Consider the following 57,671-nt stretch of genomic DNA (forward strand, 5'->3'; position numbering starts at 1 on the left):
CCTCGGAATCGCCAAGAGCCCACAACGCTTCCTCATCCCAGATTGTTAAAGAGCCAAAGGACCAGCTTGCGGCATGCCCTTTCTAAGGTTTGCCGCCACCCTGGCCGTCAATGTGAGGATTCATTTTACGCGCCAGACCGGCCGGGTCAAGGCCCGATTGCAGGATTATTTCACCTGCCGGCACCGCGCTTCGGTTGCGCCCTCGTCGGCGCCGCCGTTACCGAGATGCGAGATCCTACCTCTAGGACCGGCCCCTTGTCCAGGGATCTGTGCCAATCGGTCTAGGGAGCCTCCACGTGCACCCGGGCGAACCGACGCTTGCCTACTTGCAGCAGATAGGCTCCCCCGACTTCCAGCACACGCTCCCTGTCAGCCTCTTTTTGCCCGTCTACGCGCACAGCGCTTTGCTTGATCATGCGGTTGGCCTCGGAAGAGGAGGCCACCACCTCAGCGGCCTTGAGAGCGGCGGGCAGGCGGACCCCTTCCGGCCCCTCGGCATGTACAGTAACCTCGGGCACGTCCTCGGGGACCTGGTGCTTTTGGAACTGGCTCTCGAAGGCCTCCTGCCCCGACGCCACCTGATCGGGCCCGGCCAGCCGGGCAACCAGCTCCCGTGCCAGCTCCACTTTCACGTCACGGGGATTGCGTCCCTCGGCTACCTGGCGCTTGAGATTCTCGACCTCACTGATGGGCCGGTCCGAAAGCAGCTCGTAGTAACGCCACATGAGCTCATCGGAGATGGACATGGTCTTGCCAAAGATCTCTTTGGCCGGCTCCATGACCCCGATGTAGTTGTCCAGGGACTTGGACATCTTCTGCACGCCATCCGTCCCCTCCAGGATGGGCATAGTCAGGATGGCCTGGGCCGGCTGGCCGTAATGGCGCTGAAGCTCCCGACCTACCAAAAGGTTGAACTTCTGGTCGGTACCCCCGAGTTCCACGTCCGCCTCCAGCACCACCGAGTCGTAGCCTTGAACCAGGGGATAGAGGAACTCGTGAATGGCGATTGCCTGCCCGCCAGTGTAGCGGTTGTGGAAATCGTCCCGCTCGAGCATGCGTGCCACGGTGTAGTGTGAGGCCAGCCGGATCAGGTCGGCCGCCTTCATGTCGTTCATCCACTCGGAATTAAACACCAGATCGGTTCGCTCCCGATCGAGCACACGGAAGATCTGCTCGGCGTAGGTCTCGGCGTTGGCTGCCACCTCCTTGGGGGTTAGCGCCGGCCGGGTGGTGCTCTTGCCACTGGGATCGCCGATCATGCCCGTGAAGTCCCCGATCAGGAAAAAGACTCGGTGGCCGAAGTCCTGGAAGGTTTTGAGCTTCTGGAGAAGGACCGTATGCCCCAGATGCAGATCGGGGGCGGTGGGGTCGAAGCCGGCCTTTACCCGCAGGGGCCGACCCTCGGCCCGGGACCGTTCCAGCTTGTCCCGAAGCTCGGACTCCACCAGGATCTCATCCGCCCCCCGGCGGATCTCCGCCATCTGCTCGTCGATGCTCGCCTGTATGGCCACTAACTTGTCCCCGACTGGTTCGTTCGCTACCTGGAAAGCCCGACAGGATAGCGGACCCCTGCCGCCCGGTTCCATGGGCAGGCGGTTTATGGTGTGCTAAGGCGGTCTTTAACCCCACCACGGGATTGCCCGGAGCCATGAGCCAGAACGCCCCCGCTCCCTCCACCTGGAGTAGCTCCGATCCCGCGGAACGCATTCGGGAGGCCCTGGGGCAGGACGACCTCACCGCGGTTGCGGCCGTCCTCCGGGACCTCCACCCGGCGGATCAGGTCAAGGTGCTCAACCAGCTCCCCGAAAGCGAGCGCGACCACTGCCTGGAGCTCTTCGACCCGGAGGAGATCGGTCGGCTATTCAGTGAAAGCCATGGCCGCCTGCGTGAGTACCTTCTGGATTACTACACCGCGGACACCCTTTCCGAGGTGGTCCAGGCCCTGGATTCGGACGAAGCGGCCGACCTGCTGCAGGAGCTGGAAGGCCACCGTACCGACCGCATCCTGGCCCGGCTTCCCTCGGCGGAGAGGGCCGACGTCGAACCCCTGCTGTCCTATCCCGAGGACACCGCCGGCGGCCGCATGCAGCGGGAGGTGTTCACCGTCCCCGCCAAGACCCGCACGCGCAAGGTCCTGGCCGAGCTTCGGCGGGCCGGGCAGGACTTGGAAGAGATCCAGGATATTTACTTGGTGGACAACCGCGGTGTGTTAACCGGGGTTATCTCCATCTTCCAGCTGCTGCGGCTGGAACTCCCCACCCCAGTGGTGGAAGGGGCCAATATGGACCCCCTGTATGTCACCCCGGAAATGGACCAGGAAGCGGTGGCCCGCCTGTTCCGCAAGCACCGGCTGCACAGTCTGCCGGTGGTGGACGACACCGGCCGTATCCTGGGCCAGATCACCAGCGATGACATCCTCGGGGTCATGGAGGAGGAGGCCACCGAAGACCTCTACCGGCTCGCCAATGTCGATGAAGCCAGCGATCTGACCGAGCCCGTGTTGCATTCGGTCCGACGCCGGGCGACCTGGCTGTCCGCCAACGCCGCGGCCGGCATCCTCTCGGCCTCGGTGGTTTCCCTGTTCGAGGGCAGCATCGCGCAGATAACGGCTTTGGCGGTGCTCATGCCCATCGTTGCCAACATTGGCGGTATGGGCGGCGTCCAGACAGCCACCATCATGGTGAGGGCCATTTCCCTGGGGCACACCGAGCTGGAATCCACCGGCCGGATCATTCTGCGGCAAGCGATTATCGGCCTCTTGGTGGGCGTTGTGTTCTGCCTATTGGGTGGCCTTATCGCCACCCTGATTCTGGGCCGGCCGGATCTGGGGCTCGTGTTCGGGGCTTCCTTGGCAGCGGTCCTCTTCTTTAGCGGGGCCCTGGGCTCCCTGATCCCCATCGGCCTGAAACGGATGGGCATCGATCCAGCCCTGGTGTCCGGCAGCCTGCTCACCACCATCACCGACTCGCTGGCCTTTTTGGTATTCCTGGGCCTGGCCACCATGGCTCTGCTGTGACCCCCGCTCGTCGGGGGACCCTTGGCAATCGACCGATCCTTTTCCCGTTGGGGCTGAGTGGTTACGAGAGGCAACTCCTGTCACCAGCCTTTCCTTTCCAAACCGGCCTAATCCGACCCTCGAAGAGCCTTTCTCCAAATGAAGGGCAAGGCATAAAACCATTGCCGGCTTTCCGGGAAGTTTCAATCTGGTCGCCGCCAAGCCGCCGAGGCGAGACTTTTCGCGGGTTTCCCTAGTTGGAGGAATCAGGTATACAGGGGACCATCGGCCTTAAGGTTCCACAATTCCAAGGGGATTGCCGGCAATGCCGTCCATGCTCAACAAGGATTTTGCCCAGCCTCTCAACGGGCCTGCCGGTACCCGCCCTCGCCCCCTGCCTCAGGGGCGTGCCAGGGGTCGCGGCTCGCGCAAGGGACGCTCCCCTTCCCTGCGGCTCGGGATCCCACGCCCTCTTCGCGCCATGCTTTTGGGGGTCCTTACCGCCGCGGCCTCGGCGGTATTCGCTACCATTGGCGGTACAGACCATTTCGTACCCCAGACCCGGAACCTTTCCCTTTCCATGCAGCCCGGACTTAGCAACCCGTCGGGAGGGACCGCTCTTCAAAATCCGCTGGCTTTCGAACCGAGCGATCAAGATGAAGAGAAGGCGGCGGAAGAGTGGACCCGTTATACCTTGAACAAGGGCGAGACGCTGTCCCAATTAGGCCAGCGCACCGACCTGGGCAGGGAAACCGCCATGGCCCTGGCCCGCGCCAGCGCCGGCATCTTCCCGGCGCGCAAGATGCGGGCCGGGCACACCCTGCGCGTGCAGTTCGGAAACGAGGGTAACTCCGAAGCAGTCCACTACCAGATCGACCAGCAGCGCTACCTGGCTTGGCACCGCGATGGGAAAGGCGGCTTCGGTGCCGAAGTGATGGACTACCCGCGCACCGTCCATGTACGGGAAGCATTCGGCCGCATCCGGACGAGCCTTTTCGAGGCCGGTCGCCGGGCTGGCCTTTCCGACAAGATCATTATGGAACTGGCCCGGATCTATGGGTGGGACATCGATCTGGCCCACGACATCCGGCGCGGCGACTGGTTTCGGGTGCTCTACCGGGAAAACTATCGCGGCGGTGAGAGGGTCGGGGACGGCCCCATCCTCGCCGCCGAGTTCTTTACCCGGGGGGAATCCCATCGGGTCATCCGTTTTACGGATGCCCAAGGACAGAGCGACTATTTCCACCCCGATGGCCGCTCTGTCCGCAAGGCTTTCCTGCGCACCCCGGTCCGATTTGACCGGATCACCAGCGGCTTCTCCCGCGGGCGCGAACACCCCCTGTTAGGCCGGCGCCGGGCCCACGAAGGCGTTGATTACGGTGCCAACCCAGGGACACCGGTGCGGGCCACCGGCGACGGGCGGGTGGTCTTTCGCGATCGCAAGGGCGGTTACGGTCGGGTGGTAAAGATTCGCCATGCCGGACGCTTCACCACGGTTTACGCCCATCTTTCGCGTTTTGGAAACATTAAACAGGGCCAACCGGTTAGCCAGGGCCAGACTGTTGGGTATGTGGGGCAGTCCGGTCTTGCCACCGGACCGCACCTCCACTACGAATTCCAAGTGGGGGGACATCCCCGCAACCCGCTCAAGGTGGACCTACCAGATGCGGACCCTCTGGCTGACGAGTACCGGCCCGCTTTCCAGGAGCGTAGCCACCACTACACCGCGTGGCTGGATTCAATCGGGCCAGCCAATGTCCGCTTTGCCGCCAAGGAAGACGGCGATTCCCCCTCATCTTAGGGTCCGGTCGCAGAGGTTCGTGGCATATCTGCGACAGGACAGTAGGCGGCGCCCTAAAAGGCTGACATACAAACCGCCCGTCCGGGTTGGACGGGCGGTTTGTATGGGTACGGCGAGCAAAAAGGTCTAGGAAATCAGACCCCGAAGGAGGAGCCACACCCACAAGTGGTGCTGGCCTGCGGATTGTTGATCATGAACTGGGCACCCTCGAGATCTTCCTTATAGTCGATACTGGCCCCCATCAGATACTGGATGCTCATCATATCCACCAGCATGGTGACGCCACCTTTTTCGATGACCGTATCGGCCTCCTGGCGATTCTCATCGAAGGTAAAGCCGTACTGGAAGCCGGAGCAACCGCCCCCGGTTACAAACACTCGGAGCATCAGGTTGGGGTTGCCTTCCTGATCGATGAGCTCCTTGAGCTTGGTTACTGCGCTATCGGTTAGCTCGATGGGCTCGGGCATCTGTTCGGTATGGGCCTCTTGGCCGACCGTGGCTTCCGCCATGGTTTCCTCCCTGCGGGACAAGATTTAGAGGCAAGTTTGGCCGTTTCCCGGCCAGCCGGGAAACGGCGGAGTCAAGCTAGGCCATCCGGCCGGGCATGTCAAAAGCGGCCCCGGTTCGGGTCAGCCCACCTCCCTCTCCGTTTTGGACCGGGAGCCGGAACCCGTCTCGGATTCCCCGCTCGCCGGATATTCCCCAGACTCCTGGAAATCGGGCTTTTCCGCCTTGGGGATCTGACCGGGGGCCGTCGTATGGTTAGTGGTCGAAATGTGGCAACAAGTTCCCGTTAGCCCGGCCCCCTCCTCCATTTGGATGACCTCATAGTAAAGGTCGCCTTCCACATTGCACTGGCCATGGAGCTCAAGCCGTTCGCTGGCCCGGACATCGCCGATGATCCGGCCGTTAATGATGACGTTGGGGACCTGGACCTCGCCCCGGATCTCGGCTTGATCGGAAACCACGAGCCGGCTGCCGCTGCCGTCGGGAGCCGAGAGGGTTCCCTCCACGGTACCGTCTACTCGGAGTCCTCCTTCGAAGGCAATGTCCCCTTGGATCGAGGTCCCGGATCCGATCATGGTCTCCAGGTTACCTCCGGTGCTCGCCTTACGTTTCTTGTGAAGCATCGGTGGCTTCCTTCCCTTGAGCCTGGAGCAGCGCCCCCCAAGCGTGTTCCTTACTTAACAGCTCCGCCAAACTGCTCCGTGCGTAGAGCTGAACGGCTACCCGGATGGGCTCGGCCTCCGGGGTTAGCTCGAAGCGGCCGTCGAAATTTTGAAAGTAACGAAAATCGGCCTCCATGCCGCGTTTCCGGTGCCGGGCGCCTTCCGGGAAGTAGAGCGTCTTTTCCTCCCCTTTTTCGTTCAGGAAGGTGACGGCAACACGGGCATATCCCCGAACCGGATCCTGTTTGGCCACCCCCTGAGCCAGCTTGAAACTGTAGGCGTAATCCTGGCCCGCCCCTTCCAGGGGCTGAACTTGGAGATCTTCGACGCTGGCGTCCCGATTGGCTGTGTCCGGATCCAGGATGTTGCGGTAAAAGCCCACCTCGTCTTGTAGCTTGTTAGCTCGCCCCTGAAGGTCAGCCAGGAGCTGGCGAAGCTTGCGCACCTCGCCGCCGCGTATGGACTTGCTCGACTTTAGTTCACTGACCCGCTGGCGTAGCTTGTCCGCGCGCGCTTCGAGCTGAACCTTTTCGGCTGCTAGCTGCTCCCGCTCGCGCTCCAGCTTGGCGAGGCTCTTCTTCTGCCACCCATGGCCAATCTCGAAGACCCCCCAGAAGGCCGCAGGGACACCGATCACAATCCCTACTACCACTGTATAAAGCGCGCCCCGCCGGATATAGATGGTGCGGGGGCGGCCACGGTTCGGGTGCAGCAGGAAGACGAGGAAGGCATGGCGGCGGTCCAAGGCGCCCTCTACGGCTGCACGGGAGGAACGCCCAAGCCGGCGCCTTCGGCCAGCCCGAACATCAAGTTCATATTCTGGATCGCTTGCCCCGCTGCCCCTTTAACGAGGTTGTCGATCACCGAAAGAACCACCACCTGCCGGCCCTCGCCCGGTCGATGGATAGCCAGCCGGCAGAAATTGGAGCCCCGTACCGACCGGGTAGCCGGATGGCTGCCGACAGGCATGACGTCCACAAAGGCCGATTCGGCGTAGCGGCGTTCGAAAAGGGCCTGCCCATCTATCTCCGGATCGATCAACCGGGCGTAACAAGTAGCATGGAGGCCACGGACCATGGGGGCCAAGTGGGGGACGAAGGTGAGGTCGACGGAACCGCCGGCAGCCCGTTCCAGCCCTTGGACCATCTCCGGCAGGTGGCGGTGGCCCCCGGCCCCGTAAGCACTCATGCTATCGCTAGCCTCGGCCAGCAGCAGGTGGGTTTTGGGCTCCCGCCCCGCGCCGCTCGCCCCCGATTTGGCATCGGCTATCAAGCCGTCGGTATCCACCAGACCGGCTTCAACCAGGGGCAGCAAGGCAAGCTGGACGGCAGTGGGGTAGCAACCGGGGTTGGCTACCAGCCGGGCCTCTCTGATCGCCCCGGCATTCACCTCCGGCAGGCCGTAGACGGCGTGCTCGAGCCAATCGGGAACCTCGTGGGGCTCATCGTACCATTGCTCGAAGACCGCCCTGTCCCTAATACGGAAATCGGCAGAAAGGTCGATCACCCGCACCCCCGCCTCTAGCAGACGGGGTACCTGGTGCATGGCCACGCCATGGGGTGCGCCGCAAAATACCACGTCGCAGCGCTCGGCCAGCGCGTGAGGATCCGGGTCCTCGAAGGGGAGCTCGCACCAGCCGCGCAAGGAGGGGAACATGGCGGCCACCCGCTGCCCGGCAGCCTGGCGCGACGTGACCGCAACCACCTCGACGCTCGCATGGGTTACGAGCAGCCTTAGCAGTTCGACCCCGGCGTAACCGGAACCACCGAGAATTCCCACACGCAGGCGGGAGCTCATGTTGGGGGTTGCCTCTCTTGCCATCGGGTTAACGGACCAGCAGCGGACCGAACCCTTGGTTGGCCGCCGTTCATCCATGAAAGCACAAGCCCCGGCACAACAAAAGGCCACCGCGCGGGTGGCCTTTTGCCTGACAGCACCGGGCCGGAGGCCTTAGCGCTTGGAGAACTGCGGGCTGCGACGGGCCTTGCGCTTACCGATCTTCTTGCGCTCCACCTTCCGAGCATCGCGGGTAAGAAGACCCGCGCGTTTGAGGGTGGGACGGAGCTGGGGATTGTAAGCCACCAGGGCGCGCGCCAGGCCATGCCGGATGGCCCCGGCCTGGCCGCTAAGCCCGCCGCCGTCGACGTTCACCTTGAGGTCGAACTGATCGGTGTTGTCGGTCAGCTCCAGGGGCTGACGCACGATCATCTGAGCGGTCTCGCGCGGCAGGAAGTCCTCCAGGGACTTGCCATTGACCTGGATTTGGCCGCTGCCGGGCCGCATGAAGACGCGCGCGGTGGACCGCTTGCGTCGCCCGGTTCCGTAATACTGTTCCTGTGCCATGGTTGCTTCCTCAGAGCTCCAGCTGCACCGGCTGCTGGGCCTGGTGCGGATGTTCGCTGCCGGCGTAGACCTTGAGCTTCTTGAACATCTGCCGCCCCAGCCGGTTCTTGGGCAGCATGCCGCTCACCGCGTCCTCGATGATGCGCTCGGGATGTTCCGCGTTCTGCTTCCAGAACGGAATCTCCTTAACCCCGCCAGGATAGCCGGTGTGGTGGCGGTAGATCTTATCGGTCGCCTTCTTGCCGGTGACCTGGATCTTCTCCGCGTTAATGATCACCACGTAATCGCCGGTATCCACGTGGGGGGTATACTCCGGCTTGTGCTTGCCCCGCAACCGCCGGGCCACCTCGGTAGCAAGCCGCCCCAGCCGGTACTGGCTGGCGTCCACGACGTACCAGCTGCGCTGCACTTCATCCGGTTTCGCCGAATAGGTCTTCATCGAGCCCGCTCCGAAAAACTTCGGTTTCTGGGGGAGCCTCCCCCGGAGAAAGCGCGAAAGTATAGCCCCCGCCAGACCGGGATTGCAAGCCTAGCGACCCGCCTAGGCGGTGGATGGCCGCCACACAAGCGGCATGAGGCGGGCCACCGCCGCTACCATGCCCAGCCACATAAGGGCCGCCCCCACCCCGGCCAAGGAGGTCCAGGCCAGAACCCGGCCGATTACGAACAGCCACAGCCCCCCCTGGAGCAGGCCCAGCTGGGCGCCCTGGAGCCAGCCGGTGCGGATGGGGTGACCGGTGAACCGCGGCAACATGTGCTCGGCCACACCGAAGATCATGAAGGCGATGAACCCGTAAGTGAAGATGTGGAACAGGCCAATGGCCGCCTCCGGCGACAGCCACGTCACCGGCCGGCCCCAAAGGTCGCCGCTCACCACCAGCATGGCTCCGGCCAGCGCCAGATAGACCGCAGCGGCACGCACAAGGTGGCGAGGACCGCGGCGCATGGTCATGGTGGCGGCCGCCTGCCCTTCGCTGGCGCTTCCTTCCCGGTCGGGGGCCTCGGCCACCAGCTCGCGGGCCTCCTCGCCCGAAGGCACCCCCACTTTCTTGAGCTCGCCGTCCACCAGGCTGGCCGGTACCGTCTTGATCAGCTTCTCGGCGATGACCTTGCGTCCCTCGGGTTGGCCGACGTCCAGCACCTCCAGGTCGAACGCCTTCTCCTCGTGCACCTGGCGCCACATGCGCTCCGCGGCGGGGCACACCGAGCACCATTCGGACACCAGCAGGGTCACCTTCACGGCCCGCCCTCCTGCTCTTCACCGGTGGCGCAGCGCATGCAGTAGACCTCGTAGCGGTCGATCCACGCCTTCAGGCCCTCCATCGCCTTTTCGCCACCATACAGATGGGCCAGGGCGGCCTCGGGATCGTCAGGGCGCACCCGCACCAGCCAGGCATCGCCGTAAGGGTCGATGTTGATGTAGCCCGGATCGCTTTCCATGAGGGGGTTGATCTCGACGATCTCACCGTCGAAGGGCGACGGCACACCACCCGCCCACTTGCTGGACTCCAGGCGGCCCACGGGCTTGCCGGCCTTGATGTGCTTGCCGGGTTTCTTGAAGCGAGCGTACTGCACCCGGCCGCTCATGGTCTGGGCGGGATCGGTGATACCCAAGGTGTAGGTGCCGTCCTCTTCAGGCCGGACCCAGACGTAATCCAGGTCGTAGTAGCGGTCCTCGGGGAGGTCGCAGCCGTGGTACTGGGTCATTGAGCGTCCCCCGTCTGGGGCTTAGCCGTCACCGAGCGCAGGATGTTGTAAGCGAAGGCCAGCATGGCCACCCAGGCCACGGCGCCGCCGCTAATCAAAACCGGCTTCCAATAGCCGAGCCAGCCGATCACGATCAGGATCAGACCGGTATTGGCCGTCCAGAACTGGAAGTTGGCCAGCCGCTCCGAATGCAGCGGCCGATTGGCGAACCGGGGCAAAGTATGGAGGGCGACGCCATAGATCATCATAGCCACAAAACCGAGCAGCATAATGTGCCCATGGGCCCGCGCGGGCAGCCCTGGAACCAGGCTGGGAGCGACCGCCTGCAGGATGCCGAAGGCGCCGCCCAGAACCGCGTAAACCAGCGAGCAGGCAATGAACCAGCGGTTGCGCGGATGCATAATCAATCTCTCAGTAAATTACTCGAGTAGTACACCAGCTCGGCGGCCGCCACCGCCTTGACCCGAATCAAAAATGCAACTTTTAGCTCGCGCAGCCATCCTGGGTGGGACGGTCTACCCCGGGTTATGGTAGAGCTTGTCCGGCTCCAAGATGCGTATGGTGTCTCCCGCTACTTCAATGGCGCCGGTTTCCCGCAACCGGCTCAGGATTCGCGAGAAGGTTTCCGGCTGGATCCCCAATCGGCTGGCGATGGCCGCTTTCTTGGCGGGCAGATGGATCTCGGCATCGGCTTCCTCGCCCTCGGGGATCTGGCCCAAAAGGTAGCCCACCACCCGACCGCTGGCGTCCTCCAGGGTGAGGGCGGCCACATCCTGGACCAGCCGATGGAGCCGTTTGCTCAGGGCTCCCAGAAGATTACGGGCCAGGCCCCGACGGGCGTCCAACAGGCGGTTGAAGCAATCGGCATCGATCGCCAGCAGCTGGGCGGCTTCCAGGGCCCGGGCGTCCACCGGATACCGGCGACCCTCCATGAACAAAACGGCCTCGGCGAAGGTCTCTTCGGGCCCAATGATCTCCACCACCTTTTCGTGGCCGCTGGGCGCCAGCCGCGACAACTGGATGTGGCCATCGACCACCAGAAAAAAGCTCTGGAAGGCGTCACCGGCCTGGAACAGCAGCTTGTCCCGCTCCACCTGCCGGTATTGGGCGCATTCGGCGATCGCCGCCAGGGTTTCGGTGTCCAGATTTTGGAACAGGGCCGCGGCCCGAAGCTGTTCAGCGATGTCGGTCAAGCCGGCTTGCCTCCGCCTTTGATCGTGGTGCCTGACCCGGCACCTAGAGCTAGAGGGACCGAGTTATATCGCAATTAACGGGGCCCTGGTAATCACCCTTGGTGTCCAGGGCACTGGCGAACAGGCGCTCGGCCACGCGAGTCGTCACCTCGCGCACTTGGCCGGTAAAGAAGTGGTCGGCGCCTTCCACCCAGACCCATGCGGGGGTGCATGCCATGCGGCCCCGAAGGCCGCGGACGGCCTCAGGGTCAACGATCGGGTCGGCGCCACCCTGGACCACCATCACCGGCCTTCGCTCGGGCTCCAGGAAGCCGAAGTCGTAGCCGCCTTGCCCCGGGCCGGCCTCAAGGAAGGCGACCGGAGGCGCCACGGCAACCAGCCGCCGCACGCGCGAATCGCTGGCTGCCGCCCGGAGCCCGGCATAGGCCCCGAAGGATACCCCCGCCACCCACAGGGGGAGGTCCGGAAAGCGCCCGGCTAATTGGTCAATGGCGGCGCCGGCGTCGGCCACCTCGCCGGGGCCGTCCGAGAAGCGTCCCGCGCTAGTACCCACGCCACGGAAATTGAACCGCAGGGTGGCGGCGCCAAAGGCGCGAAGGGCGCGCGCCAGATACACCACCACCTTGTTGTTCATGCTGCCGCCGCCAAGTGGATGGGGATGGCACAGTACCACGGCGACCGTCGGCTCCCGGTCGGGGGGGAGGGTCAGGCAGGCCTCCAGAGGACCCGCCGGGCCGGACAAGTCCAAGAACTCTCCCTTGCCGCCGCTGCAGTGAGAGCCGGCCCTAGTCGTCATCCAGCCGCAACCTGGCCACCGGGTTACCGTTCATGATGTGCTCGAACAGGATCTCGTCGATATCCTCTTCATTCTCGTAGCGGTACCACACCCCCTCGGGATAGACGACCATGCACGGGCCCTCGGCGCAACGACCGAGACAGCCGGCCTGATTGACCCGAACCCCGCCGGGGCCCTTGAGGTCCCACTCCTTGGTTCGGTCTTTGGCATACTCACGCAGCCGGGTCGCCCGACCATCGGCATTGCAGCAGGCCCGGCCGTCGGTGCGCACGTTCTGACACATGAAGATATGATAACTGTAATACAATTGTCGCATTCGGGCTCTATCCTCCTGCGGGCAAGTGGGCCGCGGCTAGCGTAGCGCTTTTTTAAGGAAGGCGGCCATTGTGGCCCAAGCGGCTCGGGCCGGCTTCCTACCCTGAGGCCAATACCACGTGGAGAGGTTCCCCATGCCGCCGAGCTTCCTGGAAATGGCCGTCCAGCATTTCGACCGCGCCCTACGCACGGTGGCCGGTGTGGCCCAGGAGGGCCCCGCCAACCGTGCCGCGCCTGACGCGGACGCCCCGCAGGGCCCGGGCCCGAGTAGCGGCGAGACGCAGCATATCGGCCGCCTGATGCGGGTCAACTACGCCGGCGAGGTGGCCGCCCAGGGACTTTATTGGGGCCAGGGCCTGACCGCCCGCACTCCGGAGGTGGCCGAGAAGATGGATACCGCGGCAAGCGAGGAGCAGGACCACCTGAACTGGTGCATCCGCCGCATGGATGCCACCGGCGTCGGCCCCAGCGTCCTAAATCCGCTTTGGCTGGCCGGGTCGGTAACCCTCGGCGCCGCAGCCGGGCTCGCCGGCGACCGCTGGAGCCTGGGCTTTGTGGCCGAGACCGAGCGCCAAGTCATGAACCACCTTCAGGGCCACCTGGGCCGGCTCCCGGACACTGATCCAGCCACTCGGGCAGTGGTGGAGCAGATGTACCTGGACGAGCGCAGCCACGCCGAATGGGCCGAGGGAGCCGGCGGCGAGCGCCTGCCCTTCCCGATCCGGGCCGCCATGACCGTCAGCTCTAAATTCTTAACCAACGGCTCCTACTGGACCTGAACGCGACGCAGAGGAACCGCCGGATCCGGCCATGAGCAACGAGCTGCCCGACAGCATGGGGCCCATTAAGATCCTTTTCGTAGAAGACGAGGCTCCCATCCAAACCCTAGTCCAGCACAACCTGGAAGCGGCCGGCTTCCGCGTCGAGGTCACCGACGATGCCGAGACCGCCATGGAACGCGTGGCGGACAATCGGCCCCATCTGGTGATCCTGGACTGGATGCTGCCCGGTATGAGCGGTCTCGACCTGTGCCAATGGCTGCGCGATGACCCGGCCTACAGTTACATCCCGGTGATCATGCTCACCGCCAAGGGCGAGGAGGACCACCGGGTACGGGGCCTGGAGACCGGGGCCGACGACTACCTGGCCAAGCCCTTCTCGCCCCGCGAGCTTATCGCCCGCATTACCAATCTGCTACGCCGTAGCTATCCGGAGCTCCAGGAAGAGGTCCTCAGGGCCGGCGACCTGCACCTGTATCCCGGCCGCCATCAGGTATTCTGCGGCGACGACGAGATCCGAATGGGGCCCAGCGAATTCCGGTTACTGCAGTTCCTCATGAGCCACCCGGACCAGGTCTTTGAGCGGGCCCAGCTACTCGACCGGCTGTGGGGGCCTCACGCCGAAGTGGAAGAGCGCACGGTGGACGTCCACATCCGGCGCCTGCGTCAGGCTCTGGAACCTTTTGTTTCTGGGGACTTGGTTCAGACCGTGCGCGGTGCCGGGTATCGCTTCGCGCCACCGGCCTCGGCCTGATCGCATGCGTATCCTGCCTGCAAGCGCCATCGCGCTGCTTTTGGCCACTGCCCTGATCGCTGCTTTCGGCATCCTCTTAGACCACCGTATCGCCGCCGGCGCGGGCTTCACTGTGTTCGTCGCCGGCTCGGTGTGGTCGGCCGTCTGGATCCAAGGGCGGCTGGCGAACCTGCGTCGCTGGCTGCAATCGCGCGAGGGCCTGGTTGCCCTTCCGGGCGAGCACGCCTGGGAAACTCTGGAAAGCGAGCTTCGCTATTATCTCAAGCACCGCGACCGCCGCTGGCACGACACCCGCCGCCGGCTAGAGCAGCTAGAGGCCTTGGCCCAGGAGCTTCCGGTGGGGGTGGCCCTGCTCGACTGCGGCGGCCGGCTGCTGGAGGCCAACCGCAAGGCCTACGAGCTGCTCGCCCTCGACCCCGAACGGGGCCGGGGCCAGCGGCTCCAGGGATGGCTGCGCGAGCCGGAGCTGGCCGACCTGTTCGCCGCCGAAGGGCCGAGCCTGCGCCAGGGCACCGCCCCCTACCACCCCGATCCGTCCCGGACCCTGGCCTTCACCTGCACGCGCAAGGACGACGGCACCTTCCTGCTGGTGGTGGAGGAGATAACCGAACAGCTGCGGCTGCAGAAGATGCGGGAGGACTTCGTGGCCAATGTCTCCCACGAGCTGCGCAGCCCCCTGACCAGCCTGCGCGGCTTCGCCGAGACCTTGCTCGCCGACCCCGGCCTGCCCACCGACCAGCGCCAGGAGTTCCTGCGCATCATGGACGGCCAGATCGAGCGCATGCAGTCCCTGGTGGACGACCTGCTGACCCTGTCGCGGCTGGAAGCCCAGCCCGGCCAAGCTTCTCAAACGCCGGTGGCGCTGGATGCCCTGTTGAGCGAGCTGGCGGACCGCTATCAGGCCCGGGCCGCGGAAGCGGGCATCGACCTGCGCATGCCGGGAACCGGCGAGGTGGCGGGTCTGACCCTTCTGGGCGATGCCGACGCCCTCCACCAGGCCCTTGGCAACCTGGTGGAAAACGGCATCAAGTACACGCCTAAGGAAGGGTCGGTAACCGTCACCGTGGAGCCCCGTAAGGATACGGTTGCCATCCATGTGGGCGACACCGGCATCGGCATCGAGCCCCAGCACTTGCCGAGGCTGACGGAACGCTTCTACCGGGTGGACAAGGGGCGCTCGCGCGAGGTAGGCGGCACCGGGCTGGGGCTGTCCATTGTCAAGCACATCCTCCATAACCATGGCGGCCGGTTGGAGGTGGAAAGCGCCCCCGGGCAGGGCTCGACTTTCAGCGCCATCCTACCTGTTCGGTTTTCCTCGGCGTGAGCATCGCCGGGCAAAGATTTCGAGCCTGCAATGTTTTTGCAACAAGGCCCTGAGAAACTGCCGCCGTCGTTGGGTAACAAGCCAGCGATTTATTTCCTTGAGCTTTCAAACGTCCTGGAGGCACGCAAGCCATGAGTAAGCTACGCACCCTTGGTCTCGCCGCGGCGGGCGCCCTGGCCCTTACCGCCGGAACCGCCGAAGCCCGCGACCAGATCCGGATCGTCGGCTCGAGCACCGTCTACCCCTTCGCCAGCTATGTGGTGGAGGAATTCGGCGCCACCACCGACCACCCCACCCCGGTGATCGAGTCCACCGGCTCCGGCGGCGGCCTCAAGCTGTTCTGCGCCGGTAACGGCATGGACACCCCCGACATCACCAATGCCAGCCGCGCCATCAAGGTCAGCGAGTTCAAGCGCTGCCGGGACAACGACGTCACCGACATCACCCAGGCCAAGATCGGCTACGACGGCATCGTCCTGGCCAATGCCAAGGGGGCCTACGACTTCGAGCTGACCCGGGAGGAGGTCCTCCTGGCGGTAGCCGCCGAGGTGCCCCAGAATGGCAAGCTGGTGAAAAACCCCTATGAGTACTGGGACGACATCGATTCCCGCCTGCCGCACCAGGAGATCACCCTGTACGGCCCGCCCACCACCTCCGGCACCCGCGACGCCTTCGAGGACCTGGTGATGGAGGCCGCCTCCGAGGACATGGCCGGCTACGGCGGTGAATACACCAAGGTGCGCCAGGACGGCGCCTTCGTGCCCGCCGGGGAGAACGACAACCTGATCGTCAAGAAGGTGCGGCAGGACCGGGAGGCCCTCGGGATCTTCGGCTACAGCTTCCTCGAGGAAAACCGGGACCGCATCCAGGCGGCCACCGTCGACGGCGTGGTCCCCAACCCGGACACCATCGGCTCGGGCGAGTACCCCGTCTCGCGCAGCCTGTTCTTCTACGTCAAGAACAGCCACCGCGGCAAGGTGCCCGGTATCGACGAGTACGTGACCCTGTTCATGGCCGAAAAGATGATCGGCGACCTGGGCTACCTCAAGGACGAGGGCCTCATCCCCCTGCCCAAGGAGGAGCGCGAGGAGCAGCGCCGGATCGTCGAGAACCACCAGAAGCTGACCCTCGACAAGGTCAAGGCGCAGAAGGAGTAACCGCCCCGACGGAAGCCGAACGGGGGAAGGGCCACCGGCCTTTCCCGGGGTCCCGGGAGCCCGGGGCCGCGGGAAGGGAATTCTCCCCCTGCAATCGAGGCCAACCTCGGTATAATGGCGCCGCCGTCGCACCCAGGGTCTGCTAGGAGCCTCCCTTGGCCACCGGACAAGTCGCCTTTTACTTCTTTGCCGGCCTGCTGCCACTGGTACTCGTGGCCTTCTTCACCGGACGCCGGCGCGCCCTGGCCACCGCCGGAGACGGCCACCTCCATTCCCGGCCGGGCTACTACGGCTGGTACGCGGTGGTCTGGCTGGCGGTTCCCGGCCTTGCCGTCGCCTTCGGGACCGCCCTTCTCCACCTCATGGGACTGGCCTCCCTCCCTGTCCCCATGGCCCTGACCGCCTCGTTGGCCGCCGCGGCGGGGGGCCTCTGGCTGGGTCTGCGCACGGTGCATCCGGACCTGCGAGCCCGCAACATCGTCGAATCGACGGTGCGCTGGCTGCTGCTGGCCGCCGCCCTGGTGTCGATCCTCACCACCCTCGGCATCGTGCTGTCGATCCTTTTCGAGGCAGTGCGCTTCTTCCAGATCGTGCCGCTGTGGCAGTTCCTCAGCGGCACCACGTGGAGTCCCGACACCGCTTTCCTGGGCGGCGCCGGCCGCTCCGGCGAGAATGTGGCCCAGGCGGAATTCGGTTCGGTGCCGCTGTTCGCCGGCACCTTCATGATCACCGCCATCGCCATGCTCGTGGCCCTCCCGGTGGGGCTGCTGTCGGCCATCTACATGTCCGAGTACGCCTCCTCCAAGGTACGTGGGGCGGCCAAGCCGACCCTGGAGGTGCTCGCCGGCATCCCCACGGTGGTCTACGGCTTTTTCGCTGCCATCACCGTCAGCCCCTGGGTCGTTACGATCGCCGAGGGCATCGGCCTCGAGGCCTCCTACAGCAACGCCCTCGCCCCCGGGCTGGTCATGGGCATCATGATCATCCCGTTCGTGTCGTCGCTGTCCGACGACGTTATCAGCGCCATCCCGCACAGCATGCGCGAGGGCTCCTTCGCCCTGGGCGCCACCCCCTCGGAGACCATCAAGAAGGTCCTGGTGCCGGCCGCCCTGCCCGGCATCGTGTCGGCCTTCATCCTGGCGGTGTCGCGCGCCATGGGCGAAACCATGATCGTGGTCATGGCCGCCGGCCTGCGCCCCAACCTCACCGCCAATCCGCTCGAGGACATGACCACGGTGACGGTGCGCATCGTGGATGCCCTTACCGGCGACCAGGAGTTCGACAGCCCCGAGACCCTGTCGGCCTTCGGGCTGGGGCTCATGCTGTTCCTGGTCACCCTGGTGCTGAACATCATCTCCCTGACGGTAGTCCGCCGCTTCCACCAGCAGTACGAGTAACGCCGCATGACCGGATCGGGATTCGAGACCAGCAAGCGCACCCAGCGTCGGTATCGCGCCGAGAAGCGCTTCAAGGCCCTGTGCATCGCCGCCTTGACCTTGGCGGTGGTGTTCCTCGCGATCTTTTTCGGCGACATGATCCGCAAGGGCTACTCCGCCTTCGCCCAGGCCAAGATCCAGACCGAGGTGACCTACAACGAGCGCAGCGTCGAGATCCCGCTGGCTGCGGTGGGTGAGGACGTGCGCAAACTGGTTAGCCGGGGATGGCTGCGCCTGATCCCCAAACAGGTGGAGGCCAATCCGGAGCTGATGGGCCGAACGATTACCCGTTGGATCGTGGCCGATGTCCAGGTCGACCAGTATCTCAAGGGCAAGCACCACCAGCTCGATGCCGAGCAGCAGGCGGTGGTGGACCGTCTGGTCGAGGAGGGACGGGCCGAGCTGGGCTTCAACTGGACCTTCTTCACCCACGGCGACTCCAAGATGCCGGAGATGGCCGGCATCAAGTCGGCGGTGGTGGGCAGCCTTTACACCCTGATGGTGACCATGCTGGTGGCCTTCCCCATCGGTGTCATGACCGCCGTCTACCTGGAGGAATTCGCCAGCGACAACCACCTCACCCGGCTGATCGAGGTCAACATCAACAACCTGGCAGCGGTGCCCTCCATCCTTTACGGCCTGCTGGGCCTGGCGGTATTCATCAACTTCTTCGGGGTGCCGCGATCCTCGGCGCTTGCCGGCGGCCTGACGCTGGCGCTGATGACCCTGCCCCTAATCATCATCAGCACGCGCGCTGCCCTGCGCGCGGTGCCCGACTCCATCCGTGAGGGTGCGTTCGGCGTGGGCGCTTCGCGGCTTCAGGTGGTGGCCCACCACGTGCTGCCGCTGTCGCTGCCGGGCATCCTCACCGGCTCCATCATCGGCCTGGCCCAGGCCATGGGCGAGACCGCGCCCCTGCTGATCGTCGGCATGATGGCCTTCATCCCCGACTATCCGACCGGCGTCACCGATGCCGCCACCGTGCTGCCCGCGCAGATCTTCACCTGGGCCAACGAGCCCGCGCGGGCCTTTGCCGCCCTCACCGCCGCTGGCATCCTGGTTCTGCTGGCCGTCCTGCTGACCCTGAATGCCACCGGCGTCATTCTACGCAAGCGCTACGAACGGCGCTGGTAGGTAACGATCATGCAGCAGCCCAAGACCACCGAAGAACCCTCTCAGCCCACCGCGGGCGGGTCTCCCCGGCCCGATCCGATGACGGAGGAGCCTGTGGCCCCCGCAAACGAATCCTCGCCCGAGCCCCCGGTGACCGAAACCCCGGCCACCAAGGCCTCGAAGCTGACCGCTAGGGATCTGAACCTGTGGTACGGCGAAACCCAGGCCCTGTTCGACATCAACCTGGACGTCCTGGATCGTGAGGTAACCGCCCTGATCGGCCCGTCCGGCTGCGGCAAGTCGACCTTCCTGCGCTGCATCAACCGCATGAACGACCTCATCCCTAGCGTGCAGGTGCAGGGGGAGGTGGAGCTGGACGGCAAGAACATCTACGACCCGGACGTGGACGTGGTACAGCTGCGCTCACGGGTCGGCATGGTGTTCCAGAAGCCCAACCCGTTCCCCAAGTCCGTCTACGAGAACATCGCCTACGCCCCCCGCATCCACGGCGTGGCCAAAAAGGGCGGGGAGATGGACGACCTGGTGGAGACCAGCCTGCGCAAGGCCGGCCTTTGGAAGGAGGTGGCTGATCGGCTTGACGCGCCCGGCACATCCCTTTCTGGCGGGCAGCAGCAACGGCTTTGCATCGCGCGCGCCATTGCCGTGAGCCCGGAGGTGATCCTCATGGACGAGCCGGCCTCGGCCCTGGACCCGGTGGCTACCGCCACCATCGAGGAGCTCATCGATGAGCTGCGCCAGAACTACACCATCCTCATCGTCACCCACAATATGCAGCAGGCGGCCCGGGTCGCCACCTATACCGCCTTTTTCCACCTGGGCGAGCTGATCGAGTACGACGACACCGAGACCATGTTCACCAATCCCCGCGAAAAGAAAACCGAGGATTACATCACCGGGCGCTTCGGCTAAGACAGGACACCCGACAATGCCGAACAACAACGATCACCACATCAGCCACCGCTATGATCAGGAGCTCGAGGCCCTGAGGGACGACGTCCTCAGCATGGGCTCCAAGGTCGAAGAGCAGATCGAAAACGCCGTCCGGGCCCTGACCGAGGGCGACGACGAGCTCGCCGAGACCACCATCCGGTCCGACCACGCCATAAACGCCATGGAAGTGGCCGCCGACGACAAAGCGGTGTCACTGCTCGCTCGCCGCACCCCGGCGGCACGCGACCTGCGCTTCGTGATGACGGCCATCAAGACCATCACCGATCTCGAGCGCATGGGCGACGAGGCGGAGAAGATCGCCCGCCTAGCCAGGCAGCTCAACTCCACAAAGCCCCTCAAGCGGCACATGACCTTGCCCAGCATGAGCGCGGCGGTGCGCAACCAGACTCGCCAGGCGCTCGACTGCCTCGCCTCCATGGATGCCGAAGTCGCGCTGCGCGTTCACGGCGAGGACGAGAAGGTGGACGAGATGTTCGAAGGCATCTCCCGGGAGTTGCTCACGTATATGATGGAAAACCCCAACGAGATCTCGGCCAACATCGACATCCTGTTCGTGGCCAAGGCCCTCGAGCGCATCGGCGACCATTCCAAGAACATCACCGAATACGTGATCTACATGGTCCACGGCAAGGATGTCCGCCACACCAACGTCAACCGCCTGGACCTGGACAAGGGCTAGCCCTCGGTGCCGCCGCAAACAAGGCCCAAATGGCGGTTTCTACAGCGTCTGCCCCACCTCCAGTCCCGCGAAGGACTGCTCCAGCCGGCCGGAGATAACCCGAAGGCCTGCCCCTCCTTCCCGGCGCGGGCCACCGCCAGCTGGGCATTGAAGGCTATGACATGGAGCTGATCCACGCCCTTGAGGATCTCGGCCAGGCGCCCGCTGCGCCGGGCCGCGGGCAGAAAAAGCGGCTGGGCCCGGCCGTATGCGGAATACCGACCAGAGGTCTCGACGGGGAGATGGATCACCTCGATCGGTGGTAACGGCCACGCATAACCTTCGACTGGATAGCTACCCTTCCCAAGACGCTGTGGCGAAAGAACCACTCGCTGACAGCGCTATCCGCCCGGAAGGCCCGGCAGTAGCAGGCGGCTAAGCCCATTCCAACCACGCTGGGAAACTTCAATCGCGGCATTGAATCCAAAATCCCGTACCGGATTTGGGTTTATGCCCTTTTCCCCGTATCCTAAAGCCGTCCCCGCCCGGCCCCCTCTAGCGGTCCGGCGGGGATAGCGTTTTCCTAGTGAGCCACCGACGGACGTTTCCCTTGATCGAGAACCTGCGCAACATCGCCATCATTGCCCACGTCGACCACGGCAAGACCACCCTGATCGACCGGCTCCTGCAGCAATCCGGCACCCTGAGCGAGCACGGCGACGACACCGACCGCATCATGGACAGCACGGACTTGGAGAAGGAGCGCGGCATCACCATCCTTTCCAAGAACACCGCCCTCGACTGGGATGGCTACCGCATCAACATCGTGGACACTCCCGGCCACGCCGACTTCGGCGGCGAGGTGGAGCGGGTCCTTTCCATGGTGGACTCGGTTCTGCTGCTGGTGGATGCCGTGGACGGGCCCATGCCCCAGACCCGGTTTGTGACCGAGAAGGCCCTGAATCACGGCCTGGAGCCCATCGTTGTGGTCAACAAGGTGGACCGTCCCGGCTCGCGCCCCGACTGGGCCGTGGACCAGACCTTCGACCTGTTCGACAACCTCGGGGCCAACGACGACCAGCTGGATTTCCCGGTGATCTACTGCTCCGCCCTCGACGGCTACGCCTCGTTCGATTCAGAGGCCCGCGTTGGGGACATGACGCCACTGTTCCAGACCATCGTGGCCAATGTAGCCAGGCCCGATGTCGATCCCGAGGCCCCCTTCCAGCTCCAGGTGAGCGCGCTGGACTACAATTCCTATACCGGCGTCATCGGCGTCGGCCGGGTCACCCGCGGCACCGCCCGGCGCAATCAGCAAGTGAGCATCATCGACCGCCACGGCGAGACCCGCAGCGGCAAGATCAGCCAGGTATTCGGCTTCCGGGGCCTGGAGAAGGTGGAGGTGGCCGAGGCCCATGCCGGTGACATCATTTCCTTCACCGGCATCAGCCCTCTGAGCATCTCGGACACCCTCTGCGACCCCAAGGAGGTGGAGCCCCTGCCGGCGCTGACTGTGGACGAGCCCACGGTCTCCATGAACTTCCTGGTTAACAAATCGCCCTTTGCCGGCCGCGAGGGCAAGTACGTCACGTCTCGCCAGATCAAGGACCGCCTGGAGAAGGAGCTGGTCCACAATGTGGCCCTGCGCGTGGAGCCCAGCGAGGATGCGGAGAAGTTCCGGGTCTCGGGCCGGGGCGAGCTTCACCTGGCCACCCTCATCGAGACCATGCGCCGCGAGGGCTACGAGCTCGCAGTTAGCCGTCCGGAAGTGGTGATCCGGGAGATCGAGGGGGCTCGCGAGGAGCCCTACGAGCAGCTGACCGTGGACCTTCCCGAGGACCACCAGGGAACGGTCATGGAGAAGGTCGGGGAGCGGGGCGGCGAGCTCAAGGACATGACCCCGGACGGCAAGGGCCGGGTCCGGCTGGATTACGAGATCCCGGCGCGCGGGCTGATCGGCTTCCGCAGCGAGTTCCTCACTGCCACCTCCGGCGAGGGACTCATGTTCCACGTCTTCGACCATTACGGCCCCGTAAAGCCCGGCGACTACGGCCGCCGCACCAACGGCGTGCTGATCAGCATGAGCACCGGCAAGACCGTGGAATACGCCCTGTTCAATCTCCAGGACCGGGGGGCGATGTTCGTGGGCCCCGGGGAGGATTGCTACGAGGGCCAGATCGTGGGCCGCCACGTGCGCGACAACGACCTCGTGGTGAATCCCTTCAAGGGCAAGCAACTCACCAACGTCCGAGCCGCGGGCTCCGACGAGAACGTCATCCTGACGCCGCCGGAGAAGCCGTCCCTGGAAGAGGCCCTGGAGTTCATCGACGACGACGAGCTGGTGGAGGTCACACCCGAGTCCATCCGCCTGCGCAAGAAGCTGCTCACCGAGACCGAGCGCAAGAAGGCCTCGCGCGAAGCGGGGTAGGGCGCCGCCTAGCGGCGCTCGCCGTGAACGTAGTATAGGCGGGTGGGTCCGTTTTCCTCGTCCTGAGCCAGGTAGGCGGCATGCAGGTCGCCTCGGGCGTCCACGGCCAGGGCGGGGTGGCTCTGGTGACCTGGCCCGCCCGCTCCCGGCAGGGCCAGGTCGTTGCTCCACGCCTTTGGGCCCGTACGCCAGGACAGCCAGACGTCGTCGTTGCCGTCGCGGGCATCATCCCAGGCAACGGCCACCGGGGCCTTGGCCCCGCCGGCGATGGCGGGGTGCCAGTCGGGGTCGGCCTGGCCGACCATGTCGAATACCGGCTGGTTGGGCCCGAAGTGACGACCGCCGTCGGTGCTGAAGGCGGCGTAGATATCGTAGCCGCTTTTGTAGTGGCGCTTGTCCATCCAGGCGGCCCCCACATTGCTTCCGTCCAGGCGGGACAGCACCACCCGGGTGACCCCGGAGCCCTTGCCATAGCGGGCGCCCGACTTCCCCGCATCCTCGCTCACCGCTCGGGCGGGCGTGAAGGCCGCTCCATCGGGGGCGAAGGCGTGGAAGATGCGGGTATGCCCCTCCCGCCGATCCTCCCACGCCACCACCAGCCCCTCGGCGGTTACCGCCAAGGCGGGGTAAAGCTGAGGGGCCTGGGGCGGATCCGTCTCCACCCGCTCCGCTGCCCCCGTCACCAGCCCCTGGTCATCGTCGCGGACCACCGGGGCCACCACGATCCGGCGGTTGCCGCTTTCCCTGGGCGCGGCCCAGGCCACGAAGGCCCCCTCCGCTCCCGCCGCCACCGTCGCGTGTCGACCGTCGCCCATCCGCAGCGACCGGCCCTTAGGGTCCAGCCCGGAGGCCTAAGGTGCTCGAGCCAGACGCCCCCTCGTCCTCCCAGGCCACCAGGAACCCGCCCGAATCGAGGGCGGTTACTGCCGGGGCATAGGCGGGGCCCTTTTCCCGCAGCCGCACCTCCCGCTGGAAGCCCACCTTGTCCTTGGCTTTGAAGGCCGCGTAGATCCGGGCAGTGCCGCTTCGGTTGTCCGCCCACACCACCGCCACTCTTTCCCCGGAGACGGCGAAACTGCCCTGTCCGGCCGATTCCAGGTGGTGGAAGACCCGCGGGCCCTGGCTATCGGTCACCGCCAGCCGCTCGCCGAGGTCCCACGGCGCCTCGGCCGCCACGGGCGCCGCCAGAAGCACCGCCAGCAGTCCGGTCACCAACCTCACGAGCCCTCCTCCCCGGCGAACGCCGCCTAAGGCTGATCGCGGTAGGCCCCGCTCTGGATGTAGCGGTCCATCCGCTTGAACTGCCCCACGGTCTTGAATCCGGGCATCCGGAACAAGGCCGTGCCTTCGGGGTCGAGCATAGCGAACAGGGGAGTGCCCACCACCTCCAGGCGGGAGCCGCGCTCCCTCGCGGTGACGCGCTCGCCGGAAGGCAGTCTCAGGCGGTCCGCGCCCTCGGAGTCGACATAAACCAGACCGTAGTGGTCGGTGAAGCGCTCCTTGATCTCGGCATCGGAAAAGGTTTCCTGGTTGGTCCGCTCGCAGAAGGCGCAGCCCTCACGCCCGACATAGAGGAAGATCTCCTTGTCCTGCTCCTGGGCCTGACTGAGTCCCTCGTCGTAGGCCCGGAAGGGATACGCCCCGGGGGGGCTTGGCCGCCGCGGGACCGCTGGCCAGCAGGAGGCATGCCCCCACAGCAGCGGCCAGGCGCAAGGGTCGGATCTTCATGGTGGGTCCTCCGGTTGTATCCCGGATTTTCTAAAACAGAGCGCACCTCCAGGCAATCCCCCCCAAAGCAAAAGGCCCTGCCGGAGCAGGGCCTAAAGCGGTTGGGAAAGCCGACGCCGCTTACTCAGGGGCCACGCTGGTCGCCTTGGGGCCCTTGGGGCCGGTCTCGCTCTCGAAGGAAACCTTCTGGCCCTCGGTCAGGGATTTGAAGCCTTCCGCCTGGATGGCGGAATAGTGGACGAAGATGTCGTCGCCGCCGTCATCGGGGGCAATAAACCCGAAGCCCTTGGCATCGTTGAACCACTTCACGGTACCGGTACGCATTAAACACCTCGCAAAAAATAGGCAAAAAGCGTGCTCGTAGGTGGCCCGCACCCGGGACTGCGGGTTCCCCTCAGACCGAGAGCGCTCAGGCACACGTCCAAACACAGATACATTGGCTAGTTTACCCTCGCCCCTCCCCGGCCACAAGGCTTTAGGGACAGAGCGCCCGAGGTGAGGCATCCTGCCCCCCCAATAAAAAGACCCCGCCGAGCCGGCGGGGCCTTCGAAACCGTTAGGGACGGTTTACTGGGGTGACACGCTGGTCGCCTTGGGGCCCTTGGGACCGTTCTCGCTCTCGAAAGCGACGGTCTGGCCCTCGGTCAGCGACTTGAAGCCCTCACCCTGAATGGCGGAGAAATGGACGAACACGTCGTCGCCGCCGTCCTCAGGAGCGATGAACCCGAAGCCCTTGGCATCGTTGAACCATTTAACAGAACCGTTACGCATAAAAAAACCTCGAAAAAGAAAGATAAAGCGTGTCGACGGGGCTCACGATCAGGAGGGGCAAACGGGTTCGCCAAGGCCTAAAGCGCTAGGCCCGTCCATACACTCGGTGTTTCCGAGTGTACACGGATTTAGACTCCTGCCAAGGGATGGGTTCCCGGCTCATCAAAAAAATCCGAAGGCAGAAGCCGGTCGGCCAGCGCCCAGACCGGTACCTGCCCGGCGGCACGGCGCAGCTGGCGATCCAGGGCGCGGTAGTCGGGCTCCAAACGGGCCACCAGGGCCCAGAAATCGGGGGAATGATCCATGTGCACGGTGTGGGCCAGCTCGTGGACCAGCAGGTAGTGGACCACCTCCGGCGCCAGGAACAGCAGATTACGGTTGAGGTTGAGGTTGCCCCGCTCCGAGCAGCTGCCCCAGCGCCTGGCCTGGGCCCGCACGCGCACCCCCCGTGTGGTCAGTCCCAGCTCCTCGGCCACCGAGCCCGCCCAGGGCACCAGGTGGGCATGGGCGGTTCGCGCCAGCCAGTTGCACAGGGCGTCCCGGGCCCCGCGCCGGTCGGGGGCGTGCACCCGCAGCTGGCCATCAGCGCTTTCGCGAGCCCCGGCCTTGCCGCTGCCCGGGTAGACCACCGCCCATTCCCGATCCAGCGCCGGCAGGTGGATGCGCTCCGGCAGCCCCTGGTGCAGCTCCGGGTGCTCGGCCTGACGCCGGCGGACCCGTTCCAGGGCACGCTCCAGCCACTGCCGGTTGGCCGCGACCAGCTCAGGGACCTGGCGCTTGGGGAAGCCGGCGGGGACCACTACTTCCACCCGGCCGGCGGGGGAGACGTTGATCCGGGCCCGCTTGGCACGCCCGCTCTCGCGCACCGTATAGGCGGGCGGATCGGTCTCGGGCGGGGAGCCCCCCATCAGTGCTCGCGGGTGGCCCGGAATTCGATCTCGGGCCAGCGCTCGGCGGTCAGGTCCAGATTGACCCGGGTGGGAGCCAGATAGGCCAGATCGCCGCCGCCGTCCCGGGCCAGGTTCTCCTCCACCCGGCGCTCGAACTCGGCCAGGCGCTTGGGATCGTCACTTTCCACCCAGCGCGCGGTGGTGACATTGATCCCCTCGAAACGGGCATCCACGCCGTATTCGTTTTTCAGCCGCGCCGCCACCACATCGAACTGAAGCTGGCCCACGGCCCCTAGAATGAGGTCGTTGCTGACCAGGGGCCGGAACAGCTGGGTCGCACCCTCCTCGGTGAGCTGCTCCAGCCCCTTGTTCAGGGCCTTGTTCTTCATGGGATCGCGCAGGACCACGCGCCGGAACAGCTCGGGGGCGAAGTTGGGGATCCCGGTGAACTTGACCTTCTCGCCCTCGCTGAAGGTGTCGCCGATGCGGATGGTGCCGTGGTTGGGCAGGCCCACGATGTCGCCGGGGTAGGCCCCCTCCGCCCCCTCGCGCTCCTTGGCCAAAAAGACCAGGGGGTTGGGCACCTTCTGGTCCTTGGCGACACGCACGTGATGGACCTTCATGCCCTTGCGGAAGACCCCCGAGCAGATGCGCATGAAGGCGATGCGGTCACGGTGGTTGGGATCCATGTTGGCCTGGATCTTGAAAACGAAGCCGGTGAGCTTGTCCTCATGGGGATCCACCTCCCGCTGCTCGCCCTCCGCGTCGCCGCCGCGGGCGGCCTCGCCCACGGTGGCCGGGCGCGGCTGCGGCGGCGGCGCGTGGGCAACGAACTCGTCGAGCAGCTCCTCGACGCCGAAATTGTTGATGGCGGAGCCGAAGAAAACCGGGGTGAGCTCACCGCGGCGATAGGCCTCGGCATCGAACTTGTTGCTGGCCTCGGCCACCAGCTCGATCTCCTCGCGCAGCTCGGCCGCCTGGTCGCCCAGGACCTCGTCCAGCCGTGGATTGGCCAAGCCCTCGATGACCTCGCCGGTCTGCGCCCGACCACCGTGGGTGGCGCTGTATAGATGGACCCGGTCGGCCAGCAGGTGGAAGACCCCCTTGAAGCGCTGGCCCATGCCGATGGGCCAGGTCACCGGGGCGCAGCGGATGCCGAGCACCTCCTCCACCTCGTCCATGAGCTCCACCGGATCCCGACCCTCGCGGTCGAGCTTGTTCATGAAGGTCATGATGGGGGTGACCCGCATGCGGCAGACGTCCATGAGCTTGCGGGTGCGCTCCTCCACGCCCTTGGCCGCGTCGATCACCATCAGCGCCGAGTCCACCGCCGTCAGGGTGCGGTAGGTGTCCTCGGAGAAATCGCCGTGGCCGGGGGTGTCGAGCAGATTGACGATGCGGCTGCGGTAGGGGAACTGCATCACCGTGGAGGTCACCGAGATGCCGCGCTCCTGCTCCATGGCCATCCAGTCGGAGGTGGCGTGGCGCTCGGACTTGCGGCCTTTGACCGTGCCCGCGAGCTGGATCGCGCCACCGTAAAGCAGCAGCTTCTCGGTGAGGGTGGTCTTGCCCGCGTCGGGGTGGGAGATGATGGCGAAGGTGCGCCGGCGGTCGGTTTCTTGCTGGGTCGTGGTCATGCGTCGCTTTGGTTACGGCCGGGTTCGAGGAAGTCCGCCAGTATAACGGAAAGGCCTTGGGCGGGCCCAGAGCGGCGAACCGCCAGGCGGTCACGCACACAGCGGAAGGCCAGCTCTTCCCGGGCCAAAAGGCCCAGCAAGCTGTTCGGATCCGTGGCGGTAAGGAAGGGGCGACGAGTAACGGTCACGGCGGACTCCTTTGCAAATAGGAATTATTTTCATTCGCAAAGGTTAAAGGGACCCGACCGCTTCCGCAAGCCCCCGGGGTTGGTTCGGCTTAGCGCCCAGCAGGCCGGCCCGGCCCCGGCGGTGCCCTATTTCTCCGGGTGCTCCTCGCCGATGACCCGCACCATGACGGCCTGGGGCCCCTCCTCACCCATTTCCTCCAGGAAGCGGACCTCGTCGCCCTCCTTGAGGTGGTCGAGGTCCCCATTCTTGACGCTATTGCGGTGGAAGTAGATGACCCGGCCGTCAAAGGACTGCAACATGCCGAAATCCCGTTCCGGGCTCAGATTGGCCACTCGGGCATAACCCTCCTCGTCGTGGCTCTTCACCTCGCCGCGCTTCTTGTTGGCGTGGGCCTCCAGCTTGCGCTCCATGGCGTCGAAGGCGTCCCGGATGGCGACGTAGGCGTCCTCGTGGGCGTGATTATCCTTGGGGTCCCGGTTCACCACCAATTCAGTGCCCGGAACGGTCACATCCAGGCTGACATGATAGATCTTGCCCTTGTGGCTGTGCTTGTGAGGCGCCTCCACCACGACGCGGCAGCTCATGATGTGGTCGTGGAAGCGGTCGAGCTTTTCCGCCCGCTCACGGATCTTGGCCTCCATGGCGTCGGAATGGTCCATGCCGCGGAACGTCACTTCCAAGGGCAGTTGCATACCTTTTCCTCCTAAAGGCCGTAGGGGTCATTTGCTACAGGCTGTAATTGATACCCTCAGCCCATTCTAGGGCTTCCAAATAGGCTTGGCCCATTCTCTCGACGTCGCACCCCGCCCTGGCAAGGGCCGACCACTCACCCTGCTCGTACTGGAACAAGGCGGTGATAAGCTTCCCCAGCTCGCCCTCGCGGTCGATCAAGGCGGCCTTGACCCCCTCGCTCAACGGCAAATCAGCCAGCAGCTGCTTCATGGGTCGGTCCATCAAGGCATCGAGGGTGGAGAACAGCCCCACCAGAAAGGCCGACTCTGGCGCGACGCCGAAAGGGGAGGCCAGCCGGCGGGCCATCTGGGCCCGTTCCAGCGTGATCAGCTTGAGCTCCGTCGGTTTGTAATCGATCCGGGACAGCGCCAGCCAGGTCACCCAGGTGCGCAGACCCTCGATGCCCAGATACACCGTGGCCCGACGGATATCGTCTACCCGGTTGCGGGTCGGGAAATAGGCCGAATTGATCAGGCGAAGCAACCGATAGCTCAGGCTGGCGTCCTTCTCCACCAGTGCGGCCAGCTCCTCAAGATCCACCTCCGGGTCCTGGAGACGCGCTACCAGGCGCAGGATCTGGACGCGGTCGGTAGGCAGCCGGCGTTTGCTGAAGGTTTGGGGCCGGGCGAAGAAATAGCCCTGGAACAGCTCGAAGCCGAGCTCCCGGCACCGTGCCCACTCCTCCGCCGTCTCCACCTTCTCCGCGAGCAATTGGGCGGAGAAGGGTGCCAGCTCGCGAGCGTGGCGCTCCAGCTCCGCATCGGACAGGGCCTGGACATCCACCTTGATGAAATCCGCCAGGGTCGCCAGGCTTTGGTGGTCCGTATCCCACAGGAAATCGTCGAGGGCCACTCGAACCCCCGCCTGCCGCAGGACCAGCAGAGCCTCTGCCACGCGGTCGTCAACCCGGACATCCTCCAGCACTTCCACCACCATCCGGTGCTCAGCGACCGGGTGGGCGGCCAGCTGTTGGAGGGTTACCGCGGTGGCATTAATGAAGGCCCACTTGCCCCCCAGGAGATGGTCGACATCCATGTTGGTGAACAGATCGATCAGAACCGACGAGGTGGCCTGGTCGCCATCGGTCAGCTCGGCCTGCTCCGACTCGGGCGAGGCCCGGAACAGTACTTCGTAGCCGTACACCCGCATGTGTGCGTCGAAGATCGGCTGACGGGCAATTAGGGCTTGGGACATGGGGAGCCGATCAGTTGCCTACCCGGCCGAACAGGCGGCGCCCGGCCCGGCCGGCAAAGAAATGGGTCTTATGCTGGGACTATATATAGGGTCGGGCCAACGGAGCAATGCGCCCGGCAATGAGAAAGCTCGTTGGGTGCCCGCAGGGGATGGCTTGGCCCGCTCGGCGAGGGCAAGTAGGCTAGTGGCGGGGCACCCGGCAATAAGGGGAGGGCCATGCGCCAGACCATCCACGCCACCGAGCAAGAGCTGAAGCGCGTCTTCAGCGACGATTACTTTTTCCGAATCCCGGGGTACCAGCGCCCCTATTCCTGGACCCGGGACCACACCGCGACCTTGCTCGACGACTTGCTCGAGGCCCTTCCCTCGGAGGGTGCGGACGTCTACGAGAGCGCCCCCTATTTCCTGGGCTCCATCGTCCTGATCAAGGATCCCAACTTCCCCAACGCCGACGTTGTCGATGGCCAACAGCGGCTGACCACGCTAACCATCCTGCTGGCCACCTTGCGGGATCTGTCCAGCACCGACGAGGCCGAGGCTCTGCACAAGTACATCTGCGAGCTCGGGGACAAATTCAGCGGCACCGAGGACCGCTACCGGCTTCAGCCCCGGCCCCGGGACCGGATGTTCTTCCGGGACCAGGTGCAGAAGCCCAACGCCGTCACCCTCTATCATCCCGAGGAAAGCCAGCTCTCCAACAGCCATGCCAACATCCGGGAGAACACTACCCATCTCAAGCAGGAGCTGCAGAACAAAAGCTCCCGTCTTCGGGACCGTTTGGCCATGTTTTTGCTTCAGCGCTGCTTCCTGGTGGTGGTATCCGCCTCCGACCAATCCTCGGCCTACCGCATTTTCTCGGTGATGAACGACCGCGGCATGGACCTCGAGCCCACCGACATCCTCAAGGCCGACATCATTGGGGCTCTGCCTCCGGACCAGGAGCAGCACTACACCGAGCTGTGGGAAGGCCTGGAGGAAGACCTAGGGCGGGACCGCTTCGCCGACCTGTTCGGCTACCTCCGGATGATCCACCGCAAGGCCAAGGCGCGTCAGGCCCTGATGCAGGAAATCCGCGACTCGCTACGGCCCCAGGAACGCCCGCAGCAGTTCATCGAGCGCACCCTGGCCCCCATGGCACGCGCCTTCCAGACCATCGAGAACGCCGACTTCGCCCAACGCCAGCATGCTGGGCAGGTGAATAGCCACCTGATCCGCCTCAACCGGATCGACAACTCCGATTGGCTGCCCCCGGCGATCAGCTTCTTCGCCCGTTACGAGAACCACCCCAAGATCCTTCTGCCGTTTTTGGCCGACCTGGAGCGCCTCGCCTATGCCCTGTTCCTGCGGCGGGCAGCGGTCAACGAGCGCATTGACCGCTACATCCAGGTCCTCGACGCCATTGATCGCGAAGAGGACCTGTCCCACGAGGATTCCCCCCTGCAGTTGAGCTTCCAGGAGAAGGAACAGGTCCTGAAGACACTGCGAGGCCCCCTGTTCACCCATGTCCAGATCCGGCTACCGGTCCTGCTGCTGCTCGAGGATCTATTGAGCGGCGGGACCGACCGCCACTCCTACCGCATCGTCTCGGTGGAGCACGTGCTGCCCCCGACACCGGCCACTGATAGCGATTGGACGCGCCGGTTCCCCGACCCGGCCCAGCGCCATCAGCTGGTCCACAGCCTTGGCAACCTGGTCCTGATGCCCCGCACCAAGAACCCCGACGCCCAGAACTTGGATTTCCAGCGCAAGAAGGAAGAGTACCTGGGACGCAACGGCGAAACGCCCTTTGCCCTTACCGAACAGGTCCTCAAGGCCCGGAAGTGGACCCCCGAGGAGGTGGAACGGCGGCAGCGGCGCCTTGTCTCCACCCTGGTCGAGGCCTGGCGGCTGCACTGAGGGCCCCGGGCTCCGGCCCTAGGAGCACGTCATGACCGATTCACGGACCGATCCGCTGCAGACGGGCATCGCCCGCCACATTTGGCGCACCAAATACCGGCTAGCCGACGGCCCGGAGGGAACCGAAGAGACGGTTACCGCCACTTGGGATCGGGTAGCGACGGCCCTAGCCAATGCGGAGCCCGCCGATCAGACAGGCTGGCAGGCGCGCTTCCGGGCCGCCTTGGAGGGATTCCGCTTCGTCCCCGCCGGCCGCATCCTTGCCGGCGCCGGCACCGGCCGCCGGGTCACCCTGTTCAACTGCTTCGTCATGGGCCGCGTCGCCGATTCCATGGAGGGCATCTTCGACGCTCTCAAGGAAGGCGCCCTGACCATGCAGCAGGGCGGCGGCGTGGGCTACGACTTCTCCACCCTGCGCCCGCGCGGCACGGTGGTGAGCCGCAGCCGCACCATCGCCTCGGGTCCGGTGGCCTTCATGGCCATCTGGGACGCCATGTGCGCCACGGTGCTGTCCACCGGCGCCCGCCGCGGCGCCATGATGGCCACCTTGCGCTGCGACCACCCCGACATCGCCGAATTCGTCGACGCCAAGCGCGAGTCCGGCCGCCTGACCCGGTTCAATGTCTCGGTTCTAGCCACCGATGAATTCATGGAAGCCGTCCGGGCGGATGCCGATTGGCCCCTGGTCTTCCCGGCGGAGGCCCTGGCCGAGGATCAGGGCGAAGGCGGCACCGTGACCCGGCACTGGCCCGGTTTGGACGGCCCCGTCCCCTGCCGGGTGGTGCGCACCGTGGGCGCCCGGGACCTGTGGCACCGCATCATACGGGCCACCTACGACACCGCCGAGCCCGGAGTAGTCTTCATCGACCGGGTCAATCAGTGGAACAACCTCTGGTACCGCGAGCACATCTCCGCCACCAACCCCTGCGGCGAGGAGCCCCTGCCGCCCTACGGCAGCTGCAACCTGGGCTCGATCAACCTGGCCGCCTTCGTGCGCGACCCCTTCGGGGCCAACGCCCGGCTGGACCTCGACGGCATTCGCGAGCTGGTGCCCACCGCCGTGCGCATGCTGGACAACACCATCGACGCCTCGCGCTTTCCCCTGGTCCAGCAGGCCGAGGTGGAGCGGGGCAATCGCCGGGTGGGCCTGGGCATTACCGGTCTCGCCGACGCCCTGATCATGCTGGGACTGCGCTACGACAGCGCCGCCGGCCGGGCCCAAGCCGAGACCGCCATGCGCACCATCACCGAGACGGCTTACCGGGCGTCGGCGGCGCTGGCCAGGGAGAAGGGGGCTTTCCCCGACCTGGACACCGATGGCTACCTGGGGAGCGCCTTCATTGAGGGGCTGCCTGAGGACATTCGCGACAGCATCGCCGCCCACGGCATGCGCAACAGCCACGTCACCGCCATCGCCCCTACCGGAACCATCAGCCTCCTCGCGGACAATGTCTCCGCCGGCCTGGAGCCGGCCTTCGACTTCCGCTTCCGGCGTCGGGTCCTGGAGCTCGACGGCACTACCAGGGAGTATTCGGTGGAGGACTTCGCCCATCGCCTGTGGCGCCAGAAGGCCGGCGATGACGCGGCGCTGCCCGAGGCCTTCATCCGGGCCCCGGACCTTGCCCCGGCCGAGCACTTGGCCATGCAGGCAGCGTTGCAGCCGTGGGTGGATAGCTCCATATCCAAGACCGTCAATATCCCGGCGGACTTCCCCTTCGCCGATTTCCAGGACGTCTACGAGCGCGCCTACCAGCTCGGAGTCAAGGGCTGCACCACCTACCGGCCCACGGCCGAGCGCGGCGCCGTGCTGGAGGCCGGCGAGGGGCCCCACTGCTGCAGCCCGGAACGCGAAACCGACTGAGAAGGCCCTGGTCGGCCCCGCGGGCCCTGCGCGTCCCCCCGGAGAAGGATCCCCGTCATGGCCAACGCCGCTTACCTAGCCGCGCTACTGCTCCTAGGCTACCTAGTCATTGTGGCGGTGGCCTATATCAACCAGCACCGCATGCTGTACCTGCCGGATCAGTTTGGCCGGGAGCCCACCGCCACCCCCGCCGATATCGGCCTTTCCTACACCGAGGTGACGCTCACCGCCGCCGACGGCGTCGAGCTCCACGGCTGGCACGTGCCTGCCGCGGCGGAGCGCGGCGCGGTGGCCTTATTCCACGGCAACGCCGGCAACATCGGCCACCGGCTGGAGACCCTGCGCCTGCTCAACGACCTGGGCCTGGCCACCCTGATTATCGATTACCGGGGCTACGGCCGCAGCGAGGGCCAACCCTCGGAAGCCGGCACCTACCGTGACGCCGAGGCCGTATGGCACCACCTGAGCGAGGAACGGGACATCGATCCCGACCGCATCGTGGTCTTCGGCCGCTCCCTCGGGGCCGCCATAGCTGCCCGCTTGGCCGCCCGCCACACCCCCGCCGCCCTGATCCTGGAGTCCCCCTTCACCTCGGTCCCCGAGCTGGCCGCCGAGATCTACCCCTATCTGCCGGTGCGCTGGCTCAGCCGCTATCGCTACGCCACCGCCGACTACGCCGCCCAGGCTGCCTGCCCGCTACTGGTCATTCACAGCAGCGACGACGACATCGTGCCCATCGCCCACGGCCGGGCGGTGTATCAGCGCGCTTCCGGTCCCAAGCGCTTCCTCGAGCTCACCGGTGGGCACAATGCGGGTTTCGTGGAGAGCCACCGGATCTACCGCGAGGGCTGGGCGGCCTTCCTGGCCGAGCACCTGGACCAGGCCAAAGCCCCCTGACTCCTGCCCCCTGTCTTGGGGTATCCTAGAGGGGCTGTCACCCCAAGGAAAGGCGCCATGCGCAACTACCTCGACCTGCTGCGCCACATTCGCGAAAACGGCACACCCAAGGAAGACCGCACCGGGGTGGGCACCTATTCGGTTTTCGGCGCCCAGATGCGCTTCGACCTGACTGCCGGCTTCCCCGCGGTCACCACCAAGAAGCTGTTCTTCCGGGGGGTTAAGGAGGAGTTGCTGTGGTTTTTGCGCGGCTCCACCGATGCCCGCGAGCTTCAGGAAAAGGGCGTCCACATCTGGGACACCTGGGCGGACGCCGACGGCGATCTGGGCCCCATTTACGGCTACCAGTGGCGCTCCTGGCCCACCCCCGACGGCGGCCATATCGACCAACTCCGCCAGGTCCGGGAGGCCCTTCGGACCAACCCGGATAGTCGCCGCCATGTGGTCTCCGCCTGGAACGTGGCCGATCTCGATCGCATGGCCCTGGCCCCCTGCCACGTCCTGTTCCAGTTCTACGTGGCCGAGGGCCGGCTGTCCTGCCAGCTCTACCAGCGCTCGGCGGATATGTTCCTGGGGGTGCCGTTCAACATCGCTTCCTACGCCCTGCTCACCCAACTGATGGCCCGCGATCTGGGCTACGGCATCGGCGATTTCATCCATACCCTGGGCGACGCCCACATCTACACCAACCATATACAAGCGGTGGACACTCAGCTGGCTCGATCCCCCCTTCCGGCTCCCGCCCTATGGCTCAACCCGGCGGTCACCGAGCTGTTCGCCTTCACCGGCGACGACATCGCCTTGGAGGGTTACCAAAGCCATGGTCGCATCCCGGCGCCGGTGGCGGTGTAGCGCTTGCGGGCATTCCGGGTTGAAAAGTGGCTCTACCGGACCAATGCTTGATTGGAGGGCCTGATCCATCCACCGCCAATCAAGGAGGGGAGCATGCTCTTTCTGGTGCAGCACGGCGAAGCGACCACCAAGGATCAGAATCCCGACCGGCCACTGACCGAGCGCGGCGAGGTGGATATCCGCAACCTCGGCCAATTTCTGGAGCAGGCCGGGGTGCGGGTGGAGACGGTGCTGGAAAGCGGCAAGCTCCGCGCCCGCCAGACGGCGGAGATCCTGAGCGAGTACCTAACACCAGGCTTGGCCCCGGAGGAGATGGCCGGTCTGGGGGCCACCCAACCGGTGGGGCCGGTGATCGACAAGATCCGGGAGCGGGACCGCCCCATCATGCTCGTCAGCCACATGCCTCTTGTGGGTGCGCTTGCCGGCGAGCTCGTGGCGGGGGCCGAGGATCGCCCGCCCGTTGCCTTCCGGCCGGGGACCGCCGTGGCCCTGGAGTGGGCGGAGGAGCAGGGATGGCAGGTGGCCTGGATGATCCGGCCGGAGCTGCTGCGTTAGCCGACCCCCAGCGATTGCCCCGTAGCAGAGGGCGACCTACCCTTGCCTCCCGGCAAGTCCCCAAGGCCTTCGCCCGCCAAGCTGCCCTTGTAACCCCCACTCGGGAGCCCTATGACCAGCCACCACCAGGCGCCCCAACGTCTGTCCGAACGCTTGCGGTACCAGGGCCGCAAGTTCGGTTTCGAAGCCGCTGGCTTGCGTCTGCCCAACGGCGCCGAGGGCGAATTTGAAACCATCCGCCACCCGGGCGGGGCCATGGCGGTACCGTTGCTTGCCGATGGCCGCTTCGTGGTGGTTCGCCAGTACCGCTTCCCTCTGGAAGGCTGGCTTCTGGAATTCCCGGCCGGCACCCTGGAGCCCGGCGAGGCGCCGGAGACAACCATCCGGCGCGAGCTGGAGGAAGAGACGGGGTACCGCGCCGGTCGCTGGTCCGACCTGGGCAGCTTCCCCCTGGCCCCGGCCTATTCCGACGAATCCATCCACGCCTATTTGGCCTGGGACCTGACTCCGCTGGCCGCGCCGCCGGCCCAGGATGCCGACGAGGACATCCAGACCCTGACCATGGCGGCGCTCGATCTGGAAGCCGCCGCTTTTGCGGGCGAGGTGGACGCCAAGACCATCGGGGGCTACTGCCTGGCCCGCTCCCGCTTATAACCGGAAGATCCGGGCCGGGCCGCCTTGCCTGGCCACGGACACACGGCTAAGGTTCCGGGTAGGCGGAAGGCTCGGCCGCGTCTCCTCGCCATCCCCACAACCCCGGAGAGGGGCATTGGAAACGCTCGGGATCACTCGCTTCGAGGACCTGGTGGCCCATCTTGACGGGCTCACCGATGCTGCCTGGGGCGCCTCCTTGGATAGCGAGGCTGTGGCCTTCGTCGCCGCCGTCCGGCGACGACTGGTGCGCATCCACAACTACTTGACCGACCGTCCCCACGATACCGAACCGGAAACGGTCCCCAGGGAAAAGGCGATAACGGACCTCGGCGACCTGATCGAGCAGTTCGGCCAGATTAGCGAGGCTGCCCGCGGTGCCGGGCTTTCGACCACTGTTACCCATTACCTGCATACGGCCCGTCTGCGCCTGCGCTTCACCCTCAGCGGCCAGGGCGGCCGCCGCATCATAAACCGCAACGAGCGTACCGGGGAAGCCCACTTGCGGTGGGACCAGGGTCAGATGACCGCGGAGGTGGTGGATAGCTCCGCCTCCGGCTTTGGCGTAGTAAGCAAGAACCCCGTGCCGGAAGACGCGGTGGTGGAAGTCACCACCGAGGAGGAGGGTTCGCGGCGCTGCTACGGTTGTGTGGTGGTTTTCTGCGAACAGCAGCCCTTCGATTACCACATCGGCCTGGAAATCTTTGCCTACAAGCAGTAGGCAGGCCGCCGCAACAGGCCCGGGAAAGGGCGGAACCATGGACCAAGCCCCCGTCCGCGATTTTGCCCACCTTTTAGCCCGTCTACAGGGCCTCGCCGAAGGCGCCGCCCAAGGCGGCAGCGATCCCATGGTGGCGCACCTGCAAAACCTCCAGCGACGGGTGTGGGCCATCCATGATCACCTGATGCCGGCGGCGCCCATCGAGAAGCCTCCCGCCCCCGAAACGAGCCCTCCCCTGGGCCCCACGGAAACCGTTGCCGCCTTCCTCGCCCTTGTGGACGCCGCCGAGGAGGCCGGCATCCACTTCACGCTGGTGGACTTTTTGCGCAATGCCGGCCACCGCCTGGACAAAGTCCAGCGCGGTACTCCGGACAAACACCTAGCCCCTCGCCACCCGGAGGAGGGTGAGGCCCGCCTGGAGCACGGCAGCACCAGTCACACGGTATGGGTTGCCGAATCCTCATCATTCGGCTTGGGCGTGGAAATCGATACCCTCTTGGCCCCCGATCAGGTGGTGCGGCTTGTGGTCACCGAGGCTTACGGGGCCACCACCTACGAATGCCTTAGGCCGCATACCCGACCCAAGGGCGATGCCTACCACCTGGGCCTAAAGATCTTCGCCGTTCGAATCTGACTCAGTCCGGCAAGGGGACCCCCTGGGCCGCCAGCGCCTCCTCCATCAGCGGTGCCCAGCCCTGGTTGGCCTTGGGGCTGGCCGGACTGGGATGGGGCACCGAGCCCACGCTAATCCCGTTGTTCGCGACTACGGCCCTTATGCGGCGCTCGGCGAAGCGGCCGATGCCCACAACCCACCGCGGCCGCAGCGTCTCGATAGTGGCCGCCAGGGCCCGGTCGCACACGGCGAATAGGGCCTCCCGCTCCCCTCTGGGCAGGTTGTCGGGGGTCCAGTTGCGACCACTGGCCTCCATGAAAACCAGGGGACAGTAGTTGGCCACGAAAAAACGCTCGAAAAAGGCCTCCGGCGACCCGAAGCGCTGCCGGGCCCATCCCCAGAGGCGCTGCCCGCTTACCTCGCCCCGGGGACAGGCGAAACCCTGGACGGGACGCTTGGGATGCTCAGCCTCGGGGTTGCTCACCTGCCCTTCGATGCCTAACCAGTCCCGCACAAGGTCCTTGTCCCCGAAGGGCACCCCGGTCTGGGCCATGCCGTAGGGGCCGGGATTCATGCCCACCAGAAGGACCTCCCGGGGCGGCCGCCCGAAGCGCTCCAGGTAACGCTTGTGCGGCTCCCAGGCGTAGTCCAGGGGGTTGTAGACGTGGATCACCGGCGGCCCAAAGGCAAGGGCGTCCGTGCCCCGGCGCAGGTCGTCGGCGATGGCGGTCAGACCGGCGATGGCATCAGCTCCCTTGGGTCCCGGTGCTCGGCGGGGCTTACTAATCCTGCCTCAGGGCCGCGGTACCGGCGATGGGCGAGGGATAACGCAGGCCGATGGCGTAGGATGAGACGATGAAGGTGACCACGGTGGCGAACTGCAGCAGATAGGAGGCGCGCTCACCAATCACGCCCCCCTCCACCGCCACCAGGGCGACGAACAGGGCGAACTCGCTCATCTGGCCCAAACGCCAGCCCACCTCGGACGCCAGCGGCCGCTGCTCCCGGACCAAGCCCAGGAACCCGCGGAACGCCAGGGGCTTGAGCACCAGCAGACCGCCCGCCAGCACCAGCCCGGGGATCAGCACGTCCCCCAGGACGAACAGATCCAGCCCCGCACCCAGGGCGAAGAAATACAGCACCAGGAAGAAGTCCCGCAGCGGCCTAAGGCTTTCGGCGATAAAGCGGGCGATGGGACTGTTGGCCACCGCGACCCCCGCCAGGAAGGCACCGATCTCGTAGGACAGGCCCATGGTCTTGCCCAGCTCGGCAACACCTAGGCACCAGGCAATGGCGGTCAAAAAGACATACTCCTGGACCCGGTCGAACCGCCGCCACAGGGGGCGCAGAAGGTAACGTTCGGCGCCAAAGGCCACCGCGATCAGGACCGGCAGGCCCACCAGCAGCCAACCCATGGCCTGGGGCCCGGCGGCGTCGGTACCCAGGCCCTGCAGCGCGATCAGGGTCACGATGGCCAACAGGTCCTGCAGCAGCAGCACGCCGATGACGATCTCGCCGATGTGCTGATGGTGCAGGGCGGTCGCCGGCAGCAGCTTGAGGCCGATGATGGTGCTGGAGAACATGGAGGCGGCACCGACCACCAAGCTCTCGGCCAGGGTAAAACCGAAGCCCCAGGCCACCGCGAAGCCGAAGGCAGCGAACAGCGCCGAGCTGCCCAAAGTGGTCAGGGTCACCGCGGAGAAAAGCTGCACCAGCTTCTGGGGGTGCAGGTTCAGTCCCAGCAAAAACAGCAGGAAGATGACCCCTAGCGAGGCCGCCTCCTTGATGAGGTCGGGGCTACCGACCCACCCCAGCGCAGACGGCCCCAGCAGGATGCCCAGCAGGATGTAACCCACCAGCAGGGACTGGCGGGCATACAGCGCCCCGGTAGCGGCTAGGGCGGCACCCACAAAGATCAGAAACAGGGCGAACAGGACGGGTTCGTGCACGGTAAGGCCTCGGAAACTGGGCGATTGCGGCCGCGGGGCTCAGGTGGGGTCCACCGGATCCGGGGTCATCGGCTGCGGCGGCTTGGGCCGCCGGGGCAAATCAAGCCGTGCCGGGGTAACGCCATCGGCCGCCGATGACTGGCCCATGACCCAGCCGCCGGCCTCGGAGCACAAATAGGCGCTCAGGCGGGCGATATCGGCCGGATCGCCAGAGCGGCCAAAGGGAATAGGGGGCAGGAAGCCCTCGCGGCTGGTTTCGAGTGCCTCACCGTGCGCTCACTCGCGCCCCCTGGGCCCCGAGCCCCTCAGCCATAGCGCGAACCAGACCGCCCGCGGCGCCGGTAACCTGGACCCGCTTGCCGGTAAGATGGAGATCATGCCACCTCTTCCATTCGCTGCCGGCTAGGGGATTCTAAACCAAGGCCGTCGGCAGCGCGCAACTGGCGGGCGGGGGCGGCTAGCCGGTGGTCACCACCCGATTGCCGCCGGTTTCCTTGGCCTCATAAAGGCCCTCGTCCACCCGCGCCACCAAGGTCTCGGCGTTGTGGTCCTCGTGCCGAAGAGTAGCGGCACCGACGCTCACGCTCAGCTGCAAGGCCTTGCCATCGGAGCCGACCACCTCGGTGGCCTCCCAGGTCCGTCGAATGGCCTCGGCGCGTTCCCGGGCGGCATCCCGTTTCCAACCGGGTAGGACGGCCATGAATACCTCGCCCCCGTAACGGCCGGGGACAGCCCCCTCCGGTAGGTGGCCCTCCAGCACCGCGGCGAAGTGACCCAGCACCCGGTCGCCGATAATGTGGCCGTGGGTGTCATTGATCCGCTCGAACTGGTCCAGGTCGAACAGAAGCACCGACAGCGGCCAGCCTCCGGCTCGGCTGGCCGCCACCTCGCGATCCAGGGTACGGATAAGCACCCGGCGGTTCATCAGGCCCGTGAGCGGATCACGTGTGGCCTCCCGATGCAGCCGCAATAACAGCCCCATTTGGCTGACCTGGCCCCATAACGCCACCATCAGCAGCAGGGCCAGCAGCCACAGATCCCGCAGACGGAGGATGTCGAGCAGGGTTCCGAAGGCCAGATCCATGCCTGCCACGGGCAGCGCCAGCAAAGCGGCATAGCCCAAGCCCTCGCGCAGGGTGAGGGGGAAAATGGCCAGCAGGGCAGCTATAAGCAGGGGCAGGAAGGCATAGCCCATGAGCACCCCCGCCGAGGGGGTCCCGCCCTCCAGGGCCATCCGGGAGCCGGCAAAGAATAGGACCGGAACCCCGACAAGGACCCCAATACGCAGACGCATCAGATCCAGGCGGTTACGGCCCGCTCCCCACAGGGCGAGCCCGGCAAACGCGGCGATCCAGCCCAGACGCAGGCCCAGAAACGCCCGGAAGCGCTCGCCCTCCAGGAACAGCCAGTCCACCGGCAGCCACAAGGGCGCCGCCAGGGCCAGAGCCAGAGCCAGGACCCGGATCCGCTGGAACACCCGACTCGCCCGAACCTGATTGAAGTCCTCCGAATGGCCGCGGGCAGACAGCAAATCGGCCCCATTGGCCTCCCGGAACCAACGCACCATGCCCCCGAATCGGGTTGGCGCCAGGCCGGCCGGCCCACTACCGTTGCTCAACAACCGCCCTCCTTTTACCGCCCATGCTGTACAGGGAAGCGGCACACCACTTTGCCCCAGCGAGGCTGCGGTCGCATGCCCACCCGCGAACGGAGCACTTCCCAGTCCCATCGTTCACCGTAACCGGAGTCTTCCCCGACCTTAGCCGATTTGATCGGCGGGCTTCATGCCGGGGCCACGGCATCGAACCTGACCAGCAAGGCCCTTCCCCACCGGACATGTTTAGATGACCGGCCCATGCCCCCTCAAACGAGCGGGAGTCCAACAGAACCGGCAGCGCCGGGTGGTGGCTCCGATGCGCTATAACGACTTCAAACAGACCTCTCCCACCAACGACCTTACCAAGCTGGCCTTGCATCACCCCCGCCACCTCAAGGACGCCGTGACATCGCCCGTGCGTCCCATTATGGGGGCAACCGATTCAGTGCCGAAATTCGGAATTTAACCGTGGCCCCGACCACGGTTTGGGGGCCTTTCCCAGCATGGAGATGCCTTGGCCGCCATGCACCTACCGGCGGATGTGGCCTCCGGGAGGCGCAAAGGGCCCTGGACCGCCTAGGCGAAAGGCTTGAGCTGACCCTTGTCTGGCGCCCCTGGTCCCGCGTCCCTTACCCATCCGCCCCGGAAGAGCACCTGGAACCGGCCTAGGCAAGGGGCCGCCCCGGCAACAAGGGGGTCAAACTCCAACCCCGGTCAGTGGTCTAAGCGGCAGTAGCGCGTGTCCTGGAGAGGCCCATGAGCCCACCCGCCCCTAAACCAGGCCCACCGCCTGGCCGTCTCAAACGGCTTTCTCCTGACCGTTTCCTACTGGTTCGCTTCTACCGCGCCGCCAAATGGACCACCTTGCTGGTTCTGGTGCTGCTCGGCGGGGCCCTGGTGGCTGGGCGCTACCTGCAACCGCCCGGGGCCGAGTGGCCCTGGCTGGACGAGCGCCGCACCCTTACCGTCGAGGTTCCGATGGACTGGCCGGAGGTGGCCGGGGCGATCCAGCAGGTCTTCAGCGAAGCCCGGGACCGGGCCCGGCGGACCGCCCGCACCCGCCTGGACGCCTGGCACGCCGAGCTCATGGGGCGGGTTAAGAGCGATTTCCTGCCCTGGTACTTCGACTTCTGGAACCAGGAGTGGCGGGACCTCAAGGCCACCGGCTACCTGGCCGCGGACTGGGCCGGGCTCACTGCCGCCGACAAGGCCATGCTGGCGGACTTCCGCGACGCCTTCAGCGTCCGGGTCATGCCCCCCGCCGAAACCCAGCTACGCATGGAGGCCATTGCCCGGGAAGCCCTGGGTGTCTATCTGGCCCACGCCCGCGAAGAGCTGCCGGAGATCCCCAAGGAATACGGCGTGCCCCGGGAGGACTGGCAGGAGCATATGGCCAACATCGGCCTCCAGCTACAGCAGGCCAGCACCCAGGACGAGCAGGTGCCCACCACCCTCAAGGGCCTGGTCACCTTCGGGGCCGCCGGCACCACGGCCGTTATCCTGCGGGGCAGTTCCGCCCTGAGCCGGGTGGGGGCCGCCGCCGGGCGCTGGTCGCCGCGGGCCGCCGCAGGGGCCGGTGAGACGGCCCTAGTGGGAACCGCCCTGCGGGGTCGCGTAGCCCGCACCGGCGGCCGCCAAGCCGCAAAGACCAGCGCCCGAGTGGGCGGCCGCATCCTGGGCGTTGCTGCCCTGGCCGGATTCCTGGCCTGGGACGTGTACGATTACCGCCGTACCGAAGCCGAGCTCCGTCCCAAGCTGCGGCAACGCCTGGACGCCTATCTGCGGCAGGTGAGCGAGCGCATGCTCGCCGATCCCGAAACGGGGGTTCTGGCTCCGGTGCAAGAAGTCCAGGGCCGGGTCCACGCCCAGCTAGCCGATGACCCCTGAAGGGGGCTGCCCTTGGGGACAAACCACCGCTACCATGGGTGAATATGGCTTTTGAGGGGAGGGGGAAATGGCTATTCGTCGCCTTATCATCGGCGCTTCCCTGGGACTGGGCCTGGCAATGGCAAACCTTGGGGCCAATGCCGCAGAGGAAGGCAACCTCAAAGACGTGGGCGAGTTCAGCATACCCGATTGGTTCAAGGTCTCCTTCCTGGACCTGACGGCGGATGTGCGGGACGCAGCCCAGGCGGACAAGCGCCTGTTGCTGGTGTGGTACCAGGATGGCTGCCCCTATTGCGCCCGCCTGATCAACACCAATTTCAGCCAGAAGCGGATCGCCGACTACACCCGCGAGCACTTTGACGTTATCGCCCTCAACCTTTGGGGCAGCCGCCAGGTAACCAATCTGACGGGCGAGACCCTGAGCGAGAAGGCGCTAGCCAAGGAACGTGGCGTTCAGTTCACGCCCACTCTCCAATTCCTGGACGAATCCGGCGAGGTGGTGCTGCGCCTGAACGGCTACTACCCACCGCGCGAATTCATGACCGCTCTGCGTTACGTCGGTGAGGGCAAGGAGGACCAGCTGAACTTCGGTCGTTACCTCAAGCAGGCCACCGACAAAAAGGCCGAAGGCGGCGGCCTCACGGACCATTCCTACCTGGCCGAGCCACCGCACCGGCTGGCCGCAAGCGACGAGCCGGTGGCGGTGATCTTCGAGCAGGCCGACTGCCGCGATTGCGCCCGCCTGCACGAGAACATGCTGGCTGAGCCCAAGGCCCGCAAGCTGCTTGGCGACTTCCGAGTGGTCCAGCTAGATCGCTGGTCGGATACGCCCGTGGTCACCCCGGCGGGCAAGAAGACTGACGCCGAAAGCTGGGCCGAGCAGCTCCAGCTGCGGTACCTGCCGGCCCTGGTCCTGTTTGACGGCGACCGCGAGGTCATCCGCATGGAGTCCCTGCTCAGGGGTTTCCACGTGCGTTCCATGCTGGCCTATGTGGCTTCCCAAGCCTATCGAGAAACACCCCAATTCCAGGACTACATCCAACAGCGCAGCGAGCGCCTGCGCGACAAGGGCGTGACGGTGGACCTATGGGAGGAGAATTGAACGGAAACCAGTTTGTGCCTGGCTCGGCACGGGCGACAATGCGGCCATGATGCCGCAACCACCCCGTCGACATAACCCACATAACCAGCCACCCGAGTGCGGCCGCTGATGGAAGCCTGGCTCGACACCCTGGAGGGTGGCCCCACGGTGGCCACAGTAACCAACCGCCTGGCCCGCAGCATTCGCCGCGCCTATCACCAACGCCAGTCCGCGGCCGGCAAATGGGCCTGGCCCAGTCCCGATGTCCTGCCCTTCAGCGCCTGGCTTCGCCGCGCCTGGAGCGATGCCCGGGACTTTGGCGCAGCCACCGGCACCCTGCTGACCGCCGCCCAGGAGCTAGCCCTGTGGGAGCAGGTCATCGAGGCAGACATCGCCGACGGCCAGACTCCGGGCCTGCTGCGGGTGAGCGGCACCGCTCCGGAAGCGCGTGAGGCCTGGCGGCTGGCCCGGGAATGGCACTTGGATGCGGCCGAGAGCGACATGGACCGCACCGAGGTCGCCGGCGGCGCCGATACCGCCGCCTTCCGGCGCTGGCGCCAAACTTTCGAGCGACACTTGGCCCAGGGGTCCTGGGTGGCCCCGGCGCAGCTTCCCGAGCGGCTGACCGCGCTGTTCCGAGAAGGGGCCCTTACCGCCCCCGATCACCTCCACCTGGCCGGATTCGACGACATCCCGCCCCAGCACCAGGCCATGCTGGATGCCCTAACCGACCGGGGCACGGAAGTGGTCACCACCAATCCCCAAACCACCCCGGGCAACGCCCGGCTCGCCGCCTACAGCGACCAGGCCGCCGAAGTCCGAGCAGCCGCCGCCTGGGCTCGTTCCCAGCTAGAGGCCGGGGCCGAAGGGCCTGTCGCCATCGTCGCCCCCGAGCTGGGCGAGGTCCGCGATGCCCTCGAGCGCGCCCTGCTGGACACCTTCCACGACCCCACCAGCCGACCCGAGCGCTCGCCCGCGGACTTGCCCTTCAACCTGTCCCTGGGCCAGCCGCTAGCCGAGGTGCCGGTGGTCTCCGACGCCCTTCAGGCCCTTAGCCTGGCGGTGGCGGGTCTGCCCGTGGCCGAGGCGGGGGCCCTGGTGCGCTCGCCGCACCTGGCCGGCGCGGCCGCGGAGGCGGCGCCCCGCGTCCAGTTGGATCTAACCCTGCGCGAGCGCGGCGGCGACCGCGTCCATCGCAGCGAGGTGGCCCGCCTCGCCGCCCGCACCGAGGGCGACGGTCGCCCGGCCGATCATGGCTGCCAGGAGCTGGCCCAGGGCCTCCAGAGCGTCCGGCGGCTGCTGGACGATGCGCCCCGGCGCCAACTTCCCAGCGCCTGGGCCGAGACCCTGGCCGGCTGCCTGGAGGCCCTGGGCTGGGCCCGCGAACGCCCTTTGGACAGCGTCGAGCATCAGGCCATGGAGGCCTGGCAGGACAACGCCCTGGAGGCCATGGTCGCCCTCGATCCGGTGCTGGGCGCGGTGGACGCGGCCGCCGCAATTCGCCGCTTGCGGCGGCTTGCTGGGGACACGGTTTTCCAGCCACGCTCAGACCCCGAAGCCCCGGTCCAGGTCCTGGGGCTGCTGGAGGCCGCAGGCCACCGCTTCGAGCGCCTGTGGCTGCTGGGAGCCCACGAGGCCGCCTGGCCCCAGCCACCCCGGCCCAATCCCTTCCTGCCGCGGCGCCTGCAGAAGCGGCTGCGACTGCCCCGAGCCACCCCCGAGCGCGAGCTGGCCTTCGCCGAGCGCGCCACCGAGCGCCTTTTGGCCGCCGCTCCCGAGGTGGTAGTCAGCTACCCCCTACGCGGCCCCCGCGACGAGGATTTCCCGCCGAGCCCGCTTGTGGCCCACCTGCCCCGCGCGGAGCCCGGGGAGCCGGTGCTGCCCGCCCGGGCGTGGGAGGAGCAGCTGGTCGCCGAAGCCCCCTTGGAGCGGCTCGGCGACACCCGGGGCCCGGGCCTGGCCGGCGATAACCCGGTCCCTGGTGGCGCGGCCCTGTTCAAGCACCAATCGGACTGCCCCTTCCGGGCCTTCGCCAGCCACCGGCTGGCGGCCGAAATGCCGGAGGCCCCCGCCTACCGACCGGACCCCCTGGAGCACGGGCAGCTCCTTCACGCCGCCCTGCGGGAGGTGTGGCACTACCTGGGCGACCAGGCCACGCTCCAGGCCACCCCGGATGAGGAACAGACTGCCCTGTGCCACCGCGTCGCCGACGCCCAGGTCGCAACCGCCCGCCGCCAGCGGCCCGGCCTGTACGGCGAGCGCGCCGCCGCCCTGGAGGCCGAGCGTCTGGCGGAGCGCCTGGATGCCTGGCTGAGCAAAGAGCGTAACCGCCGGCTGACATTCCGGGCGGCCGATCTGGAGGCCGCCACCGAGGCCACCGTCGGTGGTGTCCGGGTTCGGCTGCGGGTGGACCGGGTGGACGAGCTGGCCGACGGTCGGCGGCTGGTGATCGATTACAAGACCGGCGAGGCCGACTACAAGCTGTGGCTGGGCGAGCGCCCGGAGGAGCCCCAGCTGCCCCTGTACGCCCTGGCCGTGGGCGAGGCCGTGGCCGGCATCGCCTACGCCCGGCTCAAGCCGGACCTGCTGGACATCGAGGGCATCGCCGACGAGGGCATTGCCGAAGGCCCCAGCGGTCGCGGCCTGCGCGCGGCGAGCCAGGTCAAGCAGCTCGACGGCGCCGGCTGGGCCGAAGTGGTGGATCACTGGCGGGGCGTCCTGGAGGGGCTGGCCGGGGACATCGCCGCTGGCGAGGCGGCCGTGACGCCGCGCGCCCCGCCGGGGGCCGGACGCAGCCCCTGCCGCCTGTGCCACCTCCACGCCCTGTGCCGCATCTACGAGAAAGCGTCCATCCCTCGAAACGACGATGACGGCTGAGGCGCCGCCCTTCCAGGCCGGCCTGGCCGACGGCGACGCCCGCCGCGCCGCCCTCGAACCGGCGCGCTCTTTCATCGTTCAGGCTCCCGCCGGCTCGGGCAAGACCAGCCTGCTGGTGAACCGCTTTTTGGGCCTGCTGGCCACGGTAACCGAGCCCGAAGAGATCTTAGGGATCACCTTCACCCGCAAGGCGGCGGAGGAGATGCGCGTCCGCATCGCCACTGCCCTGCGCGACGCCGAGGCCGGCACTGCCCCACCTGACGAGGCGGCGGCGATAACTCGCCACATGGCCGAGCAAGCCCTGGCCCAGGACCGTGAGGAGGGCTGGCAACTGGCCCGCCATCCCAACCGCCTTCAGGTGCAGACCATCGACAGCTTCTGCGCCTCGCTGGCCCGTCAGCTGCCCGTACTGGCCCGCTTCGGCAGCCCCCCGGCGGTGACCGAGGCCGCCGAGCCGCTGTTCCGCCATGCGGCCCGGGCCACCCTGGACCTGGTGGAGGACCCCGACAGCGACCGCGCCGAGCGGGTGGCGGCCCTGGTACGCCACCTGGACAACAACTGGGGCCGGGCCGAGGGACTGCTGGCTGATCTGCTGGGCCACCGCGAGGAATGGCTGGGCCCGCTGGTGGAGCACCGCCGTGATCCCGGCGAGGCCCGGGCGGTGCTGGAGGGCGCCCTGGAGCGGGCGGTGCGCGAGGCGTTGGCCGACCTGAAGGCCGCCTTCCCCCGGCACGCCCTGGATCGGGCCCTGGCGGCGGGGGCCTTCGCCGCCGCGCGCTTGGCCGAGGCCGGCAAGGCCTCGCCGGTGCGCAACCTGGCGGGCCCCGCCCGGGCCCCCGGCACCGATCCGGCCGACCTGCCGGTGTGGCAGGGCCTGGCGGCGCTGCTGCTCACCAATGAGGGCACCTGGCGTCAGTCGGTCACCAAGCGCGAGGGCTTCCCCACCCCCAAGGACGCTCCCGAGGGCGAGGGCACCACCTACGAGGCCGCCAAGGCCGGGATGGGCCAGCTTTTGGAGGAATTGCGCGACGACGAGGTCCTGGCCCAGCGCCTGGCCGCTGCCGCCCGCCTGCCGGAGCCGCGCTACAGCGACGCGCAGTGGCACCTGCTTGACGCCCTCATCGAGGTCCTGCCGCTGGCGGCGGCCCAGCTGGAGGTGGCCTTCCGGGAGCGCGGCGAAATCGACTTTACCGGCATCGGCATCGCCGCCCGGGACGCCCTGGGCGACCCCGAGGCACCCACCGACCTGGCGCTGGTCCTGGACCAGCGCCTGACGCATGTGCTGGTGGACGAGTTTCAGGACACCTCCAACCTGCAGATGGCCATCCTGCGCCGGCTCACCGCCGGCTGGCAGCCCGGGGACGGGCGCAGCCTGTTCCTGGTGGGCGACCCCATGCAGTCCATCTACCGCTTCCGCGACGCCGAGGTGGGGCTGTTCCTGCGCGCCCGGCGCCACGGCGTGGGCGATGTGCCCCTGGAGCCGCTGGAGCTCACCGTCAACTTCCGCTCCGACCCGGCGGTGGTGGACGCCGTCAACGACGCCTTCCCCGCCATCCTCCCGGCGGCCGAGGACGTCGCCACCGGCGCCGTCCCCTTCGCCGCCGCGGCCGCCCACAACGCGCCGACGGCGGCGGCCGGGGTCACTGTCCACCCAGTGCTGTATCCCAGGGAGAGCGGCGCAACCGAAGCCAATCGCGCCGCCGAGGACGCCGCCCTGGCCACCGAGGCGGACACCGTCGCGGCCCAGGTGGCGGCCGCCCTGGCCGCGGATCCGGAGGGCAGCATCGCGGTGCTGGTACGCGCCCGCCCCCACCTGGACCGCATCCTGCCGGCGCTCCAGGCCAGGGGCATCGGCTACCAGGCGGTGGAGATCGAGCCCCTGGCCCAGCGGCCCGTCATCCAGGACCTGCTGGCCCTGACCCGGGCGCTGCTCCACGATGCCGACCGCGCCAGCTGGCTGGCCGTGCTGCGCGCCCCCTGGGCCGGGCTGGACCTGGCCGACCTCCACCACCTGGCCGCCGGCCCAGAACCGCTGCCCCAGCGGCTGGGCGACGACACCGTGGTGGCGGGGCTGTCGGCCGACGGCCAACAGCGGCTCGAGCGTGTCCGCGGCGTTCTGCTCGACGCCGCGGGCGAGCGCCGCCGGGGCGGGCTGCGGCGCCAGGTGGAGAGTGTCTGGCGCCGCCTGGGCGGGCCGGCCACGGTGCAGCGCGCTACGGATCTGGACGATGCGCGCCAGTACCTGGACCTGCTGGCGTCCCTGGAGGCCGGCGGCGACCTGCCCGACCCGGACCAGCTGGACGAGCGCATGGCCCGCCTTTACGCCCGCCCCGAGGGCGTCTCCGGCCATGTCCAGGTGATGTCCGTGCACAAGGCCAAGGGGCTGGAATTCGACACCGTCATCCTGCCCGGCCTGGGCCGTCAGCTGCAGCGCGGCGAGGGCGGCAAGCTGCTGCGCCACCTGGAGCGGCCCACGGCGGCCGGCCCCGACTTCCTGATGGCGCCGGTGCACCCCACCGGCTCCGAATCCGATCCCATCTACGACTTCCTGGGCACCATGGAGACCGAGCGTGATGCCAACGAGCTGGCCCGCCTCCTGTACGTCGCCACCACCCGGGCCCGAGCCCGCCTGCACCTGGTGAGCCACTGTCCCTGGAACCCGGAGGCCGACGCGCTCAGGCCCCCGGGCACCAGCCTGCTGGACCTGATTTGGCCCATGGTGGCCGACAACTTCGAGGCCGCCCGCGAGCGCGGCGAGACCGAGGCGCCGGCACCGGCAACCATCGGCACCTCGGGTGGCGGCCTTCGCCGCCTGACCGCGAGCTGGCAGCCCCCGGCGCCGCCCCCAGGCTTCCGGCGCTCGAGTGAGGGCTCCGGGGCCGGCGCCACCGACGCCGGTGGGACGGTGGCGGAGACCGGGCAGGCGGCAGCCGCGCGCAGGGTAACCGGCTTCACCTGCGGGGATGCCACCGCCCGCCATGTGGGCACCCTGGTCCACCGCATGCTGCGCGTCATCGCCCTCCAGGGGCCGGCGGCCTGGGCGGGGCGGGTGGCCGAGCGCGGGAATGATTTCGCCACCGAGCTGGCCGCCCTGGGAGTGCCGGAACCCGCCCGGAAGGAAGCCGCCGAGCGGGTGGTGGCGGCCCTGGAGCGGACACTCGGCGACACCATCGGACAGTGGCTCCTGGCCTCCCAGCATGCCGAGGCCCACTGTGAATTCCCGGTGAGCGGAATGGTGGAGGGCCGCCTGTTGGAAGGGGTGATCGATCGCACCTTCGTCGATAGCGAGGACAACCGCTGGATCGTGGACTACAAGATGGCGGAACCAACCGGCGAGGCCGAGGCAACCTTCCTCGACCGTCAGCAGACCCTTTACCGGAACCAGCTAACCGCCTACGCCACCCTCATGAGGGGCCTGGAGAACCGACCCATCCGGTTGGGGCTCTACTTCCCTTCGATCGCCGGGTGGCGGTCATGGTAAAATCCCCATATAATCTATGGGTTTGGCACCGAGAAGGCCCCGGCACCTCCCCGGGCCGACAGGGCCGATCCCTCTCGAGCCGGGACCGACCCCCCTCATGGCACGGCGATTCCGCCGCCACCTGCTGCACCTGCTGATTGCCCTGGCGGCGGCGGTCCCCGCGACCGTCAGCGCGGAAATCCAGGGATCCGTTGCTTTCGCTCAGGACGATCTGAGCAACGACTGGCGCCGGGCCCAGGTGGCCGCCGTAAGGGATCATCTGGCGGATTACCCGGGAGTTGAGCTGGAAGTCACCGACGCCCGCGGCGACGCCTCGTTGCAGGCCCTCCACGTCGAGCGCTTGGCCCGCCGCGGTGTCGATGTGCTAATCACCAGCCCCGCCGATGGCAAGCTCCTGGAACCGGTCATCCGCCGGGTTCACCGCAACGGGACCCCGGTAATCTTGCTCGACCGGCGCATTCCCGGCGCAGGCTTCACCGCTTTCGTTCATCCGGACAACCGCCAGGTTACTCAGCGGTTAGCGAGCTTCCTGCTTGACCGCCTGGAGGGGGAAGGCAGGATTCTCATGCTCAAGGGCCTCCCCGAAGCCACACCGACGCTCCTTCGCACCCGGACCTTCCTAGCCGAAACCAAGCGGCATCCAGGTATCTCGGTGACCAGTCGAGTCGGCAATTACCTCCGGGGGGATGCCCTCCGAGCGGTAGAGGCCATCCTGCGGACGGAAGGCGGCTTCCCGTTCGACGCCATCTACGCCCAGAGCGATTCCATGGCGGTAGGGGCCCGCATGGCTCTGCGTCGGGGGGGCATCGATCCCGGAAATCTGCTGATCGCAGGCATCGACTACATTCAAGCCGCCCGCAAGGCCATCCGCAATGGGGAGCAGGCGGTCAGCTACACCTATCCCACTGGCGGCCAGGAGGGGGCGGAACTGGCCTTGCGTCTGCTGCAGGGTGAATCCGTGCCGCGGGAGTTGGTTCTGGACTCGGTGCAGGTCACCGCGGATAATCTCGACGCCGCTGACCCCATCTTCTAGTAGAGGGCACCTTGAAGCTTACCCTGGGATCCCGCATCGGTCTGCTGCTGCTAGCCACTACCGTGGTGCCCCTGGTAGTTGCGGGGGTGGCGATGGACCGCTACCTCCACCACCTCCACCGCGATATCGCCCGGGAAGATGGCGGCGAGGCCTTCCAAAACCTCGCCGCCAGTCTGCGCCAGCTGGAAGAGGAGACGCGCAGCACCGCCGCCCATCTCGCGGCCAACGACCACATCATTGCGGACCTTAACCTCCTTTCCCGCTACCAGGATCCCACCGACTACAGGGCCCTCCTGTACGACGAGGAAAAGAAAGGGCTCGCCCGCCGCTTGCGCGAGGTCATAGCGACCACCGCCGCCACCGAAGCCTACGTCTATCTGACCGATGGTACCCTGGCCGCCTTTGCCCAACGGCGGAAAGACCGCATTGTACTGGGCATCCATTCCTTCCGGGACGGCGACCCCATCATTAGCCTCCAGAGGCGGGAGGGCGCAACCTGGCAGGCAGAAACCCTCTCCCACCTGCCCGAAGAGCACCGTTCCCAGTCAATGCCGGCCGCCGTAACGCTCAGCTACCGGGCCGAGCCGGGTCGCCTTCTGCAGACGGCCCGGCAGCCGGTGGCCCTGGATCCCGACGGTCCCGACAAGACCCGGGTGGGCTCGCTGCGCCTCAAGATAGCGCTAAGCCCGGACCAACTGGCCCAGCTTGCACCGTCTCCAGGCCTTTTCTTCGCTGCCTTGGGAAGCGACGGCCAGCGTTTGCTTGGTCCGGAGGATGCCGCCCTCGATTCCATACCGGGCACAGCCCCACCGGGTCTATTTGCGGGGGAGGGAGGACACTGGACGGAGACCTCGCGCTACTTGGCGGGCTTCCGAGCCCTGCCCACGGGGGACCGGGATGAGCTGTTGCTGGGTGTGCTGTTCAATAAGGAACGCCTCGAGCGCGAGGTGGCCGGAACCCGCTGGGTGATGGCCGGGGTCCTGGGCCTGGCAGCGATCGTGGTCCTGCCCCTGGGGCTTGCTTTCGGCCGTCGGCGCATCGCCAACCCGCTGGATGCGGTCCTCAAAGGCCTGACGGCACTGCGTCGAGGGGATTACGACGCTCGCATCGAGGTCTCGGGGTCGAAGGAAGCCGCTCAGCTGGCCGGAGCCCTGAACGAGATGGCGTCTTCCATCCGTCAACGCCGGTCGGAGCTGGAAGGCATTCTGGACAACCTACCGGTCATCCTGGTTCTCAAGGACGCCCGTGATGGCCGCTACGTTCGCGTCAATCGGGCCGGAACCGACCTCCTCGGAAGGCGCGAAGAAGACGTCATCGGACTGACGGACGACGAGATCTTCCCTGCCGGGGAGGCCGAGGTCCTGCAGGCTAATGACCGGGCGGTCCTTGCCGACGGTGGCCAGGTGAAGGTGTTCGAGGAAACAGTGGATACGCCGCAGGGAACCCGGCTGCTCTACAGCCGCAAGCTGCCTTTGGCAACGGACAGCGGCGGATCGGCGTACGTCCTTAGCATCGATGAAGACATCACCGAACGCCGCCGGGACACGGAGCGTCTGCTGCTGGCCCAGGAGATCGCCCGGGTGGGCGCCTGGGAGTATCGCCTCGACGAGGGCAGGGCGGTGTGGCCGGAGTATACCCGACGCCTTATGGCCATGGATCCGGACGAAGGGGACGATCTCGACAGCCTGACAAGCCGCGTCCATCCCGATGACCAGACCTTGGTCAACCAGGCCCTGGAGAAGGCCATCGCCGGCGACACCGACCTGGACATGGAATTCCGGTTGATGATGGGCAGCGGCGAGCGCACCCTGTATTCGCGGGCGCGACTGGAAAGGGACAGCCTTGGCCGGCCCATGCGCTTAGTGGGCATGATGCAGGACATTACGCCCCTCAAGGAAACCGAGGCTCGGCTCGACTATCTGGCCTATCACGACACTCTGACCGAGCTCCCCAACCGTTTACATCTGCAGGGCTGGCTGGAACAGAGGTTGTGGGATCCCGGCAAAGACGGGCTGATGGCGGTCCTGTTCATGGACCTGGACCGCTTCAAGACCATCAATGACAGCCTGGGCCATCCCTTTGGGGACAAATTACTGCGGGCGGTGAGCGGCCGCTTGCGGGAGACCGTTCCGCCCGACGATTTCCTCGCCCGGGTAAGCGGCGACGAGTTCGTCGTGGTTCTCCACAATCCGGGAAGCCAGGAGGCCATCGCGACCCAGGCCAGCCACCTGCTCCGGGCCCTGCATACCCCGTTCGAGGTGGAGGGCCACCAGATCGCCATTGACGCCGGCATAGGCATCAGCCTGTATCCCACCGATGGCAAGGATTCTGCCACCCTGATTCGCAATGCCGACGCCGCCATGTACCACGCCAAGGCGCGGGGGACCAACCGCTATCAGTTCTACACCGCCGATCTTACGGAAGCGGCAGACCGGCGGTTGCGAATCGAGATGGATCTGCGCCAGGCCATCGACCAGGACCAGCTCCACTTCGTCTACCAGCCCCAGTTCGACCTGGGCAGTGGACGCACCATCGGCACCGAAACCCTGCTTCGCTGGCAACATCCCCAACTGGGCTTGGTGTCACCCGCGGAATTCATCCCGGTGGCGGAGGAAACCCGTCTCATCCTGGCCATCGGGGAGTGGGTCCTTTACACCGCCTGTCGGCAGTTCCAGGAGTGGCGCGCTGCGGGCTTCGACCCGGGCCGGTTGGCGATCAACATCTCGCCGGCCCAGGTCCACGACGGCGGCCTGATCGATACGGTCCAGGGCGCTTTGGAGGCCTGCGGCCTGCCCGCGGACCGTCTGGAGCTGGAGGTCACCGAGGCGATCTTCTTGTCCGAGGGCACCGGACGGACCTTCCGGCAATTGCAGGAGCTGGGGGTAAAACTGTCGGTGGATGACTTCGGCACGGGCTTCTCCTCCCTTGCCTACCTCAAGCGCCTACCCGTGGCACGGCTCAAGATCGACCGCTCCTTCATCCATGACATGCTCAGCGACCCTAATGACCGGACCATCGTGCGTTCGGTGATCGCCTTGGGCGACAGCCTGGGTCTGCGGGTAATGGCCGAAGGGGTGGAGACCGAGGATCAGGCCCAAGCCCTTCGCGCCGATGGCTGTCACGAAGCCCAGGGCTTCCTCTTCCATCACCCCCTCGCCGGCGCCGACCTCGGAAGGTGGCTGGCCAACCGCCCGAATTCCGTCTAGGGCCAAGGAACTAGCCCTGCTGCCATGGCAGGCCTTGGTAGCGCCAGCCGCCCAGGGTGCTGCGGTAGTGTCCTGGTCGAGCTCGCCCTCGAAGCCCTCCGCCACGTTGAAGACATTGCCGAAACCCGGATCCCTCAGCTGCTCCCCGGCCCGCAGGGAGCGCTTGCCGCTGCGACAGATCAGCACCACCGGCGAACAGCCGACATCCTCATCACACACCGCTCCGCCCAGCAGGATCCGGCGCACCTCCCGCACGAAATCGGGATTGACCGTCCAGTCGGGCTCGTCGATCCAGGGGATGTGGATGGCCCCAACCGGGTGGCCTAGCATAAGGAATTCCATTGCCGAGCGAACGTCGATGGGGACCGCCCGTGGATCCTCCCTGAGCAGCCGGTGTGCCTCGTTGGGATGGAGCGTTGTCACCTCGTCCGCCATGGCAGCGACACCTCGGTAAGAAGGAATCTCCAACATAGGCTGTCAGCCCCCGGATGGTAAATGGACCAGGCCCACCTCGGCGCTGGCCCTCCGCCGCCAACAGGTATGAAATGGGAAGAGGTTTCCGCCCGAGGTTGCCGCCATGCTTACGCATCCACCTTCGGCCGACACCCTCCGCCTATTCCTGTGCGGCGATGTCATGACCGGCCGCGGCATCGACCAGGTGCTGCCCCATTCCTGCGATCCCACGCTGCACGAGCCCTGGATCACCGATGCCCGCCATTACCGACAAATGGCGGAGGAGGCCAACGGCCCCATACCCGCCCCGGTGGATTACGCCTATGTTTGGGGCGATACCCTAGCCTGGCTGCAGCGTTTCGGTCCCGACCGCCGGATCATCAATCTGGAGACCGCGGTCACGTGCAACCACCAGTGGTGGCGCGGCAAGGGCGTGCACTACCGCATGCACCCGGAAAACACCGAGCTCCTGAAGGCAGCAGAGATCGACGCCTGCGCCCTGGCCAACAACCACGTCCTGGACTGGGGCAACAAAGGCCTGACCGACACCTTGGACGCCCTACACAGGGCCGGAGTGCCTACCGCCGGGGCCGGCGAGAGCCTAACGGCGGCGCAGGCCCCAGTGCTGCTGCCAGCCACGGGCAAGGGTCGGGTGATCCTGCTCGCCATGGGCTCGGGCTCCAGCGGAGTCCCTGCCGAATGGGCCGCCGGGCTCGACCAATCGGGCATCTGGCGCATCGACGAGGGGACCGACCGGGCGGTAGCCGCCGTGGCCGAGCAGGTGGAGGGGATCAAGGGGCCTTCGGACGTGGTGGTGGCTTCCATTCACTGGGGGGGCAACTGGGGCTATGCGGTGCCCGTCGAGCAGCGCCGCTTCGCCCGCTCACTCATCGACGACGCCGGGGTGGATCTGATCCACGGCCACAGCTCTCACCACCCCAAGGGCATGGAGGTATACCGCGACCGCCTGGTGCTCTACGGCTGCGGGGATTTCCTGAACGACTACGAGGGTATCCCCGGCGAGGAGGACTACCGGCCGGAACTGACCCTCATGTACTTTCCCGAGCTGGCCCGGGACAGCGGTCGGCTGACCGGTCTGGGCATGCGGCCGGTGCGCATCCGGCGCTTCCGGGCAACGGACGCCAACGCCGAGGAGGCCCGCTGGCTCCTGGACCGCCTAAACCGGGAGGGCGAGACCCTGGGCACCCGATTCACCCTGGACGACGACCGTACCATCCGGCTGACGCTGTCCTGAGCCGGATCCTGCCGACGGCAGGAACCGAAGCACGGCCTAGCGGACGAACTCTCGAATAATCCATCACCGTTTAGGAGACGGCCTTGGCCGAAACCACCTCGCCGAACGCCGAAGCCCCCACCGACCGCATCCCCGTGGGGATTTCGAGCTGCCTGCTGGGGGAGGAGGTCCGCTTCGACGGCCAACACAAGCGCGACGCCTACATCAATGGCACGCTGAGTGCGTACTTTGATTTCATCCCCGTCTGTCCCGAAGTGGCCATCGGTCTGGGCGTACCCCGCGAGCCCATCCGCCTTCAGGCGGACAAGGGCGAGCCCGTCCGGGTGGTTGGCACCCGCAATCCGGACATGGACGTCACCGAGGACCTGCATGCCTACGGCCGGCAGATGGCGGCGGAGCTGCCGCACATCCACGGCTACATCCTCAAAAAGGGCTCGCCCTCCTGCGGCATGGAGCGGGTCAAGGTCTACAAGCCCGACGGCAACCCCCTGACTAACACCGCCGGGGCCTACGCCGAGAGCCTCATGGCCCAGCGCCCCCTGCTCCCGGTGGAGGAGGAGGGCCGCCTGGGCGATCCCATGCTGCGGGAGAACTTCATCGAACGGGTGTTCGTGCACGAGCGCTGGCACCGGGAGGTGGCCGCCGAGCCCACACCCGCCGCCCTGGTGGCTTTCCACAGCGCCCACAAGCTCCTGCTTATGGCCCACGACCAGCAGGCCTACCGC

Annotated in this window: 53 protein-coding genes and 1 pseudogene (1 of these 54 running past the window's edge); 27 read left to right on the forward strand and 27 right to left on the reverse strand. The window is 66.6% G+C overall.

Features of this window, described 5'->3' with window-relative positions; all coding sequences use genetic code 11:
- Positions 1–281: 281 nt before the first annotated feature.
- Positions 282–1,481, reverse strand: a complete 1,200-nt coding sequence (gene tyrS, locus V5A19_RS03820) for a tyrosine--tRNA ligase (RefSeq protein WP_443081413.1) — start codon at positions 1,479–1,481, stop codon at positions 282–284.
- 167 nt (positions 1,482–1,648) lie between these two features.
- Here tyrS and mgtE point away from each other — a divergent pair, with 167 nt between their 5' ends.
- Positions 1,649–3,016 (forward strand): magnesium transporter, encoded by a 1,368-nt coding sequence (gene mgtE, locus V5A19_RS03825; RefSeq protein ID WP_332318065.1) that lies wholly within the window; start codon positions 1,649–1,651, stop codon positions 3,014–3,016.
- A gap of 673 nt (positions 3,017–3,689) precedes the next feature.
- Positions 3,690–4,796, forward strand: a complete 1,107-nt coding sequence (locus V5A19_RS03830; protein ID WP_332318064.1) for a M23 family metallopeptidase — start codon at positions 3,690–3,692, stop codon at positions 4,794–4,796.
- Between the two features lie 134 nt (positions 4,797–4,930).
- Here the strand turns inward: V5A19_RS03830 and erpA are convergent, their stop codons facing one another.
- The 12 genes from erpA to V5A19_RS03890 all read right to left on the reverse strand — a co-directional run bounded on the left by erpA (position 4,931) and on the right by V5A19_RS03890 (position 12,320).
- Positions 4,931–5,305: an iron-sulfur cluster insertion protein ErpA gene (gene erpA, locus V5A19_RS03835; RefSeq protein ID WP_332318063.1), complete on the reverse strand. Its 375-nt coding sequence runs from the start codon at positions 5,303–5,305 to the stop codon at positions 4,931–4,933.
- A 120-nt stretch (positions 5,306–5,425) separates the two neighbouring features.
- Complete coding sequence (locus V5A19_RS03840; protein ID WP_332318062.1) at positions 5,426–5,926, reverse strand: bactofilin family protein; 501 nt, start codon at positions 5,924–5,926, stop codon at positions 5,426–5,428.
- Positions 5,907–6,710: a DUF6776 family protein gene (locus V5A19_RS03845; RefSeq protein WP_332318061.1), complete on the reverse strand. Its 804-nt coding sequence runs from the start codon at positions 6,708–6,710 to the stop codon at positions 5,907–5,909. The genes V5A19_RS03840 and V5A19_RS03845 overlap by 20 nt, the downstream gene beginning before the upstream one ends.
- Positions 6,711–6,718: 8 nt before the next feature.
- Entirely contained in the window at positions 6,719–7,762 is a 1,044-nt protein-coding gene (argC, locus tag V5A19_RS03850) for an N-acetyl-gamma-glutamyl-phosphate reductase (protein WP_332327709.1), read from the reverse strand.
- A gap of 153 nt (positions 7,763–7,915) precedes the next feature.
- The gene (gene rpsI / locus V5A19_RS03855; RefSeq protein ID WP_332318059.1) at positions 7,916–8,308 is read right to left on the reverse strand and encodes a 30S ribosomal protein S9; all 393 of its coding nucleotides are present in this window, start codon (positions 8,306–8,308) and stop codon (positions 7,916–7,918) included.
- Positions 8,309–8,318: 10 nt separating this feature from the next.
- Complete coding sequence (gene rplM / locus V5A19_RS03860) at positions 8,319–8,747, reverse strand: 50S ribosomal protein L13 (protein WP_332318058.1); 429 nt, start codon at positions 8,745–8,747, stop codon at positions 8,319–8,321.
- Between the two features lie 102 nt (positions 8,748–8,849).
- Positions 8,850–9,548 carry a thioredoxin family protein gene (locus V5A19_RS03865; protein WP_332318057.1) on the reverse strand — a complete coding sequence of 233 codons (699 nt, stop codon included), beginning with the start codon at positions 9,546–9,548 and terminating at the stop codon, positions 8,850–8,852.
- Positions 9,545–10,015, reverse strand: a complete 471-nt coding sequence (locus V5A19_RS03870) for a hypothetical protein (RefSeq protein ID WP_332318056.1) — start codon at positions 10,013–10,015, stop codon at positions 9,545–9,547. Before V5A19_RS03870 ends, V5A19_RS03865 begins: the two co-directional genes overlap by 4 nt.
- On the reverse strand, positions 10,012–10,416 hold the full coding sequence (locus V5A19_RS03875) for a cbb3-type cytochrome c oxidase subunit I (RefSeq protein ID WP_332318055.1): 405 nt from the start codon (positions 10,414–10,416) through the stop codon (positions 10,012–10,014). Before V5A19_RS03875 ends, V5A19_RS03870 begins: the two co-directional genes overlap by 4 nt.
- Before the next feature lie 114 nt (positions 10,417–10,530).
- Positions 10,531–11,208, reverse strand: coding sequence for a Crp/Fnr family transcriptional regulator (locus V5A19_RS03880; RefSeq protein WP_332318054.1), 678 nt, complete (start codon positions 11,206–11,208; stop codon positions 10,531–10,533).
- Between the two features lie 49 nt (positions 11,209–11,257).
- Positions 11,258–11,956, reverse strand: a complete 699-nt coding sequence (locus tag V5A19_RS03885; protein WP_332318053.1) for an alpha/beta hydrolase — start codon at positions 11,954–11,956, stop codon at positions 11,258–11,260.
- Between the two features lie 37 nt (positions 11,957–11,993).
- Complete coding sequence (locus V5A19_RS03890; RefSeq protein ID WP_332318052.1) at positions 11,994–12,320, reverse strand: (2Fe-2S) ferredoxin domain-containing protein; 327 nt, start codon at positions 12,318–12,320, stop codon at positions 11,994–11,996.
- Positions 12,321–12,453: 133 nt separating this feature from the next.
- On the opposite strand from V5A19_RS03890, the gene coq7 reads away from it, so the two are divergent.
- The 9 genes from coq7 (at position 12,454) to typA (ending at position 22,940) form a co-directional block, all read left to right on the forward strand.
- Positions 12,454–13,098, forward strand: a complete 645-nt coding sequence (gene coq7, locus V5A19_RS03895) for a 2-polyprenyl-3-methyl-6-methoxy-1,4-benzoquinone monooxygenase (protein ID WP_332318051.1) — start codon at positions 12,454–12,456, stop codon at positions 13,096–13,098.
- A gap of 31 nt (positions 13,099–13,129) precedes the next feature.
- On the forward strand, positions 13,130–13,852 hold the full coding sequence (gene phoB, locus V5A19_RS03900; protein ID WP_443081410.1) for a phosphate regulon transcriptional regulator PhoB: 723 nt from the start codon (positions 13,130–13,132) through the stop codon (positions 13,850–13,852).
- 4 nt (positions 13,853–13,856) lie between these two features.
- Positions 13,857–15,176 carry a phosphate regulon sensor histidine kinase PhoR gene (gene phoR / locus V5A19_RS03905; RefSeq protein WP_332327710.1) on the forward strand — a complete coding sequence of 440 codons (1,320 nt, stop codon included), beginning with the start codon at positions 13,857–13,859 and terminating at the stop codon, positions 15,174–15,176.
- A gap of 131 nt (positions 15,177–15,307) precedes the next feature.
- The gene (locus V5A19_RS03910) at positions 15,308–16,333 is read left to right on the forward strand and encodes a PstS family phosphate ABC transporter substrate-binding protein (protein ID WP_332318049.1); all 1,026 of its coding nucleotides are present in this window, start codon (positions 15,308–15,310) and stop codon (positions 16,331–16,333) included.
- A gap of 155 nt (positions 16,334–16,488) precedes the next feature.
- Complete coding sequence (pstC, locus tag V5A19_RS03915) at positions 16,489–17,730, forward strand: phosphate ABC transporter permease subunit PstC (protein ID WP_332318048.1); 1,242 nt, start codon at positions 16,489–16,491, stop codon at positions 17,728–17,730.
- A 6-nt stretch (positions 17,731–17,736) separates the two neighbouring features.
- On the forward strand, positions 17,737–18,903 hold the full coding sequence (gene pstA, locus V5A19_RS03920; RefSeq protein WP_332318047.1) for a phosphate ABC transporter permease PstA: 1,167 nt from the start codon (positions 17,737–17,739) through the stop codon (positions 18,901–18,903).
- 78 nt (positions 18,904–18,981) lie between these two features.
- Positions 18,982–19,812 carry a phosphate ABC transporter ATP-binding protein PstB gene (pstB, locus tag V5A19_RS03925; RefSeq protein WP_443081412.1) on the forward strand — a complete coding sequence of 277 codons (831 nt, stop codon included), beginning with the start codon at positions 18,982–18,984 and terminating at the stop codon, positions 19,810–19,812.
- A gap of 16 nt (positions 19,813–19,828) precedes the next feature.
- Entirely contained in the window at positions 19,829–20,533 is a 705-nt protein-coding gene (gene phoU, locus V5A19_RS03930; RefSeq protein WP_332318045.1) for a phosphate signaling complex protein PhoU, read from the forward strand.
- A gap of 589 nt (positions 20,534–21,122) precedes the next feature.
- Complete coding sequence (gene typA / locus V5A19_RS03935; protein ID WP_332318044.1) at positions 21,123–22,940, forward strand: translational GTPase TypA; 1,818 nt, start codon at positions 21,123–21,125, stop codon at positions 22,938–22,940.
- Positions 22,941–22,948: 8 nt separating this feature from the next.
- Here typA and V5A19_RS03940 read toward each other — a convergent pair whose 3' ends face one another.
- The 10 genes from V5A19_RS03940 to V5A19_RS03985 all read right to left on the reverse strand — a co-directional run bounded on the left by V5A19_RS03940 (position 22,949) and on the right by V5A19_RS03985 (position 30,081).
- Positions 22,949–23,755 (reverse strand): hypothetical protein, encoded by an 807-nt coding sequence (locus tag V5A19_RS03940; RefSeq protein ID WP_332318043.1) that lies wholly within the window; start codon positions 23,753–23,755, stop codon positions 22,949–22,951.
- A gap of 16 nt (positions 23,756–23,771) precedes the next feature.
- Positions 23,772–24,161, reverse strand: a complete 390-nt coding sequence (locus tag V5A19_RS03945) for a hypothetical protein (RefSeq protein WP_332318042.1) — start codon at positions 24,159–24,161, stop codon at positions 23,772–23,774.
- A 26-nt stretch (positions 24,162–24,187) separates the two neighbouring features.
- A complete protein-coding gene (locus tag V5A19_RS03950; RefSeq protein WP_332327713.1) occupies positions 24,188–24,640 on the reverse strand; it encodes a thioredoxin family protein in 453 nt (150 codons plus the stop codon).
- Positions 24,641–24,788: 148 nt separating this feature from the next.
- Positions 24,789–24,992 (reverse strand): cold-shock protein, encoded by a 204-nt coding sequence (locus V5A19_RS03955; RefSeq protein ID WP_332318041.1) that lies wholly within the window; start codon positions 24,990–24,992, stop codon positions 24,789–24,791.
- Between the two features lie 243 nt (positions 24,993–25,235).
- Complete coding sequence (locus tag V5A19_RS03960) at positions 25,236–25,439, reverse strand: cold-shock protein (protein ID WP_332318040.1); 204 nt, start codon at positions 25,437–25,439, stop codon at positions 25,236–25,238.
- 128 nt (positions 25,440–25,567) lie between these two features.
- Positions 25,568–26,347: a M48 family metallopeptidase gene (locus V5A19_RS03965; RefSeq protein ID WP_332318039.1), complete on the reverse strand. Its 780-nt coding sequence runs from the start codon at positions 26,345–26,347 to the stop codon at positions 25,568–25,570.
- Entirely contained in the window at positions 26,347–27,966 is a 1,620-nt protein-coding gene (locus V5A19_RS03970) for a peptide chain release factor 3 (protein WP_332318038.1), read from the reverse strand. The genes V5A19_RS03965 and V5A19_RS03970 overlap by 1 nt, the downstream gene beginning before the upstream one ends.
- On the reverse strand, positions 27,963–28,154 hold the full coding sequence (locus tag V5A19_RS03975) for a hypothetical protein (protein ID WP_332318037.1): 192 nt from the start codon (positions 28,152–28,154) through the stop codon (positions 27,963–27,965). Before V5A19_RS03975 ends, V5A19_RS03970 begins: the two co-directional genes overlap by 4 nt.
- 126 nt (positions 28,155–28,280) lie before the next feature.
- Entirely contained in the window at positions 28,281–28,847 is a 567-nt protein-coding gene (locus V5A19_RS03980; protein ID WP_332318036.1) for an HPF/RaiA family ribosome-associated protein, read from the reverse strand.
- 34 nt (positions 28,848–28,881) lie between these two features.
- A complete protein-coding gene (locus V5A19_RS03985) occupies positions 28,882–30,081 on the reverse strand; it encodes an EAL and HDOD domain-containing protein (RefSeq protein ID WP_332318035.1) in 1,200 nt (399 codons plus the stop codon).
- A gap of 216 nt (positions 30,082–30,297) precedes the next feature.
- Here V5A19_RS03985 and V5A19_RS03990 point away from each other — a divergent pair, with 216 nt between their 5' ends.
- The 8 genes from V5A19_RS03990 to V5A19_RS04025 all read left to right on the forward strand — a co-directional run bounded on the left by V5A19_RS03990 (position 30,298) and on the right by V5A19_RS04025 (position 38,148).
- A complete protein-coding gene (locus V5A19_RS03990; protein ID WP_332318034.1) occupies positions 30,298–31,977 on the forward strand; it encodes a DUF262 domain-containing protein in 1,680 nt (559 codons plus the stop codon).
- A 31-nt stretch (positions 31,978–32,008) separates the two neighbouring features.
- A complete protein-coding gene (locus V5A19_RS03995) occupies positions 32,009–33,838 on the forward strand; it encodes an adenosylcobalamin-dependent ribonucleoside-diphosphate reductase (protein ID WP_332318033.1) in 1,830 nt (609 codons plus the stop codon).
- 57 nt (positions 33,839–33,895) lie between these two features.
- On the forward strand, positions 33,896–34,735 hold the full coding sequence (locus V5A19_RS04000) for an alpha/beta hydrolase (RefSeq protein ID WP_332318032.1): 840 nt from the start codon (positions 33,896–33,898) through the stop codon (positions 34,733–34,735).
- Positions 34,736–34,792: 57 nt separating this feature from the next.
- The gene (locus V5A19_RS04005) at positions 34,793–35,587 is read left to right on the forward strand and encodes a thymidylate synthase (protein ID WP_332318031.1); all 795 of its coding nucleotides are present in this window, start codon (positions 34,793–34,795) and stop codon (positions 35,585–35,587) included.
- Positions 35,588–35,680: 93 nt separating this feature from the next.
- Positions 35,681–36,142 (forward strand): phosphohistidine phosphatase SixA, encoded by a 462-nt coding sequence (gene sixA, locus V5A19_RS04010; protein WP_332318030.1) that lies wholly within the window; start codon positions 35,681–35,683, stop codon positions 36,140–36,142.
- Between the two features lie 111 nt (positions 36,143–36,253).
- Positions 36,254–36,796 carry an NUDIX hydrolase gene (locus V5A19_RS04015; RefSeq protein ID WP_332318029.1) on the forward strand — a complete coding sequence of 181 codons (543 nt, stop codon included), beginning with the start codon at positions 36,254–36,256 and terminating at the stop codon, positions 36,794–36,796.
- A 115-nt stretch (positions 36,797–36,911) separates the two neighbouring features.
- A complete protein-coding gene (locus V5A19_RS04020) occupies positions 36,912–37,514 on the forward strand; it encodes a hypothetical protein (protein WP_332318028.1) in 603 nt (200 codons plus the stop codon).
- A 37-nt stretch (positions 37,515–37,551) separates the two neighbouring features.
- A complete protein-coding gene (locus tag V5A19_RS04025; protein WP_332318027.1) occupies positions 37,552–38,148 on the forward strand; it encodes a hypothetical protein in 597 nt (198 codons plus the stop codon).
- A gap of 1 nt (position 38,149) precedes the next feature.
- Here the strand turns inward: V5A19_RS04025 and V5A19_RS04030 are convergent, their stop codons facing one another.
- The 3 genes from V5A19_RS04030 to V5A19_RS04040 all read right to left on the reverse strand — a co-directional run bounded on the left by V5A19_RS04030 (position 38,150) and on the right by V5A19_RS04040 (position 41,694).
- Positions 38,150–38,869 carry a uracil-DNA glycosylase family protein gene (locus V5A19_RS04030; RefSeq protein WP_443081411.1) on the reverse strand — a complete coding sequence of 240 codons (720 nt, stop codon included), beginning with the start codon at positions 38,867–38,869 and terminating at the stop codon, positions 38,150–38,152.
- Positions 38,870–38,909: 40 nt separating this feature from the next.
- A complete protein-coding gene (locus V5A19_RS04035) occupies positions 38,910–40,076 on the reverse strand; it encodes a cation:proton antiporter domain-containing protein (RefSeq protein WP_332318025.1) in 1,167 nt (388 codons plus the stop codon).
- 457 nt (positions 40,077–40,533) lie between these two features.
- Positions 40,534–41,694, reverse strand: a complete 1,161-nt coding sequence (locus V5A19_RS04040; RefSeq protein WP_332318024.1) for a GGDEF domain-containing protein — start codon at positions 41,692–41,694, stop codon at positions 40,534–40,536.
- Positions 41,695–42,429: 735 nt separating this feature from the next.
- Here V5A19_RS04040 and V5A19_RS04045 point away from each other — a divergent pair.
- The 6 genes from V5A19_RS04045 (at position 42,430) to V5A19_RS04070 (ending at position 55,238) form a co-directional block, all read left to right on the forward strand.
- A complete protein-coding gene (locus V5A19_RS04045; protein WP_332318023.1) occupies positions 42,430–43,560 on the forward strand; it encodes a hypothetical protein in 1,131 nt (376 codons plus the stop codon).
- Between the two features lie 67 nt (positions 43,561–43,627).
- Positions 43,628–44,662 (forward strand): thioredoxin family protein, encoded by a 1,035-nt coding sequence (locus tag V5A19_RS04050; protein WP_332318022.1) that lies wholly within the window; start codon positions 43,628–43,630, stop codon positions 44,660–44,662.
- 108 nt (positions 44,663–44,770) lie between these two features.
- A complete protein-coding gene (locus V5A19_RS04055) occupies positions 44,771–47,518 on the forward strand; it encodes a PD-(D/E)XK nuclease family protein (protein WP_332318021.1) in 2,748 nt (915 codons plus the stop codon).
- Positions 47,508–50,999, forward strand: a complete 3,492-nt coding sequence (locus V5A19_RS04060) for a UvrD-helicase domain-containing protein (protein ID WP_332318020.1) — start codon at positions 47,508–47,510, stop codon at positions 50,997–50,999. Before V5A19_RS04055 ends, V5A19_RS04060 begins: the two co-directional genes overlap by 11 nt.
- Before the next feature lie 97 nt (positions 51,000–51,096).
- The gene (locus V5A19_RS04065; protein WP_332318019.1) at positions 51,097–52,032 is read left to right on the forward strand and encodes a substrate-binding domain-containing protein; all 936 of its coding nucleotides are present in this window, start codon (positions 51,097–51,099) and stop codon (positions 52,030–52,032) included.
- Positions 52,033–52,043: 11 nt separating this feature from the next.
- The gene (locus tag V5A19_RS04070; RefSeq protein WP_332318018.1) at positions 52,044–55,238 is read left to right on the forward strand and encodes an EAL domain-containing protein; all 3,195 of its coding nucleotides are present in this window, start codon (positions 52,044–52,046) and stop codon (positions 55,236–55,238) included.
- A 10-nt stretch (positions 55,239–55,248) separates the two neighbouring features.
- On the opposite strand, the pseudogene V5A19_RS14295 reads toward V5A19_RS04070, so the two are convergent.
- Positions 55,249–55,673: pseudogene (locus V5A19_RS14295) on the reverse strand (rhodanese-like domain-containing protein).
- Positions 55,674–55,815: 142 nt separating this feature from the next.
- Here V5A19_RS14295 and V5A19_RS04075 point away from each other — a divergent pair.
- Together V5A19_RS04075 and V5A19_RS04080 are read left to right on the forward strand one after the other, a co-directional pair.
- Positions 55,816–56,946: a CapA family protein gene (locus tag V5A19_RS04075; protein WP_332318017.1), complete on the forward strand. Its 1,131-nt coding sequence runs from the start codon at positions 55,816–55,818 to the stop codon at positions 56,944–56,946.
- An 83-nt stretch (positions 56,947–57,029) separates the two neighbouring features.
- Positions 57,030–57,671 carry the 5' portion of a YbgA family protein gene (locus V5A19_RS04080; RefSeq protein ID WP_332318016.1) on the forward strand. 342 nt of this gene lie beyond the right edge of the window, so 642 of the gene's 984 nt are visible here — the first part of the coding sequence; the start codon lies at positions 57,030–57,032; its stop codon lies beyond the right edge, outside the window.

This window comes from Thiohalorhabdus sp. (genome assembly GCF_036628635.1).
Taxonomy (GTDB): Bacteria; Pseudomonadota; Gammaproteobacteria; order Thiohalorhabdales; family Thiohalorhabdaceae; genus Thiohalorhabdus.

Bases quoted from the DNA above. Each gene is read 5' to 3' on its own strand.
- tyrS (WP_443081413.1), bottom strand. From the start codon at position 1,481: ATGGCGGAGATCCGCCGGGGGGCGGATGAGATCCTGGTGGAGTCCGAG.
- mgtE (WP_332318065.1), top strand. From the start codon at position 1,649: ATGAGCCAGAACGCCCCCGCTCCCTCCACCTGGAGTAGCTCCGATCCC.
- erpA (WP_332318063.1), bottom strand. From the start codon at position 5,305: ATGGCGGAAGCCACGGTCGGCCAAGAGGCCCATACCGAACAGATGCCC.
- V5A19_RS03840 (WP_332318062.1), bottom strand. From the start codon at position 5,926: ATGCTTCACAAGAAACGTAAGGCGAGCACCGGAGGTAACCTGGAGACC.
- argC (WP_332327709.1), bottom strand. From the start codon at position 7,762: ATGAGCTCCCGCCTGCGTGTGGGAATTCTCGGTGGTTCCGGTTACGCC.
- rpsI (WP_332318059.1), bottom strand. From the start codon at position 8,308: ATGGCACAGGAACAGTATTACGGAACCGGGCGACGCAAGCGGTCCACC.
- rplM (WP_332318058.1), bottom strand. From the start codon at position 8,747: ATGAAGACCTATTCGGCGAAACCGGATGAAGTGCAGCGCAGCTGGTAC.
- V5A19_RS03870 (WP_332318056.1), bottom strand. From the start codon at position 10,015: ATGACCCAGTACCACGGCTGCGACCTCCCCGAGGACCGCTACTACGAC.
- V5A19_RS03875 (WP_332318055.1), bottom strand. From the start codon at position 10,416: ATGCATCCGCGCAACCGCTGGTTCATTGCCTGCTCGCTGGTTTACGCG.
- V5A19_RS03890 (WP_332318052.1), bottom strand. From the start codon at position 12,320: ATGCGACAATTGTATTACAGTTATCATATCTTCATGTGTCAGAACGTG.
- coq7 (WP_332318051.1), top strand. From the start codon at position 12,454: ATGCCGCCGAGCTTCCTGGAAATGGCCGTCCAGCATTTCGACCGCGCC.
- phoB (WP_443081410.1), top strand. From the start codon at position 13,130: ATGAGCAACGAGCTGCCCGACAGCATGGGGCCCATTAAGATCCTTTTC.
- phoR (WP_332327710.1), top strand. From the start codon at position 13,857: ATGCGTATCCTGCCTGCAAGCGCCATCGCGCTGCTTTTGGCCACTGCC.
- V5A19_RS03910 (WP_332318049.1), top strand. From the start codon at position 15,308: ATGAGTAAGCTACGCACCCTTGGTCTCGCCGCGGCGGGCGCCCTGGCC.
- pstA (WP_332318047.1), top strand. From the start codon at position 17,737: ATGACCGGATCGGGATTCGAGACCAGCAAGCGCACCCAGCGTCGGTAT.
- pstB (WP_443081412.1), top strand. From the start codon at position 18,982: ATGACGGAGGAGCCTGTGGCCCCCGCAAACGAATCCTCGCCCGAGCCC.
- phoU (WP_332318045.1), top strand. From the start codon at position 19,829: ATGCCGAACAACAACGATCACCACATCAGCCACCGCTATGATCAGGAG.
- V5A19_RS03940 (WP_332318043.1), bottom strand. From the start codon at position 23,755: ATGGGCGACGGTCGACACGCGACGGTGGCGGCGGGAGCGGAGGGGGCC.
- V5A19_RS03955 (WP_332318041.1), bottom strand. From the start codon at position 24,992: ATGCGTACCGGTACCGTGAAGTGGTTCAACGATGCCAAGGGCTTCGGG.
- V5A19_RS03960 (WP_332318040.1), bottom strand. From the start codon at position 25,439: ATGCGTAACGGTTCTGTTAAATGGTTCAACGATGCCAAGGGCTTCGGG.
- V5A19_RS03965 (WP_332318039.1), bottom strand. From the start codon at position 26,347: ATGGGGGGCTCCCCGCCCGAGACCGATCCGCCCGCCTATACGGTGCGC.
- V5A19_RS03970 (WP_332318038.1), bottom strand. From the start codon at position 27,966: ATGACCACGACCCAGCAAGAAACCGACCGCCGGCGCACCTTCGCCATC.
- V5A19_RS03980 (WP_332318036.1), bottom strand. From the start codon at position 28,847: ATGCAACTGCCCTTGGAAGTGACGTTCCGCGGCATGGACCATTCCGAC.
- V5A19_RS03985 (WP_332318035.1), bottom strand. From the start codon at position 30,081: ATGTCCCAAGCCCTAATTGCCCGTCAGCCGATCTTCGACGCACACATG.
- V5A19_RS03990 (WP_332318034.1), top strand. From the start codon at position 30,298: ATGCGCCAGACCATCCACGCCACCGAGCAAGAGCTGAAGCGCGTCTTC.
- V5A19_RS03995 (WP_332318033.1), top strand. From the start codon at position 32,009: ATGACCGATTCACGGACCGATCCGCTGCAGACGGGCATCGCCCGCCAC.
- V5A19_RS04000 (WP_332318032.1), top strand. From the start codon at position 33,896: ATGGCCAACGCCGCTTACCTAGCCGCGCTACTGCTCCTAGGCTACCTA.
- V5A19_RS04005 (WP_332318031.1), top strand. From the start codon at position 34,793: ATGCGCAACTACCTCGACCTGCTGCGCCACATTCGCGAAAACGGCACA.
- sixA (WP_332318030.1), top strand. From the start codon at position 35,681: ATGCTCTTTCTGGTGCAGCACGGCGAAGCGACCACCAAGGATCAGAAT.
- V5A19_RS04015 (WP_332318029.1), top strand. From the start codon at position 36,254: ATGACCAGCCACCACCAGGCGCCCCAACGTCTGTCCGAACGCTTGCGG.
- V5A19_RS04025 (WP_332318027.1), top strand. From the start codon at position 37,552: ATGGACCAAGCCCCCGTCCGCGATTTTGCCCACCTTTTAGCCCGTCTA.
- V5A19_RS04045 (WP_332318023.1), top strand. From the start codon at position 42,430: ATGAGCCCACCCGCCCCTAAACCAGGCCCACCGCCTGGCCGTCTCAAA.
- V5A19_RS04050 (WP_332318022.1), top strand. From the start codon at position 43,628: ATGGCTATTCGTCGCCTTATCATCGGCGCTTCCCTGGGACTGGGCCTG.
- V5A19_RS04055 (WP_332318021.1), top strand. From the start codon at position 44,771: ATGGAAGCCTGGCTCGACACCCTGGAGGGTGGCCCCACGGTGGCCACA.
- V5A19_RS04060 (WP_332318020.1), top strand. From the start codon at position 47,508: ATGACGGCTGAGGCGCCGCCCTTCCAGGCCGGCCTGGCCGACGGCGAC.
- V5A19_RS04065 (WP_332318019.1), top strand. From the start codon at position 51,097: ATGGCACGGCGATTCCGCCGCCACCTGCTGCACCTGCTGATTGCCCTG.
- V5A19_RS04075 (WP_332318017.1), top strand. From the start codon at position 55,816: ATGCTTACGCATCCACCTTCGGCCGACACCCTCCGCCTATTCCTGTGC.